The sequence below is a fragment of the Streptomyces saintjeani genome (assembly GCF_055409605.1).
Map to the genome: position 1 here is coordinate 2667928 of NZ_CP189624.1, position 55587 is coordinate 2723514.

Genomic DNA, 55587 nt, shown 5'->3' on the forward strand with positions numbered 1-55587 from the left:
CGGTGAGCTGGGCGTCGAGGCAGGGGCCCGGCCACTCGCTGCCGACCCACGGTTCACCGGCGAGCGAGGCCAGCTCGACGGCGTCCAGCTCCGCCGCCGGGTGTCCTGCGGGCAGGACGACGACGTACGGATCGTCCAGCAGCGGCAGCACGCGCACGCCCTCGCACTGCTCCTCCCCCACGACGAGTACGGCGTCGGCGTGGCCGTCGCGGACCGCCGCGAGGTGGTGGGTGATGTCGGTGAGTCTCAACTCGACGCGTACGCCGGGGTGTTCGCGGCGGACGTCCGCGACGGCGGGGGCGACGAGGTAGGCGCCGGCCGTCGCGAAGTACCGCACCGAGAGGCGTCCCGTGCGGCCCGCGAGGAGGTCGGCGAGCGCTGCCTCGGCCAAGTCGAGCTGCCTCGCGACGAGTTCGGCGTGCTCGCTGAGCAACACGCCTGCCGCCGTGGGCCGTACGCCTCTGCCGACCCGCTCCAGCAGTGCCGTACCGGCCTCCTTCTCCAGCGCGGCGATCTGCTGGCTGACGGCGGAGGGGGTGTAGTCGAGGGCGCGCGCGGCGGCGGTGACGGAGCCGCTGTGCACGACCGCGCGGAGGATCTGCATGCGCCGGACGTCCATCATGCAGTTCAGCTTAAGGGTTCGTGCTAGATCTTTCACTTGTCCTGACAGGTCGGGGCGGCGACTGTTGTGGGCATGCCTACCTTCCGTATGGCGGCCCTGGCTCTGCTGTGGGGGTCGGCCTTCCTCTGGATCAAGCTCGCGCTCGACCACGGGCTCACGCCGGTACAGATCACCGTCGGGCGGTGCGCGCTGGGAGCGGCCGTGCTGCTGGCACTCGCGTGGCGGGCGGGGCAGCGGTTGCCGCGAACGCGGCGGGTGTGGGGGCATCTGGTGGTCGCCGCGCTGTTCTGCAACGCGGTGCCGTTCGCGTTGTTCAGCCTCGGTCAGCGGACGGTGGACTCGGGGACGGCGGGGGTGATGAACGCGACAACTCCCTTGTGGTCGCTGGTGATCGGCCTGCTGCTGGGGAGCGCGGAGAGACGTCGGGTGTCGGGGCTGGTGCTCGGTTTCGGCGGGGTGCTGCTGGTCTTCGCGCCCTGGCAGAGCGGGGCCCTGTTGAGCTGGGACGCACTGTTCCTGCTGGGAGCGGGGGCCAGTTACGCGGTCGCTTTCGCCTACATGGCACGCACGCTCACGCCCAACGACGCCCCGCTCGCCGTCTCCGCCGCTCAACTCCTCACGGCGACCGCGTGGAGCGGGCTCGCGGTGCCGTTCGCGGGACCCGTGAAGGCCGACGTGACAGGGTTGTCGGCGCTGCTGGCACTGGGCGTGCTGGCGACGGGCGTGACCTTCTACCTCAACTATCAGATGATCGCCGAGGAGGGGCCGACCAGTGCGGCGACGGTCGGCTATCTGCTCCCGGTGGTGTCCCTGACGCTGGGCGCGCTGCTGCTCGACGAGCCTTTGACACCGAGGGTGTTGGCGGGGATGGTCGTGATCCTGGCCGGGGTGGCGCTGACCCGGAGGCGTACCGACAGAGCGCCGGGGCCGGCTATCCCCCGTAGAACAGCTCCTCGACAACTCCCCTCGCCCGCCGCGTGGTTCGCCGGTAGGCGTCCAGCATGTCCCCCACATGACCGGCCGCGTACCCCAAGTACCGCCCCACAGCGGCGAGTTCCCTAGCCTCGGTGGGGAACGTGTCGGCGGCCCGCCCCCGCACCAGCATCACGGCGTTGCGCACCCGGGACGCCAACACCCAAGCCTCGTCGAGGATTTCGGCCTCCTCCGTGCCGAGCAGGCCGGCGGCACGCGCTGCCGCGAGGGCCTCGCGCGTGCGGGTCGTCCGGAGGCCCGGCTCGGCCCAGCCGTGCCGCATCTGGATGAGCTGTACGGTCCACTCGACGTCGGAGAGCCCGCCGGGCCCGAGTTTGGCGTGGAGTTTGGGGTCGGCGCCGCGCGGCAGCCGCTCGGACTCCATGCGGGCCTTGAGGCGCCGGATCTCGCGCACGGCGTCGTCGCCGAGCCCTTCGGCGGGGTAGCGCAGGGGGTCGATGAGGTCGATGAACCTGCGCCCCAACTCCTCGTCACCGGCGACGGGTTCGGCCCGCAGCAGGGCCTGCGACTCCCAGACCAGTGACCAGCGGCGGTAGTACGCCTCGTACGACTTGAACGTCCGGACCAGCGGCCCCGACTTGCCCTCGGGCCTCAGGTCGGCGTCGATCAGCAACGGCGGGTCGGCGCTGGGCACTTGGAGGAGCCGGCGCATCTCGGAGACGACCCGGTTGGCGGCCTCGGACGCCTCGCGCTCGTCGACTCCCTCGCGGGGTTCGTGGACGAAGAGCACGTCGGCGTCGGAGCCGTAGCCGAGTTCGTGCCCGCCGAACCGGCCCATGCCGATGACGGCGAACCTGGTCGGCAGGGTGTCGCCCCACCCGTCCCGCACGACCGAGCGCAGGGTCCCGGCGAGGGTCGCGGCGGTGAGGTCGGAGACGGCGGCGCCGACCCGGTCGACCAGGGCGCCCTGGTCGGCCTCGGCGGGCTTGGTCTCGGTGCCGTAGGTGTCGACGATGTCGGCGGCGGACGTACGGAACAGTTCGCGGCGCCGGACGCCTCGTGCGGCGCGGATCCCGGCCTCGCCGCTCTCGGCGCGGCCGACGGCGGCCAGTACCTCCTGCTCCAACTGGGCCCGCCCGCGCGGCTCCAGGTCGTCGCCGTCGCCGAGGAGGGCGACCGCTTCGGGGGCGCGCATGAGGAGGTCGGGGGCGAGGCGTCCGGCGGACAGGACGCGGGCGAGGTTCTCGGCGGCGGCGCCCTCGTCCCGGAGCAGGCGCAGATACCAAGGGGTCTTGCCGAGCGCGTCGGAGACCTTGCGGAAGTTGAGGAGTCCGGCGTCCGGGTCGGCGGAGTCGGCGAACCAGCCCAACAGGACGGGCAGCAGCGTCCGTTGGATGGCGGCCTTGCGGGAGACGCCGGACGCCAGCGCCTCCAGGTGCCTGAGCGCCGCCGCCGGGTCGGCGTAGCCGAGGGCCACCATCCGCTCGCGGGCCGCCTCGGGGCTCAACCTGGCCTCGCCGGGGCCGAGTTGGGCGTACGCGTCGAGCAACGGCCGGTAGAACAGCTTCTCGTGCAGGCGCCGGACCACTCCGGAGTGACGCTTCCACTCCTGGTTCAGCTCGGTGACCGGCTCGGACCGCATCCCGAGCGAGCGCCCCAACCGCCGCTGATCCTCCTCGGCTTCGGGGACGAGGTGCGTACGGCGCAGACGGTAGAGCTGGATGCGGTGCTCCATGGAGCGCAGGAACCGGTACGCCTCGTCGAGCTGTACGGCGTCGGCGCGGCCGATGTAGCCGCCCTCGGCGAGCGCCCGCAGCGCGTCCAGCGTCGTGCCGCTGCGCAGTGACGCGTCCGCCCTGCCGTGCACCAACTGGAGCATCTGCACGGCGAATTCGACGTCCCTGAGGCCGCCGGGGCCGAGTTTCAGTTCGCGTTCGACCTCGGCGGCGGGGATGTTCTCGACGACGCGGCGGCGCATCTTCTGGACGTCGGTGACGAAGTTGTCGCGCTCGGACGCCTGCCACACCATCGGGGCGAGCGCCTCGACGTACTGCCGTCCGAGGCCGAGGTCGCCGGCGACCGGGCGGGCCTTGAGGAGGGCCTGGAACTCCCAGGTCTTCGCCCAGCGCTGGTAGTAGGCGAGGTGGCTGCTGAGGGTGCGGACGAGGGGGCCGTTGCGGCCCTCGGGGCGGAGGTTGGCGTCGACCGGCCAGATCGTGCCCTCGACGGTCGTCTCGGAGCAGATCCGCATCATGTGCGAGGCGAGTTTGGTGGCCGAGCGCAGGGCCTTGCCCTCGTCGGCGCCCTCGGCCGCCTCGCCGACGAAGATGACGTCCACGTCCGAGACGTAATTGAGCTCGTGGCCGCCGCACTTGCCCATCGCGACGACCGCGAGGCGGCAGGCCTCGGCGTCGCCGGGGGCGGCGTCGCAGGCGATGGCGAGGGCCGCGCGCAAGGTCGCTGTCGCGAGGTCGGCGAGTTCGGCGGCGGTCTCGGTGATGTCGGTCGTGCCGCAGACGTCCCGGGCGGCGATCGACAGGAGGCAGCGGCGGTAGGCGACGCGCAGAGAGACGGGGTCGGTGGCCTCCGCGAGGCCGCGCTCGAACTCCTCCACCCCGGGGTGGAGATCCCGGGGTTCGTACGTGACCAGGGCCTCCCAGTCGCGGGGGTGGCGGGCGAGGTGGTCGGCCAGTGCGGCGGAGGCGCCGAGCACTCCGAGGAGGCGGTCGCGCAGGGGCTTGGCCGCTATCACCGTGTCCAGCAGCTCGCGGCGGGCGGTGGGACCGGGCTGCGACTCCAGGAGCCGTACGAGGCCCTGGAGGGCGAGGTCGGGGTCGGCGGTGGCGCCGAGGGCTTCGAGGAGGACCGGGTCGTTGCGGACACCGGCGAGTTCGGCGCCGTCCAGGAGGCGTTCGGCGGCGGAGGGGTCGGTGAACCCGTGCCGCAGCAGACGGGAGAACGTACTGCTCCTGCGCCCCAGCCCCGTCATGCCCGGCCTCCTCCGTCTGATCAAGGTCGTACGACTTCGAGACTAACCCTCAAGGGGGAGAGGAGCCCCGGTCCGGAGGCCGCGTCTCACAGGGCGGAGGGCGTGCCATCAGTTCACTCGCTCTTCATCCGGCTGGACGGGTGATGTCGCCAGGGAGCATTCTGGCGTGTACATGATCTGCCCGCACTGTCATGCCAGCTCCGTACCTCTCCCGTACTCCCCCCACCGGAGGATGATGTGTCCGGCAGTACCCTCTTGCGCCGCACCCGTACCACCATGGCCGCCTCCGCCGCCCTCGCCGCCGCCTCGTTCGGCCTGTGGACCGGCATCGGGGCCGGCGGCTCCGCGCACGCCGCCGGCGCCGTACCGAGCCCGGATCACGTGGTCGTCGTGGTCTTCGAGAACCACGCCTACAGCCAGGTCATCGGCTCCTCCAGCGCGCCGTACCTCAACTCGCTGAAGACCGGCGGCGCCAACCTGTCGCAGTCGTTCGGCGAGACCCACCCGAGCCAGCCCAACTACTTCGCCCTGTTCTCGGGTTCGACGCAGGGCGTCACCGACGACAGCTGCTACTCCCCCGGTTTCTCCTCCGCGCCGAACCTCGCCTCCGAGGTCATCGCGGCGGGCGGTACCTGGGCGAGCTACAACGAGACGCTGCCGAGCCAGGGTTCGACGACGTGCAGCAGCGGCAATTACGCGCGCAAGCACAACCCGTGGTTCGGGTTCAGCAACGTACCGACCTCCACCGCGAAGACGTTCGCGCAGTTCCCGACGGACTTCACGACGCTGCCGGACGTCTCCTTCGTCGTCCCGAACCTGTGCAGCGACATGCACGACTGCTCGGTGTCGACCGGTGACACCTGGCTGAAGAACAACCTGGGCGCGTACGCGACCTGGGCCAAGACCCACAACAGCCTGCTCGTCGTCACCTTCGACGAGGACAACCGCCTCTCCGGCAACCGCATCCCGACGGTGCTGTACGGCCAGCCGGTCACCCCGGGGTCGTCCTCCTCCACCACGTACAACCACTACGACCTGCTGCGTACGATCGAGGACACCCAAGGTATCGACACCCACGCCGGCAACGCGGCCGACGCCGAGGACATCACCGGGATCTGGGCGTCCTGAGGTGTACGTAGCGGACAGCCGCACCAGCACCCCTCAGGCGCCGGCGTCCGCGGCGGTGGGGGCGCGGGTCGCCCCCACCGTGCTCGCGCTCGGCGCGGTCAGCCTGATCACGGACGTGTCGTCGGAGATGGTGACGGCCGTCCTCCCCCTCTACCTGGTCGCGGGCCTCGGCCTGTCCCCGCTGGGCTTCGGGCTCCTCGACGGCGTCTACAACGGCTTCTCCGCCGTCGTACGCCTCGTCGGCGGGCATCTCGCGGACCGGGGCGGCGGGCGCCACAAGTGGGTGGCGGGACTGGGTTACGCCATCTCGGCGGCCTGCAAGCCTCTGCTCCTCCTGGTGCACACGCTTACCCCCATAGGGCTGGTACTCGCGGCGGACCGCACCGGCAAAGGGCTGCGCACCGCGCCCCGTGACGCCCTGATCTCCCTCTCCTCCACCCCCGAGAACCGGGGTAGGTCTTTCGGGGTACATCGCGCGATGGACACGGCCGGCGCGCTGCTCGGCCCCCTGGCCGCGTTCCTGATCCTGCGGGCCACGGTCGACGGGTACGACGCCGTCTTCACCGTCAGTTTCTGCGTCGCCGTGACGGGTGTGCTGGTCCTGGTGCTGTTCGTGCCCGGCGGCCGGGCTGCAAGTGTCCCCGACACCCAACGGCCCACCCTGCGCGCGGCGTTGGCGCTCCTGCGGCACCGCACTCTGCGCCGTACGGCGATCTGCGCGCTGCTGCTCGGGCTCGCCACTGTCAGCGACTCCTTCGTCTACCTGCTGCTGCAACGCCGGCTCGATGTCCCCGACCGCTGGTTCGCCCTCCTCCCGCTCGGTACGGCGGCGGCGTTCCTGCTGCTGGCACTGCCGCTCGGCAGGGTCGCGGACCGGGTCGGGCGGTGGCGCGTGTTCCTCGCCGGACACGCGGCGCTGCTCGCGGCGTACGTCGTCCTGCTGGCCTCCTGGCACAGTGCCGCGCTGCCGTGTCTCGTGCTGTTGCTGCACGGCGCTTTCTACGCCGCCACCGACGGGGTCCTGATGGCCGCCGCCTCCGACAGCGTGCCCGAGGAGCTGCGCTCGTCCGGGCTCGCGCTCGTCCAGACCGGGCAGGCGCTCGCGCGTTTTGCCTGCTCACTGGGGTTCGGGGCGATGTGGACGGTGTGGGGGGACCGGACGGCGCTCGGGGTCTCGGCCCTCGCGCTGGCGCTGTGCGCGGGCGCCTCTCTGACCCTGCTGCGACCTGGGGACACGACATGAGTGTGCGTAACCGGTTTCTGGTGCTTTGCTGTGCGGTGCTCGTGCTGGCGGGGGTCGCGGTGGCATCCGTGCTGCACGCGTCGGCTCGCGCGGAGCGGCGGGACCAGGTGCGGGCGGGGGGACCCTCGGTGGCGTCCGGGGCGGTGTCGCTGGCCTCTCCCGGGCGGATGGTCTTCCGGAACATGGCGTGGGGGCCGCATCGGGACGAGGTGACATCCGTGCCGGCCGACGACCCCGGCGGGCCCCGTACCGCGTCCGGCGTCAAGTGTCTGCGCTTCTACGCCGCCACCTCGACCGGCGTATGCCTCCAGGCAGTTCACGGTGCCGTCTCCGACACGTACCGTGCGCTGATCCTGGACGCGTCGCTCCGTGAACGTTCCCGGTACGACGTCCCCGGCATCCCCTCCCGCGCCCGGGTTTCCCCCACGGGTCACTTCGCGGCGTGGACCGCCTTCGTCGGCGGCGACTCCTACGCGGGTACGAACTTCTCGACCCGCACGGCGATCGTGGACACACGCACCGGCGCCCTGATCCCGACGCTGGAGGACTTCGAGGTGGTGAAGGACGGGCACGCGTACGCCTCCCCCGACGTCAACTTCTGGGGGGTGACCTTCGCGAAGGACGACCGCACGTTCTACGCGACGATGGCGAGCAGGGGCAAGACGTACCTGATCCGGGGCGACCTGCTGAAACGCACGGCAACCACCCTCCACGAGAACGTCGAATGCCCGTCCCTCTCCCCCGACGGCACACGCGTGGCGTACAAGAAACGCGTCCCCGGCCTCTCGAAGGACGCACCGTGGCGCCTGTACGTCCTGAACCTGACGACGATGCGCGAAACCCCCCTCGCGGAGTCCCGAAGCGTCGACGACCAGGCGGTCTGGAAGGACGACCACACCGTCGTCTACGCCCTGCCTGGGGACTACGGGGCGGACCTGTACGAGATGCGGGCGGACGGGACGGGGACACCTCGGCGCATCAGCACCGCAGCCGTGTCCCCGGCCTTCGTCAACTGAGGTCGTCCGGCAGGATCCGGAAGTGCGTGTACCTGCCGCCGAGAGGGCGTACGGCTCTGAAGTCGCGCAGATCCCGGGTGAGCACGGCGTCGGTGTCGTACTCGGCGGCGAGCGCGACGTTCACCGCGTCCACGAGGTCGAGGGAACCGTAGCGGGCACGGACGGCCAGCGCGGCATCGAGGATCTCCGGGGTCGGAGGCGCGAGGACGAGGCGCATCTGACGTACGCGCGCGGTGAGCGAGCGAAGGATCCCGTCGGCCGCGGCGCGTCCCGCGCGGCTGGTGGCGACCTGGTGGACCTCGGTGAGGGCGAGCGGGGTGGCCACGAGGAAACCGCACTGGTCAGCGGCTTTCCTGGCCGCGTGGTGCGCGGGGTCGGACCGGTTGAAGAGGGCGAGGATTCCGGAGGTGTCGGCGACAGCGATCACGCCGCGCGGCCACCGCTCCGGCGCTCCTTCGCCTCGTACCCCTCGACGACGGCCGCCCGCGCCTCCTCGTGCTCGACGGGTCCGCCGAGATCGAAGGTCTCCTCGTCGGAGACGAACGGCTCGTCCCAGACGCGGCGCGACAGCGCGATCCGGTGGATACCCTCCCGGATCAGCTCCGCCTCCGACAGGCCGAGGCGAGCGGCGGCGTCCTTGATCAGGGTCAGGTCACTGTCGTCGGCGTAGACGTTGGTGCGCTTCAAGGCCATACCCCCAAGGTACAGGACGTGTACCACAGAGGTATGGCCGTTCCGGCTACAGCACCGGCAGGTTCTTCCGCAGTTCGAACGCCGTGACCTCGCTGCGGTACTCCTCCCACTCCTGGCGCTTGTTGCGCAGGAAGAAGTCGAAGACGTGTTCGCCCAACGTCTCCGCGACCAGGTCGCTGCGTTCCATCAGGGAGAGTGCCTCGCCGAGGTTCTGGGGGAGGGGTTCGATGCCCATGGCGCGGCGTTCCGCGTCCGAGAGGGCCCAGACGTCGTCCTCCGCGCCCGCGGGGAGTTCGTAGCCCTCCTCCACGCCCTTCAGGCCCGCCGCGAGGAGCAGCGCGTACGCCAGGTACGGGTTCGCGCCCGAGTCCAGGGAGCGGACCTCGATGCGGGCCGAGCCCGTCTTGCCGGGCTTGTACATGGGGACGCGGACCAGGGCGGAGCGGTTGTTGTGGCCCCAGCAGATGTACGAGGGGGCCTCGCCGCCGGCGCCGGCCGTGCGCTCCGTACCGCCCCAGATCCGCTTGTAGCTGTTGACCCACTGGTTCGTGACGGCGGAGATCTCCGCCGCGTGCTTCAGGAGGCCCGCGATGAAGGAGCGGCCGACCTTGGAGAGCTGGTACTCGGAGCCGGACTCGTAGAACGCGTTGCGGTCGCCCTCGAAGAGGGAGAGGTGCGTGTGCATGCCGCTGCCGGGGTGTTCCGAGAACGGCTTCGGCATGAACGTCGCCTGCACCCCCTGCTCCAGCGCGACCTGCTTCATGACGAGGCGGAACGTCATGATGTTGTCGGCGGTGGAGAGCGCGTCGGCGTACCGGAGGTCGATCTCCTGCTGCCCGGGCGCGCCCTCGTGGTGGGAGAACTCGACGGAGATGCCCATCGACTCCAGCATGGTGATCGCCTGGCGGCGGAAGTCCATGCCGATGTTCTGCGGCGTGTGGTCGAAGTAGCCGGAGTTGTCCGCGGGGGTCGGGCGGGACCCGTCGAGGGGGCGGTCCTTCAGGAGGAAGAACTCGATCTCGGGGTGGGTGTAGAAGGTGAAGCCCAGGTCGGAGGCGCGCGCGAGGGCGCGCTTGAGGACGTACCGGGGGTCCGCGAAGGACGGCGAGCCGTCGGGCATGAGGATGTCGCAGAACATCCGGGCCGTACCGGGCGCCTCGGCGCGCCACGGCAGCACCTGGAACGTCGACGGGTCCGGCTTGGCGATCATGTCGGACTCGTACACGCGCGCGAAGCCCTCGATCGCCGAGCCGTCGAACCCGATGCCCTCGTCGAACGCCTGCTCAAGCTCGGCCGGGGCCACCGCCACGGACTTGAGGAAGCCCAGCACGTCCGTGAACCACAGACGTACGAACCGGATGTCGCGCTCCTCCAGTGTCCGGAGCACGAACTCCTGCTGCTTGTCCATCTTCCGCTTCCCCATCCTTGCTGGTCAGGCCGCCGGCTCTGCGTCCCTTCGAGAGGCGGTCGGGCACCCGAGCATCACACCACAACACCATTTCATGCGCGTTGCCGACCATGATCGCCCGCCCGGCCCGGACCTGAACGCCTCACATACGCCAGGTGTACGACTCTGTCGCCCATCTTGCCTGCTCGAACCGGTATGCGTAATGCCCACCGGAGGGCCGGTCCGGCGGATCCGGCAGGGCTCTCTACACCATCCCCCTTCCCCGCATTACGATCAGCCCACTCGAACACCTCGAACACCCCCCACCGCCCCTGCCCCGAGAAGGACAGACATCCATGGGATCCGCGAAGAAGACCGCCAGTGCCGAGCGCAAGGCGCGAATAGAGGAGATGCGGCGGGCCGAGCAGGCCCGGGAGCGGCGCGGTCGGCTGCTGATGGTGGCCGGGAGCGTCGTGGTGGTCGCCGGGCTCGTGGCCGGCGGGGTCTTCGTCATCCAGAAGAGCAAGGACGACAACGACTCCAAGGCGGTCTCCGAGGCCAAGGCGTCGGGGAAGTTCGAGGTCGGATCGGACGGTGTCAGGACGTGGAAGGGCACGCTGGGCCGGACGCACGTGACCAAGAAGGTGACGTACCCGACCGTGCCGCCGGTCGGCGGGGATCACGCCGCCGTGTGGATGAACTGCAACGGTGACGTGTACACCAAGGCGCTGAACGACATGAACGCCGTGCACTCGCTGGAGCACGGCGCGGTGTGGGTGACGTACAACACCAAGGCACCGAAGGCCGATGTGGACGCGCTGGCCGAGAAGGTCAGGAAGACGCCGTACACGCTGATGAGCCCGGACGACAAGCAGGCGGACCCGATCATGCTGACGGCGTGGGGCCACCAGCGGACGGTGACCGCGGCGAGCGACCCGAACGTGGACAAGTTCTTCGAGAAGTACGTCCAGGGCGAGCAGACCCCGGAGCCGGGCGCCGCGTGCACGGGCGGGCTGGCGCAGTGAGGCTCGGACCGATCATCACCGGCGCGGCGGTGACCGCGCTGCTGGCGGCCGGCGGTATCGCGTACGCGGTGACGCAGGACGACGGCTCGGAGCGGACGCTGTCGGTGCCCGCGGCGGACTCGGCGGACGCCGGGTTCGCGCGCGACATGGCCGTCCACCACCAGCAGGCCGTGGAGATGTCGTACATCGTGCGGGACCGGACGGCCGACGAGGAGGTGCGCAGGCTCGCTTACGACATCGCGCAGACGCAGGCGAACCAACGGGGCATGCTCATCGGCTGGTTGGACCTGTGGGGGCTGCCGAAGGTGTCCGCGCAGGCGCCGATGACGTGGATGGGCATGGGGAACATGGCGTCCGGCGAGGACGGCGCGCTGATGCCCGGTATGGCCACCAACTCCGAGCTGGACAAGCTGCGTTCGCTGAACGGCAAGCAGGCGGAGGTGTTCTTCCTCCAGCTGATGACCGACCACCACAAGGGCGGGGTGCACATGGCCGAGGGCTGTGTCTCCAAGTGCGCGGTCGGCGTGGAGAAGCGGCTGGCCCAGGGCATGGTCGCGGCGCAGGAGTCGGAGATCCGGCTGATGGCGGACATGCTCAAGGAACGGGGCGCGGCGGCACGACCGTAGGGTTTTCCCTACAGTTCACGGAGATACCCACCAAATCACCCCAGAAGGGCGCCACTTGGTTTCCTCTTGATTCCCGCATTTCCCTGGCATGAACCGTTCATCGCGAGAGTGACCGGCACGTCGAGCGATCAGCTCTCGTCGAACCACATGACAGGGAGTCTCATGAGATCCAACCGTGCCGCGCTGCGCGCCGGAGTGAGCCTGGCGGCGGCGCTGCCGATGGTCGCCGGCGCGCTGGCCCTCGGTATACCCACGGCCCAGGCCGCGGACACCCCGGCCCGTGACACGCTGGCCGGGACCAAGCCGGCGTGGGCGACCGCGCGGGCCGACAAGGGCGCCACCGCCGACAGCGCCCAGGTCAACGCCCGGGTCTACCTCGCGGGGCGGGACGCGCAGGGCCTCGCCGCCCTCGCGAAGGCCGTCTCCGACCCGAACTCGGCGTCGTACGGCGCCTACTTGAGCACCCAGCAGGCGCAGTCCCGCTTCGGCGCGACCAAGGCTCAGGTGGCCGCGGTCCAGGCGTGGCTGACCAAGGCCGGGCTCCAGGTCACCGGCACGAACCAGCACTACGTGTCGGTCAGCGGCGATGTCGCCGCCGCCGAGCAGGCGTTCGGCACCCAGCTGCACAACTACACCAAGGACGGGCACACTTACCGCGCCCCCACCAAGGCGGCCTCCGTCCCGGCCTCCCTGGACGGCGCCGTCCTGACCGTCACCGGTCTCGACAACGCCCCGCACCGGGCCAGCGCCAAGGACCAGCTCCCGGCTCCGGGGACGGTGTTCGCGAACTCGGGCCCGTTCTCCTCGTACTACGGCTCCACCATCGCGAAGACGCTGCCGGACGCGTACGGCACGAAGATCCCGTACGCCGTGCAGGGCTACACCGGCAAGCAGCTGCGTGCCGCGTACGGCGCCGGCAAGTACACCGGCAAGGGTGTGCGCATCGCCATCACGGACGCCTACGCCTCCCCGACGATCGCGTTCGACGCGCAGACCTACGCCAAGGCGCACGGCGACGCGAAGTGGAAGACCGGCCAGCTCACGCAGGTGCTGCCGAAGACGTACACGAACACGAAGGACTGCGACGCCTCCGGCTGGTACGGCGAGGAGACCCTGGACGTCGAGGCCGTGCACGCGGTCGCGCCGGACGCGCAGGTCACGTACGTCGGCGGCGCCTCCTGTAGCGACCCCGACCTGCTCGACGCGCTGAACAAGGTCGTCGACAACCACCTCGCCGACATCGTCTCCAACTCCTGGGCCGACCTGGAGGGCGTCCAGACGCCCGACTCGGCCGCCGCCTACGACCAGACGTTCCAGTTCGGCGCGGTCGAGGGCATCGGCTTCTACTTCTCGTCGGGTGACGACGGCGACGAGGTCCTCAGCAGCGGCAAGAAGCAGGTCGAGACCCCGGCCAACTCGGCGTGGGTGACCGCGGTCGGCGGGACCTCGCTGGCGGTCGGCAAGGGCGACAAGTACCTGTGGGAGACCGGCTGGGGCACCGAGAAGGCGCTCCTGTCGGCCGACGGCAAGAGCTGGACCAAGTTCCCGGGGGCGTTCACCTCCGGCGGGGGCGGCGGCACCAGCAAGACCGTCCCCGAGCCCTTCTACCAGAAGGGCATCGTGCCGGACGCGCTCGCCAAGGCCAACAGCGCCGACGGCAACCGTGTCCTCCCGGACATCGCCGCGATCGCCGACCCGAACACCGGCTTCAAGGTCGGCCAGACCCAGACCTTCCCGGACGGCTCGCAGCAGTACGGCGAGTACCGCATCGGCGGCACCTCGCTCGCCGCGCCGGTCATCGCCGCCGTCCAGGCGCTCGCCCAGCAGGCGCGCGGCGGCAAGGCGATCGGCTTCGCGAACCCGCAGATCTACGCGAGGTTCGGGACGAAGGTGTACCACGACGTCACCGACAACCCGACGGGCAAGGGCCTCGCGGTCGCGCGCCTCGACTTCGTCAACGGCTTCGACGCGACGGGCGGCGTCACGACGTCCGTCCGCACCCTCGGCAAGGACAGCTCGCTGTCGGCCGTGAAGGGCTTCGACGACGTGACCGGTGTGGGCTCGCCCGCGCAGGGTTACGTGGAGTCGTACCGCAAGCACTGATCAGGCATCGGTATCGCGAAAAGGCGGGCACCCTCTTCCTTCGGGGAGGCGGGTGCCCGCTTTTTAGAATTCCGTGAGAGATTCCTGTGACAGTCGAGGAGATCTTGCACTTGATCTTCACGATCGCCAACTCGTAGCGTTTCTCCCGACAGAACTCCCACCTGAGAGTTCTCCCATCCTGACGGGGGATTTCCATGAAACGCCTCAGACCTCACTCGATAGCGGTCGCCCTCACCCTCCCGCTCGCCACCCTCACCTTCACCGGCACCGCGATCGGCACCGCGCAGGCCGTCTGCACGCAGGCCACGACCGGCACCGTGGGCCCTGGCTGCGGCTCCAGCCCGAGCCCGACCCCGACGACGAGCCCCAGCCCCTCCCCGTCCCCCTCCTCCACCGGCGTCCCCGGCGTGAGCATCGGCAGCGACGGGTGGATCACCTACACGGACGACGAGACGTCGAGGCTGGGCGTCACCGGGACGGTCACCACGCTCAACGGCACCGTCCAGAGCGACGGCACCTGCCAGTTCGACTCCGAGCTCTCCGGTTCGTCGAGCTCCCCCACCTACCAGCAGGAGGTCGGCTACAACCCGACGACCTGCCAGCAACGCATCCTCACCGGCTCCATCTCGGCCTCCGCCGAAGCCTCCCTGGCCTCCCCCGCGGACACCAACGCCACCCCGGAGACCGCGCAGACGGGCACGGCGACGGGCGACACGGCCAACGCCGTCGGCGCGGCGAACCAGCCCTTCAACGGCGACGGTATGCCGCAGAGCCCGGCCAGCGGCACCTCGTTCAGCAACGCGCACACCAAGACGGCGTGGATCGACCCCATCAACGTCACCATCACCTCGCTGACCACCAACCTCCGCTGGCCGCTGTACGGCGCCGGCGGCTCCATCACCGCCCGCAACAACGCGTACAAGTTCAAGTACGACGGCTGGTCGACGTCCGGCACCCCGAAGCCGAGCATCTCGACGGTGAGCGGCGGCTGGAGCACGGGGGGCGCGGAGACCTTCCGCAACAACGACTTCGAGAACTACGTGATCGCGATCCTCGGCCCGTCCGGCTGGGCGGCCTGCGGCTTCAACTCCGACACCGCCGTCTTCAAGCACAACGTGCACGTGACCGGCCTGCGCAACGGCGACTACCAGTCCAAGTGGAGCGACAGCAAGGCCGGCGGCTGCTCGAACCTGGTGCACCACCGCAAGTCCGCCGGCTACGGATGGACCTCCTGAACCGATGAGACGGTCCATCGTCGCGGCGGTGCTCGCCCTCGCCGCCACCGGGTGCAGCGGGCCCGCGGTGAACGGCGCCCCCGACCCCTCCGGCTCGGCCACCGCGGCGTCGGCCTCCCCGGGAGCGGTCGCCGCCGCGTACTCGCAGGCCCTCTTCTCGGGCGGCTACGACCGTGCGGAGTCCTACGTACGGCCGAGCGACCAGGGCCTGCTCAAGGTCCTGTTCGCCGGGATGGCCCAGTCCTCCGTGCGGGCCACGGGGCTCGGGGTCGGGGCGGTGCACACCCAGGCCGGTTCCGGGACGGTCGTCCTCATCGGGAAGATGTGCAGTTCCGCGCCGGTACCGAAAGGTGCGGCAGGTAATCCCCACCCGCACGAAAAATGCACGGAGAACAAGAATCCGGTCAGCACCGACCCGGCATTCAAGGTGTCCGTGTGCGAGGATTCCGGGAAATGGTACGTGTGCTTCCCGGAATTCGACCGGGCGGCGCAGGCCGCGCATTCCGGTGCGCCGGTGAAGAAATAGGTGCCGGTGAAATAGGCGCCGGTGAAGAATTGAAGAAAGTCACCGTGGTGAGTGGTTCCGCCGCTCACCACGGTGCGTCAGGTGGTGAATGACGAATCCCGCGGCGACCAGCAGGACGCCGCCCGCGAGGAACGGCACGGGCGTGTACTCGTCGGTGCAGGTGCTGCCGCCGGACACCGCGTGGCAGACGCTCCCGGGACCGCCCCGGTTGAGGTACGCGAGGTAGAAGAGGAGCAGGGCCGGGCCCGTGAGGCTGCCGGCGGCGGCGTCGCGGGGACCCTTGCGCAGCAGGAGGACGGCACCGACGACCGCGGCGACGAGCAGTACCGGCCCGATCGAGAGGATCGCGGCGACTCCGGTGGCGGCGCACGCGCCCACCGCGGCCCAGGCGAGGAACCAGCCCCAGTCCGCGGGCCTGTTTCGTGAGGTCATACACCCATTCAAGGCGCGGACATGACATGGCGACAAGGGACTTCAGGAACCCATTGCCCTCCCATGAGCCCCCGTTGTCCTGGCGAAACGTATGGTCCGGGCCCCGCAGTGAGCTGCCCGACACCGCGCACCACCCCATCGCGTCGCTCTGACGATTAGACTGGGGAACGTGCCTCAACTTCGTCTCGCTCTGAACCAGATCGACTCCCGCGTCGGCGACCTCACCGGCAACGCCGAGGCGGTCCTCCGCTGGACCCGGCACTCCGCCGAGCAGGGTGCGCATCTCGTGGCGTTCCCGGAGATGGTGCTGACCGGCTACCCCGTCGAGGACCTCGCGCTGCGCTCCTCCTTCGTGGCGGCGTCCCGTACGGCTCTGCGCGCGCTCGCCGCCCGCCTCGCCGAGGAGGGCTTCGGTGAACTCCCGGTCGTCGTCGGCTACTTGGACCGCTCCGACGCCGCGCAGCCGAGGTTCGGCCAGCCGGCGGGCGCCCCGCGCAACGCGGGCGCGGTGCTGTACGGCGGTGAGGTGGCGCTGACGTACGCCAAGCACCACCTGCCCAACTACGGCGTCTTCGACGAGTTCCGCTACTTCGTGCCCGGGGACACGATGCCGGTGATCCGGGTGCGCGGCGTCGATGTCGCCCTCGCGATCTGCGAGGACCTCTGGCAGGACGGCGGCCGGGTGCCCGCCGCGCGCTCCGCCGGGGCGGGTCTGCTGCTGTCCATCAACGCCTCGCCGTACGAGCGCGACAAGGACGACACCCGGCTCGAACTGGTCCGCAAGCGTGCGCAGGAGGCCGGTTGCACGACCGCCTATCTCGCGATGATGGGCGGCCAGGACGAGCTGGTCTTCGACGGCGACTCGATCGTGGTCGACGCGAGCGGGGAGGTCGTGGCGCGTGCGCCCCAGTTCTCCGAGGGGTGTGTGGTCCTGGACCTCGATCTGCCCGCCGCCTCGGACGACGCTCCGACCGGCCTGGTGGACGACGGGCTGCGCATCGACCGCGTAGTCCTCTCGGGGGACCCGGTCGCGTCGTACGAGCCGACGATGCGCGGCGCGTACGCCGAGCGGCTCGACGACGACGAGGAGGTCTACTCGGCGTTGGTGGTAGGTCTCAGGGCGTACGTCGAGAAGAACGGCTTCCGGTCGGTCCTGATCGGTCTGTCGGGCGGCATCGACTCCGCGCTCGTCGCGGCCATCGCCTGCGACGCGGTCGGCGCGGCCAACGTGTACGGCGTCGCCATGCCGTCCAAGTACTCCTCGGACCACTCCGAGGGGGACGCGGCGGAGCTGGCGCGGCGGACGGGCCTCAACTTCCGTACGGTGCCGATCGCCCCGATGTTCGACGCGTACATGGCGTCCACGGAGCTGACCGGGCTCGCCGAGGAGAACCTCCAGTCCCGGCTGCGCGGCACGCTCCTGATGGCCATCTCCAACCAGGAGGGGCACATCGTCCTCGCCCCCGGCAACAAGTCCGAGCTGGCGGTGGGGTATTCGACGCTGTACGGCGACTCGGTGGGGGCGTACGGCCCGATCAAGGACGTGTACAAGACGTCGATCTTCCGCCTGGCGGAATGGCGCAACCGGGCTGCCGCCGAGCGCGGCCAGACCCCGCCGATCCCGGAGAACTCGATCACGAAGCCCCCGAGCGCGGAACTCCGCCCCGGCCAGGTGGACACGGACTCCCTCCCCGACTATCCGGTCCTGGACGCGATCCTGGAGCTGTACGTGGACCGCGACCAGGGCGCCGACGCGATCATCGCCGCCGGGTACGACCGTGAGCTGGTCGTCAAGACGCTGCGCATGGTCGACACGGCCGAGTACAAGCGGCGTCAGTACCCGCCGGGCACGAAGATCTCGGCGAAGGGCTTCGGCAAGGACCGCCGGCTGCCGATCACGAACGGGTGGCGGGAGTCGGTGTAACGCCGAGCAACCGCTTGCACGACGCAGCCCGCCGACGGGGGACGATCGGCGGGCTGCGTTGTTGTGCCGGGAGTGGTTCAGTGGCTCGGCCTGTTGGTGGCTCGGTGGCCGAGTGGCTCGGTGGCTCAGCCTGTCGGTGGCTCGGTGGCTCGGTGGCTCGGTGGACGAGTGGCTCAGCCACTCACTGGCTCAGCCACTCGGCCTCTCAGCCTCAGTGCACCGAGTGCTCCTCCTGCGGGAACGTTCCGCCCACCACGTCCTCCGCGTACGCCTTCGCCGCGTCCGTCATCACCTTGCGGAGGTCGGCGTACTGCTTGACGAACTTGGGGACGCGGCCGGGGGTCAGGCCGAGCATGTCCGTCCAGACCAGGACCTGCGCGTCCGTGTCGGGGCCCGCGCCGATGCCCACCGTCGGGATGTGCAGGACCCGCGTCACCTCGGCGGCGATCTCCGCCGGGACCAGTTCGAGGACGACGGCGAAGGCGCCCGCGTCCTGGACGGCCTTGGCGTCGCGCAGGAGCTGGGCGGCGGCCTCCTCGCCCCGGCCCTGGACGCGGTAGCCCATCGCGTTGACGGACTGCGGGGTCAGGCCGATGTGGGCCATGACGGGGATGCCGGACTCGACGAGCAGCCGGATCTGCTCGTGGGACCGCTCACCCCCCTCCAGCTTGACCGCGCCGACCCCGGCCTCCTTGACCAGCCGGGTCGCCGAGCGCAGCGCCTGGACGGGGCCCTCCTGGTACGACCCGAACGGCAGGTCGCCGACGATCAGCGAGCGCGTCGTACCGCGCACGACGGCCGCCGAGAGCATGGTCATCTCGTCGAGGGTGACGGGTACGGTCGTCTCGTAGCCGAGGTGGCAGTTGCCCGCCGAGTCGCCGACGAGGATCACGGGGATCCCGGCCTCGTCGAAGACGGACGCGGTCATCGCGTCGTACGCGGTGAGCATGGGCCACTTCTCGCCGCGCTCCTTGGCGAGGGCGATGTCGCGGACCGTGATGCGGCGGGTGCCCTTCCCCCCGTACAGCGCTTTGCTGCCGTCGGAGGGCTTGGTCTGGGCAGCCGAAAGCTGCGTCATGGCAACGGCTCCTTCATGTCATCTCGAAGCGCCCTTACGGCGTCCCCGGATCACCCCCATGGTCGCACTTGAGGACTACGGGGGCCAGAGCGCCCCCGGCAGGTAAGAGACGGGTAAGGATTAACGATACGGATCGGTGCCGTATCGGAATGAGACCTACCCTCGGAGGTATGACCACTCCCGCCGCCCCCGCAGGGCCCCGCATACCGGAAGCCGTCCACAGGCGGCGCTGGGCGATCCTCGGCGTCCTGATGCTGAGCCTGCTGATCGTCGTGCTCGACAACTCGATCCTGAACGTCGCGATCAAGACCATCTCCACCCCGGCCCCGGTCGGACTCGGCGCGACGCAGAGCGAGTTGGAGTGGGCGATCAACGCCTACACCCTCGTCTTCGCCGGACTCCTGTTCTCCGCCGGGCTGTTGGGCGACCGGATCGGCCGCAAGAGGGTGCTGCTCGGCGGGCTCGCGGTGTTCGGGATCGGTTCCGCGCTGGCCGCTGAGTCCGCCTCGCCGGGTCAACTCATCGCGTTCCGGGCGCTGATGGCGCTGGGCGCGGCGTTCGTGATGCCGGCGACGCTGGCCGTCCTGATGAACGTCTTCGAGCGCGAGGAGCAGCCGAAGGCGATCGGCATCTGGGCGGGCGGCGTGGGCCTCGCCATCGCCATCGGGCCGATCACCGGCGGGGTCCTGCTCGACCACTTCTGGTGGGGCTCGGTGTTCTTCATCAACGTCCCGATCGTGCTGATCGCGGTCGCGCTGATGGTGTGGCTCGTCCCCGACTCCCGCGACCCGAACCCCGGCCGGATCGACCCCGTGGGCGTCGTACTCTCGGTGGTGGGACTCGTACTCCTGGTGTACGGGATCATCAAGGGCGGCGAGCTGGCCGACTTCACCGACACGACGGTGCTGGTGACGATCCTCACGGGGCTCGCGGTGCTGACCGGGTTCGTGCTGCACGAGAAGCGCAGCGACCATCCGTCGATCGACATCACGTACTTCAAGAACAAGGTGTTCTCGGCGGCCATCGCGGCCATCGCGCTCGTCTTCTTCGCGCTGATGGGCGTGACGTTCTTCTCGGTGTTCTACACGCAGAGCGTGCGCGGCTACTCCCCGCTGGAGACGGGCCTGCTGATGCTGCCGCTGGCCGCCGCGCAGATGATCTTCGCGCCGCGCGCCCGGCTGGTCGTCGACCGGATCGGCAACAAGGCGACGACGACCGGCGGGCTCGTGATGATCGCCGGGACGCTGCTCGCGTTCGCGACGTTCGACAAGGACACGCCGATCTGGCTGCTCGAGGTCGTGTTCTTCCTCATGGGCGCCGGTATGGCGCACATCATGACGCCGACGTCGGTGGTCATCATGCAGGCGCTGCCGCGCGAGAAGGCGGGGTCGGCGAGCGCGCTCAGCAACACGTTCCGCCAGGTCGGCGGCGCGCTCGGGATCGCCGTACTCGGCTCGGTGCTGTCGACGTCGTACCGGAACGGGATCCAGGACCATCTGACGTCCGTCCCGCCCGGGTTGCGGGAGACGGCGGGCGAGTCGATCGAGGCGACGCTGGGCGTGGCCGCGAAACTCGGGCCGCAGGGGCGGCAGTTGGTGGGTCCGGCGGACGACGCGTTCCTGCACGCGATGCATGTCACCGCCGTGTGGGGGGCGGGGGTGGCGGTGATCGGCGCGGTGGTGGTCGCCCTGTTCCTGCCGGGGAAGCCGCAGCCGGACGCTCAGGGCGAGGAGAAGGAGGAGGAGTTGGCGCGGAAGGGCTGACGCCGGTCTCGTGCCCCGGTACCCCCGGTACCCCGTACCCGGGTATGAGCCGCACCCCCTCCCCCACACCTGCCCCCCATGGACGAAGATCGCCAGATGACCACTGACACCGGCAAGCCTCTCCCGCCCCGGGGCCGCCCCCGCAGCGAAGCGGTCGAGCAGGCCATCATCGAGGGCACGATGAAGCTCCTCGAAGACGGCGTCTCCCTCGCCGAGCTCTCCATCGAGCGCATCGCCCGCACCGCTGGTGTCGGCAAGGCCGCGATCTACCGCCGCTGGAGCAACAAGGAGGAACTCTTCGTCGACGTGATCCGCGCGGCGGAACCGGAGGACCCCGAACTCCCCGGCACGTCCATGCGAGATGACCTGGTCGCCCTGCTGGAGGCCCTGCGCAGACGGGGGTTGGCGAGCCGTTCCTCGGCGATCCTCCACAGCGTGCAGGCGCAGATGAAGAGCAGCCCGAAACTCTGGGCGTTCTACCACAGCGTCGTCATCGAACCCCGCCGCAGAAAGGGCCTCGAAGTCCTGCGCCGGGGCCGGGAGAACGGCGAACTCCGTACCGACCGCGACCTGAACCTGATCAACGACCTGTTCGTCGGCCCCCTGCTGACCCGCTCGATCCTGCGCCCCGACTCGGATCTCCCGGAGGGTCTGGCGGAGGACGTCGTGGACACTCTGCTCGAAGGGCTACGACCCGTCAGCACACAGGAGAAACGGCCGGAAAACAGCACGCACACAGGGACACGTCCCGTCGGACCCCGCTGAGAATTCGGAATGTCCGTATTCCGTCACAGACCCCGCCCCGAGCAGCGGGAACGGAACTCCGGACGCCCCCGTGCTCGTCCAAGTCTCCATACGGCCGTCATGGGACGGCGGGATCGGAGCCGATCATCCCCTAGGGTCATACACACGGGGGACGGACGGTGTGCACGGCAGGCAGTGAGGCGACACGGTATGGCGCAGCAGGCGTACTTGACGGAGACGGCGGACGGCGGGCCGGGGCCCGAACGTCGAGGAGACCGTATCCGGCGCCTGGCAAGCCGCTTCACCTCCGGCTGGCGCGGGAACCGGGGGATCTGGCGGCGCGGGATCGTGCTCGCCGTGTTCGCGGCGCTGATCGCGGGCGTGATGGTGCTGCACTCGCACATCCCGAACCGGTACGGCAACCTCGGCAGCCTCATCGAGACGTTCCTGCCGTGGATCGGGGTGTTCGTGCCGGTCCTGCTGGTGCTGGCGCTGGTCCGCAAGTCGGCGACGGCACTGATCGCGACGGTCCTGCCGGTCGCCGTGTGGCTGAACCTCTTCGGCGGCCTCGTCATCGACCGTACGGGGACGGGCGGTGACCTCACCGTCGCGACCCACAACGTGAACGCGGACAACCCGGACCCGGAGGGTACGGCGCGGGACGTCGCCGCGTCCGGGACGGACGTACTGGCGCTGGAGGAGCTGAAGGCGTCGGCGGTGCCGACGTACGAGAAGGCACTGTCAACCACGTACCGCTACCACGCCGTTGAGGGCACGGTCGGGTTGTGGAGCAAGTACCCGATCAGTGAAGTCTCCGGTGTGGACATCAAGTTGGGGTGGACGCGGGCGATGCGGGCGACCGTGAAGACGCCCGAGGGCGAGATCGCGGTCTTCGTCGCCCATCTGCCGTCCGTGCGCGTGAAGTTGAAGGCCGGGTTCACGGCCCGGCAGCGGGACAAGAGCGCCGACGCGCTCGGGGAGGCCATCGCCGACGAGCGGTTGCCGCGCAAGATCCTGCTGGGCGACCTCAACGGGACCATGAACGACCGGTCGTTGAACGCGGTGACGTCGCAGATGCGGTCGACGCAGGGAGCCGCCGGGAGCGGGTTCGGGTTCAGCTGGCCGGCGTCGTTCCCGATGGCGCGGATCGACCAGATCATGGTGCAGGGGGTGGAGCCGGTGACGTCGTGGACGCTGCCGAAGACGGGGAGCGATCACCTGCCGGTGGCGGCTCGGGTGGACCTGACCAAGACCGATTGATTTAATGTAAGGACATGAAGCCGTAACCCTGAGGAATAGAAGGCACGGCAGGCTTTGTTCCGTCAGTGAACAAATAAGCGGTACGATGAACGTACCGCTCCCCTGTGCCCTCTTCCGAAAAGGTCGCCCCGCCATGCCCCTCGCCCTGCTCGCACTCGCCATCGGCGCGTTCGGCATCGGCACCACCGAGTTCGTGATGATGGGCCTGCTGCCCGACGTCGCCGACGACCTCGGTATCTCCGTCCCCAGCGCCGGTCACCTCGTCTCCGCGTACGCGCTCGGCGTCGTCATCGGCGCGCCGCTGCTCGCGGCGGTCACGGCCCGGATGGCCCGCCGCAAGGTCCTGATCGGCCTGATGGTCCTCTTCGTGGCCGGCAACGCGCTGTCCGCGTTCGCGCCCGGGTACGACTCGCTGCTCGCCGCGCGCTTCCTGAGCGGGCTGCCGCACGGGGCGTTCTTCGGGGTCGGCGCGGTCGTCGCGACGACCCTCGTCGCGCCCGAGCGCAAGGCCCGCTCCGTCTCCCTGATGTTCCTCGGCCTCACGATCGCCAACGTCGCGGGCGTCCCCGTCGCGACCCTCGTCGGCCAGCATCTCGGGTGGCGGGCCACGTTTCTCGGCGTCAGCGTGATCGGTCTGGTGGCGATCGCGTCCCTCGCGGCGCTGATTCCGTACGACCGTGAGGCGCCCGTTCCCTCCGTCGGGCTCCGCAGCGAGCTGACGGCGCTCAGGTCGCTGCCCGTCTGGCTCGCGCTCGGTACGACCGTCGCGGGGTTCGGGGCGCTGTTCTCGGCGTACAGCTATGTGACGCCGATGCTGACGGACTCCGCCGGGTTCGCCGAGTCCAGCGTGACGCTGCTGCTGGCGCTGTTCGGGGTCGGGGCGACTGTCGGGAACCTGGTCGGTGGGCGGCTCGCGGATCACTCCCTGCGGAGGACTCTGTTCGGTGGGATGGCGTCCCTCGCGGGTGTGCTGGCTCTGTTCCCGGTGATGATGTCGGCGCAGTGGAGTGCGGCGCTTGCCGTGACGCTGCTGGGAGTTGCCGCGTTCGTCACGGGGTCGCCGCTTCAGATGATGGTGATGGAGAAGGCTGCTGCGGGTCCTTCGTTGGCGTCTTCCGCGAACCAGGCCGCGTTCAACTTGGCGAACGCCGGCGGCGCTTGGATCGGGGGGCTTGCTCTGGCCGGCGGGTTCGGGGTTACGTCTCCGGCTGTGGCGGGGGCTGTGCTTGCCGTGCTGGGGCTGGGAGTTGCGGGGGTTGCGTACGGGGTGGATGTGCGGCGGGGGTTGCAGGGTGGGCGCGAGCGGGTTGTGGCTGGGCATGTGCCGGAGCAGGTGGGGGTCGTACAGCATTGAGGCCGGGTGCGGGTTCAATGTGGCTGGTCGCGCAGTTCCCCGCGCCCCTAAAGGGCAGATGCTCATCCGGCGTTTGATAGCTCGGGTTCGCCTTCCCTCGCCTCCCTCGTCCGGGAGCAAGCCAGTGCAACCGCTTGTGCAACCGCCCCGGCTATCCCCACCCACAGCGCGAACCGGTAACTCACCCCGTCCGCCAGCAAGCCCCCGACCGGCGCCCCTACCGCCACCATCCCCCAGTTGAACGAGCGGATGGTGGCGTTCATCCTCCCCCTCAGCCGGTCCGGGGTTGCCGACTGGCGGTAGGCCAGTTCCACCGGGGACTCCACGGAGATCGCGAAGGAGACGGCGAAGAAGGCCAGGCACACGGCCGGGAGGGCCCAACTCCCTTGCTGAGCCAGGGGGATGGGAAGCCAGCAGACGGCGGCCACGATGCGGAACGCGACCAGTGTCGGGCCTACGTCGAGCCGTCGCGCGACCCTGCCGGACACCGCGCCGCCCAGCACCGACCCCACCGCCGCGCACGCGTACGTCAGCCCCAACCCGAAGCTTCCGACGCGGAGTTCACGCAGCGCGAAGACCACGAACACGGTCGACACCATGGAGTTGAAGAGCAGCATCGCGTGGGAGGTGAGGGCGATGGGGGCGAGCGTCCGGTGCCGGTAGACCCATCGGACGCCTTCCTTCAACTCCCGCACCAGACCGCGCCGTTCACTCTTCTCGGGAACGGGGTCGTCGGCCTTGAGCGTGGCGAGGAGGAGGCCGGACACGACGTAACTGGCCGCGTCCACCAGGACGGCGAGCGGCGCTCCCAGCCACCGCACCAGCGCCCCGGCGATCAGCGGGCCCGCCGATCCGGCGACCGCCGACGCCTGCTCGGTGCGCGCGTACGCGGAGTTGAGCTGTGCCTCGGGGACCAGGCGGGGTACGAAGGACTGACTCGCCGCGTCGAACAGCAGGCTCAGTACACCGGACGCGAAGACGACCACGCACAGGGTCGTGATGGTCAGCAGACCGAGGCCGCACAGCACGGGGATCAGCGCCAGGACGACGCCGCGCGCCAGATCCACCCCCACCATGACGGGTTTGCGCCGCCACCGGTCCACCAGCACCCCGGCCACCAGCCCGAACAGCAGATACGGCAGCCAGCGGACGGCGCTGACGACCCCCACCTCGGTGGCGCTCGCGCTCAGCGTGACGGCCACGAGGATCTGGAGGGCGAGCCCGGTGACCTGGGAGCCGAAGGCGGAGACGGCGAAGGCGGTCCAGAAGCGGGGGTATCCGGAGGTGTCGATCAGTCTCGGCATGATCGGGCCGTACCCGCGCGGGGTCCCTCAAGAACCGGAGGCCCCCACGATCCGCTCCACCGCCGCCGTCACCAGCGCCTCGCGCTCCTCCTCGCCGAACACGTCCGGCAGGGTGAGCTGTTCGACGATCAGCCAGTTCAGCGTGAGGATCAGGAGTTTGACGGCGGTCGCGTCGCCGGGGAGGCCGGATGCCTCGTGGTACGCGATGTTCGCGTCGACGTCCGCGCGGACGCGGTCCGTGAGGAGGGCACGGAGGGCCGGGCGGCGGGTGGCTTCGAGGCGGAGTTCGAGGAGGGCCAGGTAGCCGGTGCGGAAGGAGGAGACACGGGTGACCAGTTCGCGCATCAGCGCGGCGTACGTCTCGCGGTCCCTGCCCGCCTCGCGCTGGCGCGTGATCGTCGCCTCGTCCGGCTGGAGGCGTTCGTAGACGCGGGCTCCGGACTGGGTGAGGAGGTCGTCGCGGTTGAGGAAGTAGTTGGAGGTCGTGCCGGGGGGTACGGCGGCCTCCTGGTCGACCGCGCGGAAGGTGAGGCCGCGCGCGCCCTCCCTCGCGAGGACCTCCAGCGCGGCGTCCGTGAGGGCGACACGCCGTTCGTCGTTCCGTCTCGCCATTGACACCACTCCATGTGTAGTACTAACTTCACCCGACACCGGGAACCACTACACCCAGAGTACTACGACTGGAGTTGACCAGCTTGCGCAAGCTCTCGTACTACGTCGCCCTGACCCTCGACGGCCGGATCGCGGGACCCACCGGTGAGTACGACTTCTTCCCGTTCGGCGACGCCGAGCAGGCCGCCGCCTACACCTCAGGTACTACCTCCCTGTACCCCGACACGGTCCCGACGGCCATGCGCGAGGGCCTCGGCCTCAGCGGCGTACCCAACAAGCGCTACGACACGGTCCTGATGGGCCTCGGAACCTACCGCCCGGCCCTGGACGCCGGGATCACGAGCCCGTACGCGCACCTGCGGCAGTACGTCGTCTCCAGCACCCTGGACCCGGCCGCGCACCCGGACGTCACCGTCGTACCGGGTGAACCCCTGACTCTCGTACGGGAGTTGAAGCAGGAGGAGACGGGATTGGACATCTGGCTGTGCGGGGGCGGGAAGCTCGCCGGGCAGTTGCTGACGGAGATCGACGAGCTGGTGATCAAGAGCTATCCGGTGGTCGCGGGGGCGGGGATCCCGGCGTTCGAGGGGGCCTTCGACCCGACCGTGTTCGCGGCGGCGGAGCGGACGGCGTTCACGAACGGGGTAACTCTCACGAGGTACGTGCGCGGGTAGCACGCGCCGTCGGTGAGCTGTCGGTCGTCTGTCGGTGCTTTGTCGGTGCCCCCTGTCAGGGTGGAGGACATGAAGCGAACCGACATCAACCTCAACGGCGGGGGAAGCGCCGTCACCGTACGGGGACTGGTCAAGCACTACGGCGAGACCAAGGCGCTGGACGGGGTCGATCTGGAGGTCAGGGAGGGAACCGTGCGGGGCGTCCTGGGGCCGAACGGCGCCGGGAAGACCACCCTCGTGCGTATCCTCTCCACGCTGCTGCGGCCCGACGCGGGGGACGCGACGGTGGCCGGGTACGACGTACTGCGCCAGCCCCGGCAGCTGCGCCGGGTGATAGGGCTGACCGGGCAGTACGCGTCCGTGGACGAGAAGCTGCCGGGCTGGGAGAACCTGTACCTGATCGGGCGCCTGCTCGACCTGTCCCGCAAGGACGCGCGGGCGCGGGCGGACGAGCTGCTGGAGCGTTTCTCGCTCACCGAGGCCGCCAAGCGCCCGGCGAAGACGTACTCCGGCGGTATGCGCCGCCGCCTCGACCTCGCCGCCTCGATGATCGGCTCCCCGTCCGTCCTGTTCCTGGACGAGCCGACGACCGGCCTCGACCCGCGCACGCGCAACGAGGTGTGGGACGAGGTGAAGCGGATGGTCGGCGACGGCGTCACCGTCCTGCTCACCACCCAGTACATGGAGGAGGCCGAGCAGTTGGCGTCCGAGCTGACCGTCGTCGACCGGGGCAAGGTCGTCGCGGAGGGCCGGGTGGACGAGCTGAAGGCGAAGGTCGGCGGCCGGACCCTGCGCGTGAAGCCCCTGGAAACCGCCGAGTTGAACCCGCTCGCGCGGATGCTCGACGACCTCGGCATCACCGGACTCGCGCAGACGACGGTCGACGCGGAGACCGGCACGCTGCTGGTACCGATCCTCAGCGACGAGCAACTCACCGCCGTCGTGGGCGCGGTGACCGCACGCGGCATCACCATCTCCTCCATCTCCACCGAACTCCCCAGCCTGGACGAGGTGTTCCTGTCGATCACCGGCCACCGCGCCGGTACCGCGCCGGACAGCTTCGCCACCGAACCCCGCGAGGAGGTCGCCGTATGAGCGCCGCCACCGTTCAACTCGCCGACGACCGCATCCCGTTGAGATCCCACCTGCGGCACACCGGCGCGCTGGTCCGCCGCAACCTGCTGTGGATCCGCCAGGACCCGGAGTCGATGTTCGACGCACTGCTGATGCCGGTGGTCTTCACCCTGCTGTTCGTGTACGTCTTCGGCGGCTCGATCGGCCAGGCGCTCGGCGGCGGCCAGGACCAGTACGTGCAGTACGTCATCCCCGGCATGATCGCGATGATGTCGATGACGCTCTCGCAGGGCGTCGGCACGGGCTTCAGCCAGGACTTCAACTCCGGTGTCATGGACCGCTTCCGGTCGCTGCCGATCGGCCGGGGCTCGGTGCTCTTCGCGAAGATCGCCGTCGAGCTGGTGCGGATGCTGTTCGCGACCGTCGTCCTGATGATCGTCGCCGTGCTGGTCGGCTTCGAGATCACGAGCTGGCCGGGGCTGCTGGCGGCGGTGGGCCTCGCGACCCTGTTCGCCTCGTCGATCATGTGGGTGTTCCTCACGCTCGGCGTGATCATGAAGAACGCGCAGTCGGTGCAGGCGATGGGCTTCCTGGTGCTGTTCCCGCTCCAGTTCGGCTCGTCGATCTTCACGCCGACCGGCAAGATGCCGGGCTGGCTACAGAAGTTCACCGACTACAACCCGCTGTCCACGCTCGCCGACGCGGCGCGCGGACTGATGGTGGGCGGCCCGGTCGCGCACGACCTGTGGATCACGCTCGGCTGGTCGGCGGCGATCACCGCCGTCATGGCGCCGGTCGCGATCCACAAGTTCCGCACGAAGACGTGATGTCGACGGCACGTCAGACCAGGGCGGCGGCCTCCTCGTAACCGAGGTCGCCGCCCTCGGCGTACGCCGACTCGTAAGCCGCGTCGCCGAGTTGGCGCCGCGCCTGCGCCTCCGCGTCCGCGCGCTGCATCCGCTCCTGGCGCAGCGCGATGTGGCCCGGCGGGAGCATCGCGTCGCTGGCGCCCAGGCAGCGGGCCGCGTTCGCCGCGCGGGCCGGGTCGTCGTCGCAGGTCATGATGTACGCGGCCGTACAGAGGTACAGGGCGCGCATGTGCGGCGCGATGACCATCGACAGCGGCGCGGCGGAGGTGGTCAGGGCCCGCCGTATGGTGATGAGGGCGCTGTCGACCCGGCCGTCCTGGGCATCGAGCCACGCCTCGACGCCGTCGATGAACGCGTCGAAGACCAGGAACTGGGCCAGCGCGAAGTCCTGGCGCAGTTGCCGGAGTTGGTCGCGGGCCTCGTCCCTGCGGCCGGTCTCGCCGAGCCAGGCGGCGAGGAAGAGGCGGGCGGCCGGGCGGGCCTCGTTGACGTAGCCCTCGGCGTCGGTGATGGCCTCGCGGAGGATGGCCTCGCCCCGCGCGCTCTCGGCGGGGTCGCCGCCCTCCAGGAGGACGTTGGCGAACCGCACCCGCAGGATCGTCAACTGGGCGCGGGCGCCCAGGTGCTCGGCGTGCACCATCGCCTCGCGGTAGTCGGCGGCGGCCTTCTCGTGCAGGCCCAGCCGCTCGTACGCCTCCGCGCGCGCCGACAGGGACTCGGCGGCGCCCCAGGAGTCGCCGTACCGGCGGAAGATGTCCAGCGCCTCGTCCGCGTCGCGGGCGCCGTCGCCGGCCCAGTCGCTGCGGTTGGCCCGGAAGTTGCCGCGCAGCTGGAGGCAGAACGCCAAGTCCCATTCCAGCGCGGGGTGTTCACGGCAGATCCGGATGTTGGCGTCCAGGATCTCGTGGACCATCGGCATGTCGCCGCTCAGCATCACGGCGTAGAACGCGTGCAGGCCCGGGATCCAGCACAGTTGGGGCAGGCCGGGGCGGTAGCTGTCCTTGATGCGGGCCAGCTTGCGTTCCGCCTCCGGGGTCTGCCAGAGCTCCAGCTCCGTGTCCATGTAGGCGAGATGGGTGAGGTGCGCGCCGCGTCTCGCCTCGGCGAGGAACTCGCCGGTGAACGGCGGGGGCAGGGCCGTGACGCGCTGCCAGACCGGCTCGACGAACTGCGGTTCCGGGCCCGCGAAGGGGTCCGGGGCCAGTTCCATCACCTCCTTGAACCAGTTCCTGGCCTCGATGCGCATGTCGCGCATCTGCCAGAACCAGAGCAGGGAGTGGGCGAGGCTCAACGCCTCCTGTTCGTCGGGGGTGTCGACCGCCCGGCGCAGCGCCGTGCGCAGGTTCTCGTACTCCGCCTGGAAGCGCTGGATCGCCATGACCTGCTGCGGGCCGCGCAGCAACGGCTCGGTGATGCGGGCGAGTTCGCGGTAGTACGTGAGGTGCGCGCGCTCCGCCTCGGGGCGACGGCCCGAGGCGGTGAGGCGTTCGCCCGCGTACTCGGCGACCGTCTCCAGGAGGCGGTAGCGCATCGGGCCGTCCGGCGAAGGGGCCGCCACGACAAGGGACTTGTCCACGAGGGAGGCCAGCGCCTCCAGTGCCGCCGGGCCGCAGACCGCCTCCGCGGCGTGCAGGTCGCAGCCGCCCGCGAAGACCGACAGGCGGCCCAGGACGTCCCGTTCCTCCTCGTCCAGCAGGTCCCAGGACCAGTCGACGACCGCCCTCAGGGTCTGCTGGCGGGGCAGGACCGTGCGGCTTCCCGAGGTCAGGAGGCGGAAGCGGTCGTCGAGACGGTCGGCTATCTGACGGGGCGTCAAGATCCGCAGTCTGGCCGCCGCCAGCTCGATCGCCAGGGGGAGGCCGTCCAGTCTGCGGCAGATCTCCGCGCAGGCGTCCGGGTCGTCCGCCGTGCGGAAGCCCGGGCGGGCCGCCGTGCCCCGGTCCCTCAGCAGGCGCAACGCCACCGGTTCCGGGAGGGGTTCGACCGGGCGCAGCAACTCGCCGGGTACGCCCAGGGGTTCGCGGCTCGTCGCCAGGATCGTCAGCTCCGGGCAGCGGGCGAGGAGTTCCTCCGCGAGGTGGGCCGCCGCCTCGACCACGTGCTCGCAGTTGTCCAGGATGATCAGCATCCGGCGCCGCGAGCAGTGGTCCACGAGCCGGTCGACCGGGTCGTCGTGCCGCTCCCCCACGGCGCGGAACTCCTCCGCGCCGGCCCCGTACAGGACGGTCTCCCGGGCGCCGACCGCCGTGACCACGGCCTGGGGGACGGCGGTCGGGTCGGAGACGGGGGCGAGTTCGGCGAGCCACACGCCGTCGCGGGCGGCTACGGTCTCGGCGGCCTCCTGGGAGAGGCGGGTCTTCCCGGCGCCGCCGGGGCCGAGGAGGGTGACGAGGCGGGCGGTGGTGAGGTCGGTACGGATGGTTTCTATGTCGGCTTCGCGGCCTACGAAGGAGGTGAGGCGGGCGCGGAGGTTGCCGGGGGTGGGTGGGGGCGCCTGGTCGCCGGGGGCGAAGTGGGGCGCCGGGGAGTCGGAGGGGGTGGGGTGAGGGGTGGGTGCTTGGTGGCCGGGGGGTGCTGGGGGTACGAGGTGGTCGGGGGTACCCGGGTAGGTCGGAGGTACTACGTGACCGGGAGGGGCTGGGGGGACGAGAGGGCCGGGGGTACCCGGGTAAGCCTGAGGTACTACGTGACCGGGAGGGGCTGGGGGCACGTGAGGGCCAGGGGTACCCGGGTAAGCCTGAGGTACTACGTGACCGGGAGGGGCTGGGGGCACGTGAGGGCCAGGGGTACCCGGGTAAGCCTGAGGTACTACGTGACCGGGAGGGGCTGGGGGCACGTGAGGGCCAGGGGTACCCGGGTAAGCCTGAGGTACTACGTGACCGGGAGGGGCTGGGGGCACGTGAGGGCCAGGGGTACCCGGGTAAGCCTGAGGTACTACGTGACCGGAAGACGCGGGAGCAGACGGAGAGCCAGGGTGGTCCGAAGCTTCAGGCGAGGTGGGGTGACCCGAAGCGCCGGGAGCGGTGCCGGGCGCCGGGCGGTCCGAGGCTCCGGAGGAACCGTGGGACCCGTGGTGACCGGAAACCCCCGGGCGACCGGAAGACCCGTGATGACCGGACGCCCCCGGCCGGCCGGAAGACCCCTGATGCCCTGAGGCTCCAGGATCAGCGCGAGGTGTCAGGTGGTCCTGACTCCCAGGGCTGCCCGGCACTCCCGCGCGGTCCGGCGCCCCCGCGCGACCCGGCGTCCCGGGGCCACCCGGCGTCCCGGGCCGGGACCAGGCCCCGGTGCGAGCCCCCGGCGCCTGCCCCCCGCCGGTGTCCCTCCCCGTCGCCGCGGCCGGCCGCACAGCATCCCCGGGGTTCAGCAACTCCATGTGCAGCGCCCGGAGTTCAGCCCCCGGGTCCGTCCCCAGGCGGTCCGCCAGAACGCCCCGTACCTCGTCGTACGCCGCCAGCGCCTCCGCCGTACGGCCCGCGTCGCGCAGTGCGCGCAGGCGGAGGGCCTGGAGGGGTTCGTCGAGGGGATGGGTGTCGCACAGGGCCGTCAGTTCCGGGAGGACCTGCTCGGCCTGGCCGAGGGACAGCGCCGCGGCGTGGCGGGCGCGGACCGCGTCGAGGCGGCGCATCTCCCAGCGGGCCGCTTCCGCCGAGCGGTCGGGGAGGTCGGCGAGGGCGGGGCCGCGCCACAGGGCGAGGGCGTCCTCCAGGAGGACGGCCGCCTTCGCGGGGTCGCCGTCGGCGAGGGCGCGGATGCCGTCGCCGGTGAGGCGTTCGAAGCGGTACACGTCGACGTCGTCGGAGTTCACGGCGAGGCGGTAACCGCCGTCCACGGAGACGATCGCCCCCGCGCCCAGCGTCCTGCGCAGCCGCCCCACCAGCGCCTGCAACGCGCCCTGCGCGTCCGCCGGGGGCTCCCCCGCCCACACCTCCTCCACCAGCGAGCCCACGGACACCGTCCGCCCCGCCCGCAACACCAGCACCGTCAACAACGCACGCAACCGCGCCCCACCCACCGCCAACGCGGTGCCGTCGGGACGCAGAACCTGAGTGGAGCCGAGGACGCAGTAACGCACGGGTTCCATTGTCCTTGTGGACGCCCCCGACGCGCCTCCGGGTTTCCGAACCCTCAGATCCGCATGAACTCGGAGGAGTCGAGGACGAGGGGTCTGATCGGCGACGGGGAGGGGAGGATGTCAAACACCACCTGTACGGTCTACCCGTACACCCCGCCCGACCCAGGAGCCCACCCCCATGACCAGCACCACCTCCCGCCACAGCGACCGGCGGATCAGCCCGGTGTTCCTGGGGATTCTGGCCGTCACGGCCGTGACCGGGTGGGCGACGTGGACGGGGTTCGCGGAGACCCCCGGGGTCGCGGTGTTCCTGTTCGTCACCGCCGCGTGGATCGTGTCGCTGTGTCTGCACGAGTACGCGCACGCCCGCACGGCGTTGCACGGCGGGGACATCACGGTCGGCGCCAAGGGGTATCTGACCCTCAACCCGCTCAAGTACACGCACGCCCTGCTGAGCATCGTCCTCCCCGTGATCTTCGTGATCATGGGCGGGATCGGGCTGCCCGGCGGTGCCGTGTTCATCGAGCGCGACCGCATCCGGGGCCGCTGGCGGCACAGCCTGATCTCGGCGGCGGGGCCCCTCACCAACGTACTGTTCGCCGTCGTCTGCACGGCGCCGTTCTGGCTGGACGCCCTGGACGGCGTCCCCGCGGAGTTCCGGTTCGCGCTCGCGTTCCTCGCGTTGTTGCAGGTGACGGCCGCGCTGCTGAACTTCCTGCCGGTGCCGGGTCTGGACGGGTACGGCGTGATCGAGCCCTGGCTGCCGTACAGCGTGAAGCGCCAGGTGGAACCGTTCGCGCCGTTCGGCCTGCTGTTCGTGTTCGCGGTGCTGTGGGTGCCGTCGATCAACAACGGCTTCTTCGACGTGATCGACGCGATCCTGCGCGGCCTGGGGATCGACGACTTCTCGACGTACTGCGGTCAGGAGCTGTACCGCTTCTGGCAGGGCGACAGCGGGGCCTGCTCGGTCAACTAGCCTTCGCGCGCCGCCAGTAGTACCAGGTCATGTTGGACGACAGCCCCGCGATCAGCACCCACACGACCCCCAGGAAACTCCCCTGGACGAACGAGACGACGGCCGCCGCCACGGCGAGCAGGCAGACGACGAGGGCGTAGAGGGCGAGGCGGGGCATGTCCATGGGCTCCTGTCGGGGGACACCGGTGTACGACGCCGACCAGTGTCCCCCATCGGCTCAGATGTCCGTGACCCGCAGCCCGGCGTGCGCCTTGTACCGCCGGTTGACGGAGATCAGGTTCGCGACGAGCGACTCCACCTGATGCGCGTTGCGCAGCCGCCCGGCGAACACCCCCCGCATCCCGGGGATCCGCCCGGCCAGCGCCTGCACGATCTCGACGTCCGCCCGCGCCTCCCCGAGCACCATGACGTCCGTGTCGATCTCCTCGATCTCCCGGTCCATCAGCAGCACCGCCGAGAGATGGTGGAACGCGGCGGCGACCCGCGAGTCCGGCAGCAGCGCGGCGGCCTGCTCGGCGGCGCTCCCCTCCTCCGGCTTCAGCGCGTAGGCGCCCTTCTTGTCGAACCCGAGCGGGTTGACGCAGTCGACGACGAGCTTCCCGGCGAGTTCCTCGCGCAGGGACTCCAGCGTCTTCCCGTGCCCGTCCCACGGCACCGCGACGATGACGACGTCGCTGCGGCGCGCGGTCTCCGCGTTGTCCGCGCCCTCGACGCCGTGCCCCAGCTCGGCCGCCGCCTCCTGCGCGCGCTCGGCGGCCCGCGAGCCGATGATCACCTGCTGCCCGGCCTTCGCGAGCCGGTACGCGAGCCCCTTGCCCTGCGGCCCGGTCCCGCCCAGCACGCCGACGACCAGGCCGGATACGTCGGGGAGGTCCCAGGGGTCCTTGGGGGCGGGCTTGTCTGCACTGTCCGTAGAGGTCATGGGCCCGACCTTACGTCGGCACCGTCCCCGAGCCGTTCCCGGACGGGTGAATACCCGTAGTACCTGAGACCGACCCCCACCCCCTGCGGCAGGCTGCGCCCCATGGACGCCGTACGTGTCGCCTTGCTGCGCGAAGTGCTCGCCGGGACCGAGTGGCTGACCTCGACGCGGAGGTTCGCCCAGGTACTGCGCGGCTCGGTGGTGACGCACGGGGGCGGGCTGCTCCTCGTCGGCACGCCGGAGTACGAGCCGTGGCACCTCGCCGCGCACCTCGTCGACGAGGCCGCCTGGTCCGGTACGCCCGAGCTGGCGCCGACCCTCGTACGGCACGGCGCGCGCCCGTCCGACCCCGCGCACCTCGCGGTCGGCCCCGGCAGGATCGAGGGCGCCCGGCGCGGCGAGACCCTCCTGGTGGTGGCCCCGACGGAGCCCGCACCGCTCCTCGAACGCGTCCACGCGGCGCGCCGGGCCGGGGTGACCGTCCTCGCGCTCGGCTGGGGCGGGGGCGAGCTGGGGGCGATGGCGCACGAGACGCTGGACGTCAGGGAGGGCGCGGAGCTGGACCTGGACACGGTCCAGCACCTGGTGAGCGCGGGGGCCGGTGAGCAGGCGGTCGTCCAGCAACGAGGACGTAAACGGTTTCTGGACCGTCTCTCCCGGGTCGCGGAGGCGCTGACGGCTCCGCCGCCGGCCGCCTGGTGAGGCACCGGGAACGTACGAAAACCGTTTGCCGCGCCCCCTCACCCCCGCCGACCATGTCCCCTCGTGACTCCCGCCTCCCTCCTCCCCGACCTGCGCCCCTGGCACGCCTCCCGTGACTTCCGGCTGCTGTGGCTGTCCGGGCTGGTCTCGGCGTTCGGGAGTTTCCTGACGTTCGTCGCGCTGCCGGTGCAGGTCAAGGAGCTGACGGGGTCGGCGGCGGCCGTGGGCGCGATCGGGGCGGCCGAGCTGGTGCCGCTGGTCGTGTTCGGGCTGTACGGCGGTGCGCTGGCGGACGCGGTCGACAAGCGGACGCTGATCGTGTGGACGGAGGCCGGTCAGGGCGTGCTGAGCGCGGGGCTGCTGGTCAACGCGCTGCTGCCGATGCCGAGGGTGTGGCCGCTGTACGTGATCGCCGCGCTGACCGCCGGACTCACCTCGATCCAGCGGCCCGCGTTGGACTCCCTGTGGCCCCGGATCGTCGACCACGAGCACCTCCCGGCCGCCGCCGCGCTGAGTTCGCTGCGGCGGACGATCGGCGGGGTCGCGGGGCCCGCGCTGGCGGGGCTGGTCGTGGCGTACGCCGGGCTGGGGTGGGCGTACGGCGCGGACCTCGTGACGTTCGTGGTGTCGGTGCTGCTGATGGCGGGCGTCGCGGCGTCCCCGGCGGCGCACGAGGCGGCGAGACCTTCCCTCGCGGCGATCAGGGAGGGGGCGCGGTACGCGTGGGGACGCAAGGACCTGCTGGGTACGTACGCCGTCGACCTCGCGGCGATGTTCTTCGCGATGCCGCTGGCGCTCCTGCCGTTCCTGGCCGACGAGTTGGGGGCGCCGTGGGCGCTGGGGCGTGGGGGTCCCCCCACGCCTTTAAGGCAGTGGGGGAGTACGCGGCGTTGCCGCTCGGGTCGCTGCTGGTGAGCCTGACCAGTGGCTGGACCTCGCGGGTGCACCGGCACGGGCGGATCGTCGTGGTGATGGCCGCGCTGTTCGGGGTGGCCGTCGCGGGCGCCGGACTCGTACGGAACGTGTGGCTGGTGCTGTTCCTGCTGACCGTCGCCGGCGGGGTCGACATGGTGAGCGGGATCTTCCGCTCGGCGATCTGGAACCAGACGGTCCCCGACGAGCTGCGTGGCCGCCTCGCCGGGATCGAGCTCCTGTCGTACTCCGCGGGCCCGACCCTCGGCCAGGTCCGCTCCGGCTCGTTCGCCGCGCGGTTGGGCATCCGTACGTCGATGTGGTCGGGCGGGGTGCTGTGCGTGGGCGCGGTGGGGGCGCTCGCGCTGTGCCTGCCGGCGCTGATGAGGTACGACGCGCGGACGGACGTCCACGCGCTGCGGGTACGGGATCAGCGGACGGCGGCGAAGACGTCGTAACCGCTTTCAGTGTTTTTCAGCCGTTGCCGTGTTTTTCAGCCGTTGCCGTGTTTTTCAGCCGTTGCCGTTCTCGTCCTCGCCCCTCCCCGCGCCGTCGTTCCACTTCGCGTCGCTCTCCCACTCCAGGTTGCGTTCCCGGGCGGTCTCCATCGCGTGTTCCGCCTCCTCGCGGGAGGCGTAGGGGCCGAAGCGGTCCTTGCCGGGGCAGTCGGGGCCTTCCTCGACCTTCTTGTGTTCCAGGCAGTAGAACCATTCGCCGGGCTTGCCGGTCGTGCGCTTCTTGAAGAGGGCCATCACGGGGCTCCTTTCACCACGGACATGGTCCCCCATCCCCGCTCGTTAGACTCGTCGTCATGTCTGGCCAGTCGCTGCTCGCACCAGGGGAGCTGTCTCCCATCCGCACGGTCCCCGGAAACATCCGGCGCCCCGAGTACGTCGGCAAGCCCGCGCCGACGCCGTACACCGGCCCGGAGGTGCAGACGCCGGAGACGGTCGAGGCGATGCGCACCGCCGGGCGGATCGCGGCGCGGGCGATGGAGGAGGCGGCGAAGCACATCGCGCCGGGCGTGACGACCGACCTCCTCGACAAGGTCGCGCACGACTACATGTGCGACCACGGGGCGTACCCCTCGACGCTGGGTTACCGCGGCTTCCCGAAGTCCCTGTGCACCAGCGTGAACGAGGTCATCTGCCACGGCATCCCGGACTCGACGGTGCTGCGCGACGGCGACATCGTGAATCTCGACGTAACCGCTTACATCGGCGGCGTCCACGGCGACAACAACGCGACGTACCTGGTCGGCGAGGTGGACGAGGAGTCGCGGCTGCTGGTGGAGCGTACGCGGGAGTCGTTGAGCCGCGCGATCAAGGCCGTCCGGCCGGGGCGGCAGATCAACATCATCGGCCGGGTCATCGAGTCGTACGCGAAGCGGTTCGGGTACGGCGTCGTACGGGACTTCACCGGGCACGGCATCAACTCGTCGTTCCACTCGGGGCTGATCGTCCCGCACTACGACAGCCCGCACGCGACGACGGTGATCCAGCCGGGGATGACGTTCACGATCGAGCCGATGCTGACGCTGGGGACGCACGAGTACGACATGTGGGACGACGGGTGGACGGTCGTCACGAAGGACCGCCGGCGGACGGCGCAGTTCGAGCACACGCTGGTGGTGACGGAGACGGGGGCGGACATCCTGACGCTGCCCTGATCGGCCCCTCCGACCCGGCCTCTGTCGAGGTCGGGTCTTTTTCTGTACGCTTTTACCGACACGTTGTCGGCAAGTTTCCCGACGCAGTGTCGGCAAGGCATTGACTCAGGTAAGCCTTACTTAACAAGATGTGGGCCATGGACTCTTTCTCGACCGTCATCCGCACCGCGTCCCACGAGCAGCACATGGAGGCCGAGACCTCGACGTTCATGTCCGATCTGCTGGGCGGGCGCCTGGGCGTCGACGCGTACGCCCGTTACACCGAGCAACTCTGGTTCGTGTACGAGGCGTTGGAGGCGGGTGCGGAACGGCTCGCGGCCGATCCCGTCGCCGGGCCCTTCATCCGGCCGGAGTTGTTCCGGCTGAGCGCGCTGGAGCGGGATCTCGCGCATCTGCGGGGGCCGGGGTGGCGTACGGGGCTGTCGGCGCTGCCCGCAACTCGCGCTTATGCGGAGCGAGTTCGGGAGTGCGCGCGGGAGTGGCCGGGCGGGTACATCGCCCATCACTACACGCGGTACCTCGGTGACCTCTCCGGCGGCCAGATCATCCGCGACAAGGCGGAGCGGACGTGGGGGTTCGCGCGGAAGGGGGACGGGGTGCGGTTCTACGTGTTCGAGGAGATCGGGAATCCGGCGGCGTTCAAGCGGGGGTATCGGGAGCTGCTGGACGCGGTGCGGGCCGATGAGCTGGAGAAACAGCGGATCGTGGGCGAGTGCAAGAGGGCGTTCGCGCTCAACACGGGGGTGTTCCGGGGGTTGGGGGAGGAGTTCGCGGTGAGTGCGTGAGGGTGGGGATCAGAGCCAGGGTTCGTCGGCGGGGTCGTCGGGGGTGATCGCTATGATCACGGCCGCTGCCGGGGGCGGTTGCGGAAGATAGACGTACGCGACCGCCAGACCCGGCATCCCGTCGCGCGGTTCGAGCTTGGTCTTGTAGACCTCCTGCTGCCCGTCGGTCCAGACATGGCGCAGGACGCCGAGCCGCGGGGCGGCTTCCAGCTCTTTCAGCAGCCCCGCGACGGCCTGGCGGGCGACCGGGCCGAGGGCCTCCAACCTGTGCGCCGCCACTTCCGATACGACGGCCACAACGCGGCTCACCCCAGCTCGCCCTTCTTGATCTTCGCGGCGATGTCGAGGCCCTCCTGGAGAGCGTCCTCGAACCCGGGATCCGAGTACAGCCGGATACGTCCCCGGTAGTCGACGATCACGGCGGCCACCGCGTCCAGTTCGGTCTCCGAAGCCTCCTCCAGCGCACGCGCGAGGTCCGCCTCGAAGTCCTCCCTGTCACCCGGGAAACCCCGGCCCTCTCTCAGCGCGGCGCGGATCTCGGCCACGGTTCTGAGCGGGAGACGTGTCATGGGTTCTCCTCACTCCCGTCACTCCAGGCAGGTCACCTCCATTGTCCCGCCTCTTCCCCGGCCGGGGAGCGGTTCCTCGCTTGTCATCTCGTACGACGGCGGGTCAGCGTTCCAGGAGGACGCGGCCCCCGACCTCCACCCAGCCGTACGGCTGCGGGGCCGTGAGGATCTGGGAGCCCGCGCCCTGCGTGATGTTCAGGGCGCGGCCGAGCCGGTCGGTGAGGAGGATCGCCGCCGCGCCGGTCGCCTCGTCCTCGTCGATGCCGTCGTCGCGGCCGGGGAAGGCGCGTGCGCGGACGCGGCCGGCCGCCTCGTCGAGCCAGGCCCAGGCGTAGATCCACTCGCCGGGCGGGGGGATCGGGAGGTCGTCGACCTCGGCGGCGCTGCCGTACTGGCGGAGGGTTCTGGGCGGTGCCCACTCCGCGCGGGCCTCTATCCAGCTGAACTCGCCGTCCAGCCGGGCGCCGACCTCGCCGGCCGGGGTGACCAGTTCGGGGACGTCGAGGAGCCAGGCGGTGCCGACGCAGGGGTGGCCGGCGAAGGGGAGGCGGAGGGTGGGCGTGTAGATGTCGATGACCCCGCGCTCGGGGTCGTCCACGAACACGGTTTCGCTGAACCCGAGTTTGGCGGCGAGTTCCTGCCGCTCCGCACGCTCGGGTATTCGCGAACCGTCGCGAATCACCCCGAGTTCGTTGCCGTACCCTCCGCCGGGCGCGCAGAAGACGCGGAGGACATCGTAATCAGTCACCCGGGAATTGAAACATCGCGCGGGCGGCTGTTTGGCCCCAGGCTGCGGCTCCGCCGGGGAGGAGGCGGGGCGCGCCCTTGGCATGAGGGTGGTTCGGGCCGTCGAGGTGGCTTTATTAGGTGAGGCTAACCTAATATTCGAGGGTCGGGATCGGATGGGGAGGGTGTTGGATGGCCGTGCTGGAGACGGGTGTTGGGCGAGGCGAGAGGGTGGGGGTCGGGCGGCGGCGGCGGGAGTGGTGGGTCGGGGTGGGGCTTGTTGCGGGGTTGGTGGTGTTGGTGCCGGTGGCTGCCGGGGTCGGGGCCTATCCGATTCCGGTCGGGGATGTGCTGGGGTCCGTGGGGCGTCGGGTGGGGCTTTGGGGCGGGGAGTTGGATCGGGTTGCCGAGTCCGTGCTGTGGAATGTGCGGTTTCCTCGGATTGTGCTGGCGTTGCTCGTGGGGGCTTCGTTGGGGTGTGCGGGGGCGCTCATGCAGGGGGTGTTCGGGAATCCGTTGGCCGAGCCCGGGGTGATCGGGGTTTCTTCGGGGGCTGCGGTGGGGGCGGTTGCGGCTATTGCCATGGGGGTGGGGTTTCTGGGGGCCTGGACTGTTCCCGCGTTTGCGTTTGTGGGTGGGTTGGGGACTGCGTTGTTGGTTTACGCGTTGTCCCGGAGCGAGGGGAAGGCCGAGGTGGTGACCCTTATTCTTACCGGGATCGCCGTCAATGCGTTTGGTGGGGCCCTTATCGGATTGTTCCTGTTCTTCGCCGATACCGCTGCCGTGAATCAGATCGTGTTCTGGCAGCTCGGGTCCTTGTCGCAGGCCACCTGGCCCAAGGTGTTGGCTGTTCTGCCGTGCGCAGTTGTCGGGCTTGCGCTTGCGCCCCTCTACTCTCGGCGGCTCGACCTGCTCTCGCTCGGGGAGCGGCCCGCTCGGCATCTCGGGGTTGATGTGGAGCGGCTTCGGGTCGTGCTGGTTCTGGTGATCGCGTTGCTGACGGCTGCGGCGGTGAGTGTTTCCGGGATCATCGGGTTCGTGGGGTTGGTGATTCCCCACTTGTTGCGGATGGCGGCGGGGCCGGGGCACCGGTTCCTGGTGCCGGCGAGCGCGTTGTTGGGGGCGTTCATCTTGTTGGCGGCGGATCTTGCGTCCCGGACCGTGGCCGCGCCTGCGGAATTGCCGTTGGGGGTGCTTACGGGGTTGCTGGGGAGTCCGTTCTTCTTCTGGCTGCTGCGTCGGGCTCGGAAGCGGCAAGGGGGGTGGGTTTAGGGGGTGCGTTGCCGGGTGCGGGTTCGTTGTGGCTGGTCGCGCCCACGCGGCGGAGCCGCATATCGATACAGCCCCGCGCCCCTAAAGAACATGCGGCGGCCCGGCACCAAAAGCTCGCCGCCGCTAAAAAGAAAGCTGCCCCCGACGCCAAATTTCGCCGCCACCTAGAACACACAGCCAGCCCAGCCCAAAAACTCGCCGCCCCTCAACATCGCAGGCCCCCTGCACGCCGTAACCCGACTGCAACCGCGCCGCCCCTCACAACACCCCCCTGCACCGGGTAAATGCAAAAACCCACCAACCCACCCCACCCTCCCAAGGACCCCCATGAAACTCCTCCGCCCCCACCCCACTCCCCCACCCCCGCAGGCCCCCGGCACCCCCCTCGCCGAAGCCCGCGACCTCCATCTGAGTCTCGGTCCCCACCCCATCCTCCACGGCATAGCCCTCCCCGCCCGCGCCGGTGAACTCCTCGCTCTCGTAGGCCCCAACGGCGCCGGTAAGTCCACCCTCCTCGCAGCCCTCGCAGCCGACCTCCCCGCCACGCAGGGCGCCGTACATATCCACGGCCGCCCGGCACAGGAGTGGACCGCTCCCGAACTCGCCCTGAGACGCGCGGTGTTGCCGCAGGCGGCGGCTGTGTCCTTTCCGTTCCCCGTCGGGGAGGTCGTACGGATGGGGCGGGCACCCCACGCCACTTCGCCCGCCGAGGACGAGGCGATCGTCCACGTGGCGATGGCGGCGACGGAAGTAACCCCCTTCGCCGACCGCCCGTTCTCAGCGCTCAGCGGCGGCGAACGAGCGAGGGTCGCGCTCGCCCGAGTCCTGGCCCAGCAGGCCCCGTTGCTCCTCCTCGACGAACCCACGGCGGCCCTGGACCTGAAGCATCAGGAGTTGGTGCTGAGGATCTGCCGGGAACGGGCGGCACAGGGCGACGCGGTGGTCATAGTCCTGCACGACCTCGGCCTGGCGGCGGCATACGCCCACAGAGTCGCCGTCCTGCACAAAGGACGGCTCGCGGCGGAAGGCCCCCCGGCGGAGATCTTCACCGACACCCTCCTCTCGAAGGTCTACGACCACCCCATCGAGGTCCTCCCCCACCCCGAAACCGCCACCCTCCTCGTCACCCCCCGCAGAAACACCCCGAACCTTTGAAGTTCCTTTGACGCCGACATTACGTCCGCTTTAGGCGAACGTAACCACCCCGTACCCGTAAGGCATTTTTGAGAGGTGAATCACTGCACACAGGGGTATGCCCCAGGTAAGCCTGAGCTAAGTTAGGCGAGCCTCACCGAACCCTGTGAGCCCCGTCACGAATCTTTTCAGCCACTCGGGAGACCCCGCATGCGCGCCGCCAGACTCGTTGCCACCGCAGCCGCGACCCTCGCGGCACTGACCGCCGTCACGGGCTGCACGGAGAAGAGCACAGCGGAGAACGGCGACCACGTCATCAAGGTGACGGCGACCGACGAGAAGTGCGAGACGTCGAAGAAGTCGGTGGCGGCGGGCCACGTCGAACTGGCCGTGGAGAACAAGGGATCGAAGGTCACCGAGGTGTACCTGCTGTTCCCGGACGACAGGATCGTGTCGGAGCGGGAGAACATCGGCGCGGGGACGAAACAGCGGCTGACGGCGGAAGTGAAGGCCGGCGACTACCAGATCGCGTGCAAGCCGGGCATGAAGGGCAAGGGCATCCGCCAGCCCCTCACGGTGACCGGAAAGTCGACCACGAAGCACGACCCGCGGCTGGACAAAGCGGTGGCCGAATACCGCGAGTACGCGCAGGAGCAGGCGGACGCGATGCTCCCGAAGGTGAAGGTCTTCACGGACGCGATCCAGGCGGGCGACCTCGCGGCGGCGCAGGCGGCGTACGCCCCGTCCCGCATCGGCTGGGAGCGCACCGAGCCGGTCGCGGAGTCGTTCGGCGACATCGACCCGCTCGTCGACACCCGCGCGGACGGCCTGGAGGCGGGCCAGAAGTGGACGGGCTGGCACCGCCTGGAGAAGGCGCTGTGGCAGGACAAGAAGATCGGCGCCGAGGAGAAGACGCTCGCGGCGCAGCTCGTCAAGGACCTCACGGACTGGCAGAAGCGGGTCGGCACCGCCGTGATCACGCCGACGTCGATGGCCAACGGAGCCAAGGAACTTCTGGACGAGGTCGCCACCGGCAAGGTCACCGGCGAGGAGGACCGCTACTCGCACACGGACCTCGTCGACTTCAAGGCGAACGTCGAGGGCGCCCAGGAGGCGTTCACGCTGCTGCGGCCGATCGCCCAGAAGAACAACCCTTCGCTGGTGGGCGAGTTGGACAAGCAGTTCGCCGCGCTGGACACGCTGCTCGACAAGTACCGCGCGGACAAGGCGTCCTACGACTTCGTGTCCTACGACAAGGTGACCGAGGCGCAGCGCAAGGAGCTGTCGGACGCGGTGAACGCGCTCGCGGAACCGCTGTCCAAGCTCGCCGCGGCCGTGGTCAAGTAGGGCTCCGGACATGACAGACACGACTCAACCCCCTTCCCGCCGCGCCCTGTTGGGCTGGGGCGGCGCCGGGCTCGCTCTCGGTGCCGTGACGGCCGGTACCGCCGTGGCGGTCACCGGTGACACGGGATCCGGTGACCCCTCCACGGCTGTCGAGTTCCACGGCGAGCACCAAGCCGGTATCGCGACCGCCGTACAAGACCGTCTGCACTTCGCGGCGTTCGATGTGACGACCACCGAACGTGCCGAGTTCGTCCAGCTGTTGAAGGACTGGACGGACGCGGCGCGGAAGATGACCGGGGGGAAGCCGGTCGGGGAGGGGGCGTTCGGGGGGCTCGCGGAGGCTCCGCCGGACGACACCGGGGAGGCGCTCGGGCTGAAGCCGTCGCGGCTGACGCTGACGATCGGGTTCGGGCCTTCGTTGTTCGCGAAGTTCGGGCTCGGTGGGCAGCGGCCGGAGGCATTGGTCGATCTGCCGCAGTTCCCGGGTGAGGCGCTGGACTTGGCGCGTTCCAACGGGGATCTGTGTGTGCAGGCGTGTGCCGATGATCCGCAGGTCGCCGTGCACGCGATCCGTAACCTCGCGCGGATCGGGTTCGGGAAAGTCGTCGTGCGGTGGTCCCAACTCGGGTTCGGGAAGACCTCGTCGACCACGCCGGATGCTCAGACCCCGCGCAATCTCATGGGGTTCAAGGACGGCACCCGGAACATCGCGGGGACCGAGACGGACCGGCTGGCCGAGTTCGTGTGGGCGTCCGAGAAGGACGGCCCGGCGTGGATGGCCGGCGGTTCGTATCTCGTGGCCCGGCGGATCCGGATGCACATCGAGACCTGGGACCGAACGTCCTTGCAGGAGCAGGAAGATGTCTTCGGGCGGGACAAGGGCGAGGGCGCTCCGGTCGGCAAGGCGAAAGAGCACGACGCGCCGTTCCTGAAGGCGATGAAGCCGGACGCGCATGTGCGGCTCGCGCACCCCGACTCCAACGGCGGGTCGACGATCCTGCGCCGGGGCTACTCCTTCACCGACGGGACCGACGGACTCGGGCGCCTGGACGCGGGGTTGTTCTTCCTCGCGTACCAGCGCGATGTGCGGGACGGATTCATCAAGATCCAGCGGCACTTGGCGACCGACGCGCTCAACGAGTACATCCAGCACGTGGGTTCGGCGGTGTTCGCCGTGCCGCCGGGGGTCCGGGACGCGGACGACTGGTGGGGCCGGGCCCTGTTCGACGCGAAGGGGGAATGACCGGTGTTCTCCAACTACTTGATCGGGCTGCGGGAAGGTCTTGAGGCCAGCCTCGTCGTCTGCATCCTCATCGCGTACCTCGTCAAGACGGGCCGCCGGGACGCGCTCAGGCCGATCTGGCTCGGCGTCGCCACGGCCGTCGTGATCGCCCTCGCGTTCGGGTCCGCGCTCGAATTCGGGTCGCAGGAGCTGACGTTCGAGGCTCAGGAGGCGCTCGGCGGATCGCTGTCGGTCGTGTCGGTCGGGCTCGTGACGTGGATGGTGTTCTGGATGCGGCGCACCGCGCGGCACCTGAAGGCCGAGCTGCACGGCAAGCTGGACGCCGCGCTCGCGATGGGCACGGGCGCGCTGGTGGCGACCGCGTTCCTCGCCGTCGGCCGGGAGGGCCTGGAGACGGCCCTGTTCATCTGGACGTCCGTGCACGCCGCCGGGGACGGGACACCAAAGCCCTTGCTCGGGGCGGGACTCGGTCTCGCCACCGCCGTACTGCTCGGCTGGCTGTTCTACCGGGGCGCGCTGCGGATCAATCTCGCCAAGTTCTTCACGTGGACCGGGGGGATGCTCGTCGTCGTCGCGGCGGGCGTACTCGCCTACGGATTCCACGACTTGCAGGAGGCGGGGTGGCTGCCCGGCCTCAACAAGCTGGCGTTCGACATCAGTGACACCATCGAGCCGGACAGCTGGTACGGGACGCTGCTCAAGGGGGTGTTCAACTTCCAGCCGGACCCGACCGTGCTCCAGGTCACGGTGTGGCTCCTGTACCTGGTCCCGACGCTCGCGATCTTCCTCGCCCCGGTAGGGTTCGCCTCCGGGAAGAGGAAGGTGAAGTCACCTGATGATCAGGCTGCGCAGGCGTGACCGGAACGCGCTCATAGCGGTCGTACTGACCGGTGTGTCCCTCACCGCGAGCGGTTGTGTGGTGGTCCACGGGGAACGCGAGGTCGTCCCGACCACCACCCCGGCCGAAGCCGCCCAGGCGGTCCAGGAGTTCACGGCGGCCTACAACAAGGCCGACAAGGCGTACGACAGTTCGCTGGACGCCGACTACACGACGGGCCCGCTCGGGGTCATCGACGCGGCGCGGCTGAAGGCCGGGAAGATCACCGACCCCGGCGGCAATCCCAACCACCAGCCGCTGGCGCTGTCGGACGTCCAGGTCACGATCCCGAAGAAGGCGGGCTGGCCGCGCTGGTTCGTCGCCGACTCGCAGGCCAACCGGGGCGGGACGGCGCGCTGGGTCATGGTGTTCACGCGCAACGACGTCGCGGAGCCCTGGCAGGCCGCGTTCCTGACGCTGGTCGCGCCGGGGAAGCTGCCCGCGCTCAAGCGGGACGCGCAGGGGTACGCCGAGGAGGTGCCGGCCGTCTCGCCCGAACTCGCCGTCTCCACCGACAAGTTGAGCGCCGCGTACGCGGACTATCTGCGGACCGGGCAGGGCGCGTTCGCCGACGGGGCGTACACGAGCGCGCTGCGGGCGACGCGGGACAAGGCCACGCGGCCGGGGCTCGCGACGCAGTACCTCGACGAGCCGCTGAACGACAGCGACTACCGGCCGGTCGCGCTGCGCACCGCCGACGGGGGCGCCCTCGTCTTCTTCTCCGGGCACAACTACACGAAGCAGACGGCTGCCGCCGGGACCTCCGTACCCACGCCGAACGCGAGCGTGAAGGCGCTGACGACCGGCGAGATCAAGCAGTCGCTGACGATGGAGTTCGTGTCGAACGCGGTCGCCGTGGACCCGATGAAGGGGATCGGGGACGGGAAGGTGTCACTGCTGAGCCGGGTGGAGGGGCTGACCGGCGCGAAGGGGGAGTAACGGGGAGCAAGCGGTTGCAGCAACGGCTTGAACCGCGGCTCCGGAAACTTTCCAGTAAGCGGTTGCGGCAACCTCAGGTCCGCAACGGCCAGGAACCGGTTGCTACGTCTTCTCCGCCGTCCCCCGTCTCCGCGTACCTCGCGCACGCGTCCGTCAGCACCTCCAGCAGGGTCAGCGGGTCCGGGAGCGCGTACTCCGGCCCCCGTACCCAGTGCACCGACTGTCCGTCGTCGCCCGGCAGGCGCGCCGGCGGGACCAGGACGTACGAGCCCCGGCAGTGCCAGCGCAGCCCGGGGTGTTCGTCCATCGTCTCGGGGTGGCAGTCGAGTTCGCAGGGCCACCACTCGTCCTCGTCGTCGGGCGTGCCCCGCGTGAGGGTGAAGAAGAGGACGCGGCCGTCGTCGGACTCGGCGACCGGGCCGACCTCGATGCCCGCCGCGAGGAGCCGGTCGAGGGCGGCGCGGCCGGCCTGCCGGGGGACGTCGAGGACGTCGTGGGTCGTGCCGGTCGCGGTGATGAAGTTGGCCTGCGGCTGGTGGCGTACCCAGCGTTCGACCTGGGCGCGGTCGGTGGTGGACTGCGTCTGCCAGGCGAAGGAGATGGGATGCCGGGCGGGAGTGGGACAGCCGACGCGGTCGCAGGAGCAGCGGTAGCCGGGGGCCGGGTGGGCGGCGGGCGCGATCGGGAGGCCCGCTTCGGCGACGGCCAGCAGCAGGGCTTCGCGCTCGCCGCCGGCGTCGGTCTCGGGGGCGCTGCCCCGCAGCCACTGGGTGAGTCTGACCCTCAGGCCGGTCCGGCCGATCGCCTCCGCGCTCATCTGTCCCCTCGCGTCGCTGTGGTGGGCACAGCATGCCTCATGGTCCCGCCCGGTGCGGAACCGGGGTGCCTTGTCGGGACATAAGCACCAACCGGGGACAGGTGGCGCTCAGCGGGGCGCGATGCCGTACAGGGCGTACTCGACGATCGTGTCCGTGTAGTCGTACGACAGCTCTCCCGTGCGCTGGAGCCAGCGTTGTGCGAGGGGGGCGACGAAGAGTTCGAGGGCGATCCGGGGGTCGATGCCCGGCCTCAACTGGCCCGCGTCGGCGGCGGATCGCAGCCTCTCGGTGTACAACTCGAAATTCGGTTCCAGCAACTTGGTTACGACGGACCGGCCGAGTTTCTCGTCGACGAGACCCTCCGCGCTGAGCGCTCGCGCGGGGCCGTCGAAGCGGGGGTCCAGCAGGTTGTCGATGGTCTCGCGCAGGACGAGCTTGAGGTCGGCGGCGAGGTCGCCGGTGTCCGGGATGCCCGGGGCGTCCCCGGCTCCCGCCTGCTGCTCGCCGAGGTCGAGGAACGCCTCCAGGAGGACGTCCGCCTTCGACCCCCACCACCGGTAGATGGTCTGCTTCCCGACGCCGGCACGGGCGGCGATGCCCTCGATCGTCGTTTTTGTGTAACCGGTTTCCGCTACGAGGCTCAGGGCAGCCGCGTAGATGGCACGCCGGGACGTCTCGCTGCGCCGGCTGGCGTCGGGTGTTCTGCTGGGCATGCGCTCAGGTTAAGGGCGCTCTCCCGGGTACCGGACGCCGATCTGTTCGCGGACCGCGTCCAGCGTGCGCATCACGGCGAGGGTGCCGTCGAGGGGGACCAGGGGGGACTGGGTCTCGCCCGCGCGGACGGCCCGCATGACCTCGCGGGCCTCGTGGCGGAAGCTGGCCGCCGGGCCCTCGGCAGGGTCGTGGGCGAACTCCTCGGGGTCGCGGCCGACTCGGTGCAGGACGAAGCGGTCCGCGTGGAAGAAGCCGGACGGGATGTCGATGCGGCCCTTGGTGCCGGTGATGGACGCGGAGACGGACGTACCGCCGTCGAGGGAGCAGTGCAGCGCGGCGAGCGCGCCGGAGTCCCAGGACAGGGCCAGCGCCGTCTGGAGGTCGACGCCCTCCGGGGAGAGGACCGCGCGGGCGGAGATGCCGGAGGGCTCGCCGAGGAAGAGGTGCGCGAGGGAGACCGGGTAGACGCCGAGGTCGAGGAGGGCACCGCCGCCCTGGGCGGGGTCGCGCAGGCGGTGGGCCGGCGAGAAGGGGCCTTCGAGGCCGAAGTCGGCCTGGACGGTGCGGACTTCGCCGATCGTCCCGTCGTCGACGACCTGCTTGATGCGGCGGATGACCGGGTTGCAGTACATCCACATCGCCTCCATCAGGAAGCGGTCGTTGTCGCGGGCGAGGGCGATGAGTTCCTCGGCCTCACGCAAGTTCAACGTAAACGGTTTCTCGCACAGGACATGCCGCCCGGCCGCCAGGCAGAGCCCGGCGGCGGCGCGGTGCGCGGAGTGCGGGGTGGCGACGTACACGACGTCGATGCCGTCGTCGGCGGCGAGCGACGCCCAGTCGCCGTACGCGCGCGGGATGCCGAAACGTTCGGCAAACGCTTTCGCACTGTTTTCCGTGCGGGAGCCGACCGCGACGACCTCCGCGTCCGGCAGGTCGATCAGGTCCGCCGTGAAGGCGGCGGCTATCCCGCCGGTCGCCAGGATTCCCCACCGCACGCTGTCCGCCGTCATCAATGCCACGCTTCCGTCTCGCACCAGTCCCGTGGGCCCGCCACCTGCCTGGTCCCACAGTCCGAACATCACGTTCGAGCATTCCGTACGAGCTGAGAGCATAGGGGGCGGACCGGGAGAAGAGGGAGGGGCACATGCCCGATGGTGGGGCACCGATATCGCAGGCGACGCGGGCTGCCGCCTCGCCGACACTTGTCAGCCGCCGCCGTACGGGGCTGCTGGTCACGCTGCTGCTCGGCGGGCTGACCGCCACTCCCCCGCTGTCGATGGACATGTACCTCCCGGCGCTCCCGGAGGTCACCGACTCCCTGCACGCGCCGGCCGCGACCGTGCAGCTCACGCTCACCGCGTGCCTCGCGGGCATGGCGCTCGGGCAGCTCGTCGTGGGGCCGATGAGCGACCGGTGGGGGCGGCGGCGTCCGCTGCTCGCCGGGCTCGTCGTGTATGTGATAGCAACCGCTCTCTGCGCTGTTGCACCGAACGTCGAGACGCTGGTCGCCTTCCGGCTCGTCCAGGGGCTCGCGGGGGCTGCGGGCATCGTCATCGCGCGGGCCGTCACGCGTGATCTGTACGACGGTGACGCGATGGCTCGGTTCTTCTCGACGCTGATGCTGATCTCCGGGATCGCGCCGATCGTCGCGCCGTTGATCGGCGGGCAGATCCTGCGGTTCACGGACTGGCGGGGCGTGTTCGTCGTCCTCATCGGGGTCGGTGTCCTGCTCACCGCGCTGGTGTGGGTGCGGCTGCCGGAGACCCTGGAGCCCGCCGACCGGCACGGAGGCGGGGTCGGTGAGGCGCTGCGCACCATGCGGGGACTTCTTGCTGATACCGCTTTCTCCGGTTACATGCTGACCGGTGGGTTCGCGTTCGCCGCGCTGTTCGCGTACATCTCCGCGTCGCCGTTCGTCGTCCAGGAGATCTACGGGGCCTCCCCGCAGACGTACAGCCTGCTGTTCGGGATCAACTCCGTGGGGCTGATGGCCGTCGGGCAGATCAACGGGAAGGTGCTGGTCGGGCGGGTGCGGCTGGACCGGGTGCTGCTGGTGGGGCTGCTGGTGATCGTCGCCGCGTCCGTCGCGCTGCTGCTGATGACGTCCGGGGTGTTCGGGGAGGTCGGGCTGATACCGGTAGCAACCGCTCTCTTCGTTCTCATGTCGGCGATGGGCATGAGCCTGCCGAATGCTCAGACGCTGGCGTTGTTGCGGACGAAGCACTCCGCCGGGTCGGCGTCCGCGCTGCTGGGGACGTCGTCGTTCCTGGTGGGGGCCGTCGCCTCGCCGCTGGTGGGGGTCGCCGGGGAGCACACCGCCGTCCCGATGGCCGTCGTCCAGGTGGTCGCGTCCGTGGTGGCGCTCGGGTGTTTCGTGGGAATGTGCCGTCCGGGGAAGGTCCGCGTCGACACCGAGGGAGCCGACAGCTGAGCGCACCGAGACTTCGTCCGGATACGGCCGCGCGGGCCTGTCTGGATGCCGGGGAGCTGGGGTCGCTGCGGGATGAGGCGCATGCGCTGACTGCCGGGCCGCATCCGTGGGCGGCGGGGGTGGTGGTGTTCGCGGGGCGGGGGCCGGTGATTGCCCTGCGGGAGGCTGTGGGGTGGGCTGTGCGGTTCGATTCCTACGATGGTGAGGGCGGCGTCGGCGTCGAGTTACCGGTGTCCGAGCGGGTGCCGATGACCTTGGACACCCCCTTCGATCTCGCCTCGCTCACCAAGCTGTTCACCTCCGTCGCCGCTGTGCAGCAGATCGAGCGGGGGCGGCTCGGGATCGATGCTCGGGTGGGGGACTGTCTTCCCGACTTTTCCGCTGTGCGGCGGTACGGGACGACCGTGCGCCAGCTTCTTACGCATACGTCCGGGCTGCGGCCCGAGTTGCCGCTGTACGCCTGCGCCGATGACGCCGAGCGGCTGGAGCTGTTGCGTGCGGAGGAGCCGGTGGGCGTGCCGGGGGCGTACCTCTACTCCGACCTCAACATGTTGTTGCTGCAACAGTTGCTGGAGCGTCTCACCGGGCGCACGCTCGACGTCCTGATCCACGAGGGGATCACCCGGCCGCTGGGGATGACCTCGACGGACTTCGGCCCGTGTCCCGGCGCCGCGGCGACCGAGGATCAGCGGCGGCCGTGGGCGAAGGCGGACCGGGGGATGCTGCGGGGTGAGGTGCACGACGAGAACGCGTGGGCGCTGGGCGGGGTGGCCGGTCATGCCGGGTTGTTCTCGACGGGGCAGGACCTCGCCGTGTTCTGCCGGACGCTGTTGAACGGGGGGTCGTACGGGACGGCGCGGATTCTCGGCGCCGACTACGTGGACCTGCTGCTGGACCCGCCGGGGCTGGGGTTCGCGGTCGATCAGGCGTGGTTCATGGGCGAGTTGGCGGGGCGGGGGGCGGCGGGGCATACGGGGTTCACGGGGACGTCGCTGGTGGTGGACCGGGCTACGGACACGTTCCTGGTGCTGCTGGCGAACACGGTGCATCCGCGTCGGAGGCAGGGCGGGAGCGGGCCGAGGGCTCGGGCGGGGACGAGGCTGGCTCGGGCGGTGCTCCCGACCTGAGAGAATCTGTGCGTGAACTCGTCCGACTCCCTCCGTACTGCCCTCGACTCCCTTCTCGACGGGTTGCCGCCCAGGCAGGCGGCTCAGGCGGTGGAGCGGCTGATCGCCAGCTATCGGGGGGCGACCCCGACCTCCGCGCCGATCCTGCGGGACCGTGCCGATGTCGCCGCGTACGCCGCGTACCGGATGCCGGCGACCTTCGAGGCCGTGTGCTCTGCGCTGGAAGCGTTTGCTGAAACGGCTCCGGAGTGGTCGCCGGGCAGTCATGTGGACGTCGGTGGCGGGACCGGCGCCGCGACGTGGGCCGTGGAGGCGGTCTGGCCCGGGGAGCGGGACGTGACGGTGCTCGACTGGGCCGAGCCCGCGCTCGCGTTGGGGCGGGAGATCGCCGCGTCCAACTCCGCGTTGTCGGGGGTGCGTTGGGAGCGGGCTCGGATCGGCGCTGCGCTGCGTGTGCCCGAGGGGACGGACCTCGTGACCGTGTCGTACGTCCTCAACGAGCTGACGCCGGCCGACCGCTCCGCGCTGCTCGCCGGGGTGAGCGGGGCGGCTGCCGTGGTGATCGTCGAGCCGGGCACGCCGGACGGGTACGCGCGGATCATCGAGGCGCGGGATCATCTGATCGCAAGCGGTTACACCATCGCCGCGCCCTGTCCGCACAGCGCCGCCTGCCCCATCGTCCCCGGCACGGACTGGTGCCACTTCTCGGCGCGGGTGAGCCGTTCGTCGTTGCACCGCAAGGTCAAGGGCGGTTCGCTGTCGTACGAGGACGAGAAGTTCGCGTACGTCGCGGCGGTACGCCTGCCGGTGTACCCGGCTACCTCTCGGGTGGTACGGCGTCCGCAGATGCGCAAGGGTCAGGTGCTGCTCGATCTGTGCTCGGCGGACGGCGAGCTGGGGCGGACGACCGTGACGAAGCGGCACGGCGACCTGTACAAGGCGGCGCGGGACGCGGAGTGGGGCGATCCGTGGCCGCCGGGGTCCGCCTACGCTGCGGAGGCATGAACTCCAAAGTCGCAGTGGTGACCGGTGCCGGTTCGGGCATCGGGCGGGCCGTCGCCGTCGAACTCGGGCGCGCGGGTTGGTCGTTGGTGCTGGTGGGGCGTACGTACGAGACGCTGGAGGGGACCCGGGAGCTGTTGCCGGACTCCGCGTGTTCCGTCATGCGGGCGGATGTGTCCAGCGAGGACGACGTGGAGCGCGTCTTCGGCGCCGTACCGGGGCGGCTCGACCTGCTCTTCAACAACGCGGGGACGTTCGGGCCCGGTGGGGTGCCGTTCGAGGAGCTGTCGTACGACGCGTGGCGGCACGTCGTGGACACGAACCTCAACGGGGCGTTCCTGTGCGCGCGTTCGGCGTACCGGTTGATGAAGTCGCAGGACCCGCAGGGGGGTCGGATCATCAACAACGGTTCCATCTCCGCGCACACGCCGCGTCCCCGGTCCGCGCCGTACACCGCGACCAAGCATGCGCTGACCGGGCTCACCAAGTCCCTTGCCCTGGACGGGCGTTCGTACGGCATCGCGGTCAGTCAGATCGACATCGGCAACGCGGCGACCGAGATGACGGACCGGATGCGGGCGGGGGTGCTCCAGGCGAACGGCGAGGTCGTGCCGGAGCCGGTGATGGACGTCGCCGATGTGGCGCGCACCGTACGGCACATGGCGGAGCTGCCGCTGGAGGCGAACATGCAGTTCGTGACGGTGCTGGCGACGGGGATGCCGTACGTCGGGCGGGGCTGAACTCCCTGCGGGCGTGGGCCTGTTGATCCACACAAGCGGAATTGGTGCGTCCGCCCTATTGCGGCGGTTAGCGGAACTATGCTCAACTCTCTACACGAGAACTTCACACTTGAGTGGGGAAGTTCCGCAGACCAATTCCGAGGGGGGAGGAGGCAGTCGCCCCACGGCACCGGGTGGGGGTGGACCTCGCGGGAGACCGCGGGGTACGCACCGGGCCGTGGGGCGCCTGCTACCACTCAACTCTCTTGGGGGACGGCCTTCTTGGTGCGGCGGTTGCGCAGGACGTACACCCCGCCGAGCAGCGCCCCCGCCACCGCTCCCCCGACCGGCAGACCCCAGCCCACGCTGTCGTCGTCGACCGCCGTCCCCGCCGAACCCGCCGCGCCGTGCGGTGAGTTGTGCGACACCTTCGCCCCGCCCTCGCTCAACGGCTCCGCGAGCGTCACGCCGGTTTTCGCCGAACTCCCCTGCGTGAAGCCCCAGTCGAGGAGGGTGCGGGTCTCCTCGTACACGGCGTTGAGGCCGCTCTTCGGGTGCAGCACGGCGGCCAGGAGCGTCCGGCCGTTCCTCGTCGCGGCGCCGACGAACGTGTTTCCCGCGTTGCTGGTGTAGCCGTTCTTCACGCCGATCATCCCGGCGTACGCCTTCACCCCGTGCGACCCGCACAGCAACCGGTTCGTGTTCTCGATCCCGGTCTTCCCGATCCGCGCGGTCCTCGTCCCGCAGTAGGCCCGGAAGTCGGCGTTCCTGAGCCCGCTGCGGGCCATGAGGGTGAGGTCGTAGGCGGAGGAGTACTGACGGGGGTGGTCGTACCCGTCGGGGCTTACCACGTACGTGTTGACGGCCTGGAGATCGGCGGCCTTGGCCCGCATCTCGGCGACGGTCCGGTCGATCCCCCCGTTCATCGCGGCCAGCACCCGTACGGCGTCGTTCCCGGAGCGGAGGAAGACGCCGTGCCAGAGATCCTCGACGCTGTACGTCACCCCGGCCTTGATCCCCACCAGGCTGGATCCCTCGGGCACGGTGGCCAGCTCCGCCCCCCGGACGGTATGCCTCTCCGTCCGCGCGAACTTTCCGAGCAGGGTGTCCGCGAACAGCATCTTCAACGTCGAGGCCGGTGCGAGCCGCGTATGCGGATTGTGCGCGGCCAGCACCTCCCCACTCTCGTGGTCGGCGACGATCCAGGCACGGGCGCTGATGTTCACCGACGGGACCGTACAGAAGGATGGTGAGAAAACGCGAACCTTGGGTGAGGGCGTGTCTGAGCTGGGGTTTCAGCACAGGAGCCGCGCGATCTCACCTCCCCAGGAGCCGCTCGACCTCCGCCCTCTGCTCCTCGCTCAGCGGCCCCTTGGCCAGCGCCCCCGCGTTCTCCTGCGCCTGGGCGACGGACCTGAAGCCGGGGATGGGGACCGTCTGCGGGCTGCGGGACCAGATCCAGGCGAGGGCGCCCTGGGTGAGGGTGCGGCCGTCGGACGTGAGGACGGAGCGGAGGGCGTCGATGCGGGCCAGCCAGGCCGGGTCGGGTGCGGTGCCGTCGGTGAAGCCTTCCAGCCAGACCGGGGGGCGGCTGCGGATGTCGCCGGGTTCCCAGGCCGTCCTCGGGGTCTGGGTGAGGAGGCCCATCGCCAGCGGGCTGCGGTTGACGCTCGCGAGGTTCGCCTCCTCGCACAGCGCCAGCATCTCGGGGGCGTCCTGGAGGACGTTGAGGCGGTGCTGGACGGCGGAGCAGTGCGGGCCGGCCGCGAAGACGGCGGCACGGTCGGGGTCGTCGGTGCTCCACGCGTACGTCCGGATGAGCCCCTCGGCCACCAACTCCTCGCAGGCGTCGCGGAGTTGTGCCGCCTGCTCCGGAGGCGCGTCGGAGATGTGGAGCTGGTAGAGGTCGACGTAATCCGTGCCGAGCCGCTCCAGCGACGCGGTGAGAGCGGTACGGAGATGCCCGGCGCTCGCGTCCTGCCCGTCCGCGATCCTCGTCCGTTCGTCGAAGAGG

51 protein-coding genes and 2 pseudogenes (2 of these 53 cut by a window edge) are annotated in these 55587 nt (G+C 70.3%); 32 read left to right on the top strand and 21 right to left on the bottom strand.

Features of this window, described 5'->3' with window-relative positions:
- Window positions 1-604: the 5' portion of a LysR family transcriptional regulator gene (locus ACQCO7_RS11885; protein ID WP_464077199.1), read on the bottom strand. 275 nt of this gene lie to the left of the window's left edge; only the first 604 of its 879 coding nucleotides appear in the window; the start codon lies at window positions 602-604; its stop codon lies off the left edge, out of view.
- A gap of 105 nt (window positions 605-709) precedes the next feature.
- On the opposite strand from ACQCO7_RS11885, the pseudogene ACQCO7_RS11890 reads away from it, so the two are divergent.
- Window positions 710-1510: pseudogene (locus ACQCO7_RS11890) on the top strand (DMT family transporter); the annotation flags it as partial.
- A gap of 43 nt (window positions 1511-1553) precedes the next feature.
- Here the strand turns inward: ACQCO7_RS11890 and ACQCO7_RS11895 are convergent.
- Window positions 1554-4544 (bottom strand): bifunctional [glutamine synthetase] adenylyltransferase/[glutamine synthetase]-adenylyl-L-tyrosine phosphorylase, encoded by a 2991-nt coding sequence (locus ACQCO7_RS11895; RefSeq protein ID WP_464071791.1) that lies wholly within the window; start codon window positions 4542-4544, stop codon window positions 1554-1556.
- Between the two features lie 237 nt (window positions 4545-4781).
- Between ACQCO7_RS11895 and ACQCO7_RS11900 the strand changes: the two genes are divergently transcribed.
- The 3 genes from ACQCO7_RS11900 to ACQCO7_RS11910 are packed head-to-tail and all read left to right on the top strand — an operon-like array spanning window position 4782 to window position 7931.
- Complete coding sequence (locus ACQCO7_RS11900; RefSeq protein ID WP_464071792.1) at window positions 4782-5672, top strand: alkaline phosphatase family protein; 891 nt, start codon at window positions 4782-4784, stop codon at window positions 5670-5672.
- 1 nt (window position 5673) lies between these two features.
- A complete protein-coding gene (locus tag ACQCO7_RS11905) occupies window positions 5674-6915 on the top strand; it encodes an MFS transporter (protein WP_464071793.1) in 1242 nt (413 codons plus the stop codon).
- Complete coding sequence (locus ACQCO7_RS11910; protein WP_464071794.1) at window positions 6912-7931, top strand: TolB family protein; 1020 nt, start codon at window positions 6912-6914, stop codon at window positions 7929-7931. The genes ACQCO7_RS11905 and ACQCO7_RS11910 overlap by 4 nt, the downstream gene beginning before the upstream one ends.
- Here the strand turns inward: ACQCO7_RS11910 and ACQCO7_RS11915 are convergent.
- From ACQCO7_RS11915 to glnA, 3 genes are read right to left on the bottom strand one after another with little or no spacing between them, the layout of a single operon-like run.
- Window positions 7924-8358, bottom strand: coding sequence for a type II toxin-antitoxin system VapC family toxin (locus ACQCO7_RS11915; protein WP_464071795.1), 435 nt, complete (start codon window positions 8356-8358; stop codon window positions 7924-7926). The genes ACQCO7_RS11910 and ACQCO7_RS11915 overlap by 8 nt on opposite strands.
- Window positions 8355-8624 carry a hypothetical protein gene (locus ACQCO7_RS11920; RefSeq protein ID WP_464071796.1) on the bottom strand — a complete coding sequence of 90 codons (270 nt, stop codon included), beginning with the start codon at window positions 8622-8624 and terminating at the stop codon, window positions 8355-8357. The genes ACQCO7_RS11915 and ACQCO7_RS11920 overlap by 4 nt, the downstream gene beginning before the upstream one ends.
- Window positions 8625-8670: 46 nt before the next feature.
- Entirely contained in the window at window positions 8671-10032 is a 1362-nt protein-coding gene (gene glnA, locus ACQCO7_RS11925) for a type I glutamate--ammonia ligase (protein ID WP_464071797.1), read from the bottom strand.
- A 335-nt stretch (window positions 10033-10367) separates the two neighbouring features.
- On the opposite strand from glnA, the gene ACQCO7_RS11930 reads away from it, so the two are divergent.
- The 5 genes from ACQCO7_RS11930 to ACQCO7_RS11950 all read left to right on the top strand — a co-directional run bounded on the left by ACQCO7_RS11930 (window position 10368) and on the right by ACQCO7_RS11950 (window position 15526).
- A complete protein-coding gene (locus tag ACQCO7_RS11930) occupies window positions 10368-11036 on the top strand; it encodes a DUF3105 domain-containing protein (RefSeq protein ID WP_464071798.1) in 669 nt (222 codons plus the stop codon).
- Complete coding sequence (locus ACQCO7_RS11935) at window positions 11033-11662, top strand: DUF305 domain-containing protein (protein WP_464071799.1); 630 nt, start codon at window positions 11033-11035, stop codon at window positions 11660-11662. Before ACQCO7_RS11930 ends, ACQCO7_RS11935 begins: the two co-directional genes overlap by 4 nt.
- Window positions 11663-11824: 162 nt before the next feature.
- Window positions 11825-13765, top strand: coding sequence for a S53 family peptidase (locus ACQCO7_RS11940; protein WP_464071800.1), 1941 nt, complete (start codon window positions 11825-11827; stop codon window positions 13763-13765).
- A gap of 194 nt (window positions 13766-13959) precedes the next feature.
- A complete protein-coding gene (locus ACQCO7_RS11945; protein ID WP_464071801.1) occupies window positions 13960-15000 on the top strand; it encodes a hypothetical protein in 1041 nt (346 codons plus the stop codon).
- Between the two features lie 4 nt (window positions 15001-15004).
- A complete protein-coding gene (locus tag ACQCO7_RS11950) occupies window positions 15005-15526 on the top strand; it encodes a hypothetical protein (RefSeq protein WP_464071802.1) in 522 nt (173 codons plus the stop codon).
- Window positions 15527-15565: 39 nt separating this feature from the next.
- Here the strand turns inward: ACQCO7_RS11950 and ACQCO7_RS11955 are convergent, their stop codons facing one another.
- Complete coding sequence (locus ACQCO7_RS11955) at window positions 15566-15958, bottom strand: hypothetical protein (RefSeq protein ID WP_464071803.1); 393 nt, start codon at window positions 15956-15958, stop codon at window positions 15566-15568.
- Between the two features lie 169 nt (window positions 15959-16127).
- Between ACQCO7_RS11955 and ACQCO7_RS11960 the strand changes: the two genes are divergently transcribed.
- Entirely contained in the window at window positions 16128-17882 is a 1755-nt protein-coding gene (locus tag ACQCO7_RS11960) for an NAD+ synthase (protein ID WP_464071804.1), read from the top strand.
- A 211-nt stretch (window positions 17883-18093) separates the two neighbouring features.
- Here ACQCO7_RS11960 and panB read toward each other — a convergent pair whose 3' ends face one another.
- Window positions 18094-18960 (bottom strand): 3-methyl-2-oxobutanoate hydroxymethyltransferase, encoded by an 867-nt coding sequence (panB, locus tag ACQCO7_RS11965; RefSeq protein WP_409119492.1) that lies wholly within the window; start codon window positions 18958-18960, stop codon window positions 18094-18096.
- 170 nt (window positions 18961-19130) lie between these two features.
- Here panB and ACQCO7_RS11970 point away from each other — a divergent pair, with 170 nt between their 5' ends.
- The 4 genes from ACQCO7_RS11970 (at window position 19131) to ACQCO7_RS11985 (ending at window position 24081) form a co-directional block, all read left to right on the top strand.
- Window positions 19131-20723: an MFS transporter gene (locus ACQCO7_RS11970; RefSeq protein WP_464071805.1), complete on the top strand. Its 1593-nt coding sequence runs from the start codon at window positions 19131-19133 to the stop codon at window positions 20721-20723.
- A 96-nt stretch (window positions 20724-20819) separates the two neighbouring features.
- Window positions 20820-21488 (top strand): TetR/AcrR family transcriptional regulator, encoded by a 669-nt coding sequence (locus tag ACQCO7_RS11975; protein WP_464071806.1) that lies wholly within the window; start codon window positions 20820-20822, stop codon window positions 21486-21488.
- A 189-nt stretch (window positions 21489-21677) separates the two neighbouring features.
- On the top strand, window positions 21678-22727 hold the full coding sequence (locus ACQCO7_RS11980; protein ID WP_464071807.1) for an endonuclease/exonuclease/phosphatase family protein: 1050 nt from the start codon (window positions 21678-21680) through the stop codon (window positions 22725-22727).
- A 133-nt stretch (window positions 22728-22860) separates the two neighbouring features.
- The gene (locus ACQCO7_RS11985; RefSeq protein WP_464071808.1) at window positions 22861-24081 is read left to right on the top strand and encodes an MFS transporter; all 1221 of its coding nucleotides are present in this window, start codon (window positions 22861-22863) and stop codon (window positions 24079-24081) included.
- A gap of 62 nt (window positions 24082-24143) precedes the next feature.
- Here ACQCO7_RS11985 and ACQCO7_RS11990 read toward each other — a convergent pair whose 3' ends face one another.
- Both ACQCO7_RS11990 and ACQCO7_RS11995 read right to left on the bottom strand, forming a co-directional pair.
- Window positions 24144-25385, bottom strand: coding sequence for an MFS transporter (locus ACQCO7_RS11990; protein WP_464071809.1), 1242 nt, complete (start codon window positions 25383-25385; stop codon window positions 24144-24146).
- Window positions 25386-25412: 27 nt separating this feature from the next.
- The gene (locus ACQCO7_RS11995) at window positions 25413-25997 is read right to left on the bottom strand and encodes a TetR/AcrR family transcriptional regulator (RefSeq protein WP_409119562.1); all 585 of its coding nucleotides are present in this window, start codon (window positions 25995-25997) and stop codon (window positions 25413-25415) included.
- Window positions 25998-26080: 83 nt separating this feature from the next.
- Here ACQCO7_RS11995 and ACQCO7_RS12000 point away from each other — a divergent pair, with 83 nt between their 5' ends.
- From ACQCO7_RS12000 to ACQCO7_RS12010, 3 genes are all read left to right on the top strand, one after another.
- On the top strand, window positions 26081-26671 hold the full coding sequence (locus ACQCO7_RS12000; RefSeq protein WP_464071810.1) for a dihydrofolate reductase family protein: 591 nt from the start codon (window positions 26081-26083) through the stop codon (window positions 26669-26671).
- Window positions 26672-26740: 69 nt separating this feature from the next.
- Window positions 26741-27766: an ATP-binding cassette domain-containing protein gene (locus ACQCO7_RS12005; RefSeq protein WP_464071811.1), complete on the top strand. Its 1026-nt coding sequence runs from the start codon at window positions 26741-26743 to the stop codon at window positions 27764-27766.
- Window positions 27763-28572, top strand: coding sequence for an ABC transporter permease (locus tag ACQCO7_RS12010; RefSeq protein WP_464071812.1), 810 nt, complete (start codon window positions 27763-27765; stop codon window positions 28570-28572). Before ACQCO7_RS12005 ends, ACQCO7_RS12010 begins: the two co-directional genes overlap by 4 nt.
- Before the next feature lie 13 nt (window positions 28573-28585).
- Here the strand turns inward: ACQCO7_RS12010 and ACQCO7_RS12015 are convergent, their stop codons facing one another.
- Entirely contained in the window at window positions 28586-32698 is a 4113-nt protein-coding gene (locus ACQCO7_RS12015) for a BTAD domain-containing putative transcriptional regulator (RefSeq protein WP_464071813.1), read from the bottom strand.
- Window positions 32699-32867: 169 nt separating this feature from the next.
- On the opposite strand from ACQCO7_RS12015, the gene ACQCO7_RS12020 reads away from it, so the two are divergent.
- Window positions 32868-33665, top strand: a complete 798-nt coding sequence (locus tag ACQCO7_RS12020; protein ID WP_464071814.1) for a site-2 protease family protein — start codon at window positions 32868-32870, stop codon at window positions 33663-33665.
- Here the strand turns inward: ACQCO7_RS12020 and ACQCO7_RS12025 are convergent.
- Complete coding sequence (locus ACQCO7_RS12025; RefSeq protein WP_409119569.1) at window positions 33658-33828, bottom strand: hypothetical protein; 171 nt, start codon at window positions 33826-33828, stop codon at window positions 33658-33660. The genes ACQCO7_RS12020 and ACQCO7_RS12025 overlap by 8 nt on opposite strands.
- A gap of 54 nt (window positions 33829-33882) precedes the next feature.
- Window positions 33883-34587: an NADPH-dependent F420 reductase gene (gene npdG / locus ACQCO7_RS12030; protein ID WP_464071815.1), complete on the bottom strand. Its 705-nt coding sequence runs from the start codon at window positions 34585-34587 to the stop codon at window positions 33883-33885.
- Between the two features lie 102 nt (window positions 34588-34689).
- Between npdG and ACQCO7_RS12035 the strand changes: the two genes are divergently transcribed.
- Both ACQCO7_RS12035 and ACQCO7_RS12040 read left to right on the top strand, forming a co-directional pair.
- Window positions 34690-35289 carry a hypothetical protein gene (locus ACQCO7_RS12035; protein WP_010358585.1) on the top strand — a complete coding sequence of 200 codons (600 nt, stop codon included), beginning with the start codon at window positions 34690-34692 and terminating at the stop codon, window positions 35287-35289.
- A 63-nt stretch (window positions 35290-35352) separates the two neighbouring features.
- Window positions 35353-36659 (top strand): annotated as a pseudogene (locus ACQCO7_RS12040) (MFS transporter).
- A 54-nt stretch (window positions 36660-36713) separates the two neighbouring features.
- Here the strand turns inward: ACQCO7_RS12040 and ACQCO7_RS12045 are convergent.
- Window positions 36714-36953 carry a hypothetical protein gene (locus ACQCO7_RS12045; protein ID WP_464071816.1) on the bottom strand — a complete coding sequence of 80 codons (240 nt, stop codon included), beginning with the start codon at window positions 36951-36953 and terminating at the stop codon, window positions 36714-36716.
- Window positions 36954-37012: 59 nt separating this feature from the next.
- Between ACQCO7_RS12045 and map the strand changes: the two genes are divergently transcribed.
- Both map and ACQCO7_RS12055 read left to right on the top strand, forming a co-directional pair.
- Window positions 37013-37870, top strand: coding sequence for a type I methionyl aminopeptidase (gene map, locus ACQCO7_RS12050; protein WP_464071817.1), 858 nt, complete (start codon window positions 37013-37015; stop codon window positions 37868-37870).
- Window positions 37871-38007: 137 nt separating this feature from the next.
- A complete protein-coding gene (locus tag ACQCO7_RS12055) occupies window positions 38008-38655 on the top strand; it encodes a biliverdin-producing heme oxygenase (protein ID WP_464071818.1) in 648 nt (215 codons plus the stop codon).
- Window positions 38656-38664: 9 nt separating this feature from the next.
- On the opposite strand, the gene ACQCO7_RS12060 is transcribed toward ACQCO7_RS12055, so the two are convergent.
- The 3 genes from ACQCO7_RS12060 to ACQCO7_RS12070 form a co-directional block, all read right to left on the bottom strand.
- Complete coding sequence (locus ACQCO7_RS12060) at window positions 38665-38964, bottom strand: hypothetical protein (protein WP_050368866.1); 300 nt, start codon at window positions 38962-38964, stop codon at window positions 38665-38667.
- Complete coding sequence (locus ACQCO7_RS12065; protein WP_464071819.1) at window positions 38961-39224, bottom strand: DUF6247 family protein; 264 nt, start codon at window positions 39222-39224, stop codon at window positions 38961-38963. The genes ACQCO7_RS12060 and ACQCO7_RS12065 overlap by 4 nt, the downstream gene beginning before the upstream one ends.
- Before the next feature lie 103 nt (window positions 39225-39327).
- Window positions 39328-39972, bottom strand: coding sequence for a PhzF family phenazine biosynthesis protein (locus ACQCO7_RS12070; RefSeq protein WP_409119577.1), 645 nt, complete (start codon window positions 39970-39972; stop codon window positions 39328-39330).
- A gap of 170 nt (window positions 39973-40142) precedes the next feature.
- Here ACQCO7_RS12070 and ACQCO7_RS12075 point away from each other — a divergent pair, with 170 nt between their 5' ends.
- The 6 genes from ACQCO7_RS12075 to ACQCO7_RS12100 all read left to right on the top strand — a co-directional run bounded on the left by ACQCO7_RS12075 (window position 40143) and on the right by ACQCO7_RS12100 (window position 46762).
- A complete protein-coding gene (locus ACQCO7_RS12075; protein ID WP_464071820.1) occupies window positions 40143-41222 on the top strand; it encodes a FecCD family ABC transporter permease in 1080 nt (359 codons plus the stop codon).
- A gap of 327 nt (window positions 41223-41549) precedes the next feature.
- Complete coding sequence (locus tag ACQCO7_RS12080; RefSeq protein WP_464071821.1) at window positions 41550-42377, top strand: heme ABC transporter ATP-binding protein; 828 nt, start codon at window positions 41550-41552, stop codon at window positions 42375-42377.
- Window positions 42378-42566: 189 nt separating this feature from the next.
- Entirely contained in the window at window positions 42567-43703 is a 1137-nt protein-coding gene (efeO, locus tag ACQCO7_RS12085) for an iron uptake system protein EfeO (RefSeq protein ID WP_464071822.1), read from the top strand.
- Window positions 43704-43713: 10 nt separating this feature from the next.
- Window positions 43714-44946 (top strand): iron uptake transporter deferrochelatase/peroxidase subunit, encoded by a 1233-nt coding sequence (efeB, locus tag ACQCO7_RS12090; RefSeq protein WP_464071823.1) that lies wholly within the window; start codon window positions 43714-43716, stop codon window positions 44944-44946.
- Between the two features lie 3 nt (window positions 44947-44949).
- Window positions 44950-45804: an iron uptake transporter permease EfeU gene (efeU, locus tag ACQCO7_RS12095; RefSeq protein WP_464071824.1), complete on the top strand. Its 855-nt coding sequence runs from the start codon at window positions 44950-44952 to the stop codon at window positions 45802-45804.
- Window positions 45782-46762, top strand: a complete 981-nt coding sequence (locus ACQCO7_RS12100; RefSeq protein WP_464071825.1) for an SCO2278 family lipoprotein — start codon at window positions 45782-45784, stop codon at window positions 46760-46762. Before efeU ends, ACQCO7_RS12100 begins: the two co-directional genes overlap by 23 nt.
- Window positions 46763-46835: 73 nt before the next feature.
- On the opposite strand, the gene ACQCO7_RS12105 is transcribed toward ACQCO7_RS12100, so the two are convergent.
- The 3 genes from ACQCO7_RS12105 to ACQCO7_RS12115 all read right to left on the bottom strand — a co-directional run bounded on the left by ACQCO7_RS12105 (window position 46836) and on the right by ACQCO7_RS12115 (window position 49304).
- Window positions 46836-47579, bottom strand: coding sequence for a bifunctional DNA primase/polymerase (locus ACQCO7_RS12105; RefSeq protein WP_464071826.1), 744 nt, complete (start codon window positions 47577-47579; stop codon window positions 46836-46838).
- Between the two features lie 108 nt (window positions 47580-47687).
- Window positions 47688-48293 (bottom strand): TetR/AcrR family transcriptional regulator, encoded by a 606-nt coding sequence (locus ACQCO7_RS12110; RefSeq protein ID WP_464071827.1) that lies wholly within the window; start codon window positions 48291-48293, stop codon window positions 47688-47690.
- Window positions 48294-48302: 9 nt separating this feature from the next.
- A complete protein-coding gene (locus ACQCO7_RS12115; RefSeq protein WP_464071828.1) occupies window positions 48303-49304 on the bottom strand; it encodes a Gfo/Idh/MocA family protein in 1002 nt (333 codons plus the stop codon).
- Between the two features lie 134 nt (window positions 49305-49438).
- On the opposite strand from ACQCO7_RS12115, the gene ACQCO7_RS12120 reads away from it, so the two are divergent.
- The 4 genes from ACQCO7_RS12120 to ACQCO7_RS12135 are packed head-to-tail and all read left to right on the top strand — an operon-like array spanning window position 49439 to window position 53594.
- The gene (locus tag ACQCO7_RS12120; protein WP_464071829.1) at window positions 49439-50725 is read left to right on the top strand and encodes a multidrug effflux MFS transporter; all 1287 of its coding nucleotides are present in this window, start codon (window positions 49439-49441) and stop codon (window positions 50723-50725) included.
- Entirely contained in the window at window positions 50677-51852 is a 1176-nt protein-coding gene (locus tag ACQCO7_RS12125) for a serine hydrolase domain-containing protein (protein WP_464071830.1), read from the top strand. The genes ACQCO7_RS12120 and ACQCO7_RS12125 overlap by 49 nt, the downstream gene beginning before the upstream one ends.
- Window positions 51853-51864: 12 nt before the next feature.
- The gene (locus tag ACQCO7_RS12130; RefSeq protein ID WP_464071831.1) at window positions 51865-52857 is read left to right on the top strand and encodes a small ribosomal subunit Rsm22 family protein; all 993 of its coding nucleotides are present in this window, start codon (window positions 51865-51867) and stop codon (window positions 52855-52857) included.
- Window positions 52854-53594 (top strand): SDR family oxidoreductase, encoded by a 741-nt coding sequence (locus ACQCO7_RS12135; protein WP_464071832.1) that lies wholly within the window; start codon window positions 52854-52856, stop codon window positions 53592-53594. The genes ACQCO7_RS12130 and ACQCO7_RS12135 overlap by 4 nt, the downstream gene beginning before the upstream one ends.
- A gap of 236 nt (window positions 53595-53830) precedes the next feature.
- On the opposite strand, the gene ACQCO7_RS12140 is transcribed toward ACQCO7_RS12135, so the two are convergent.
- Window positions 53831-54799 (bottom strand): D-alanyl-D-alanine carboxypeptidase family protein, encoded by a 969-nt coding sequence (locus tag ACQCO7_RS12140; RefSeq protein ID WP_464071833.1) that lies wholly within the window; start codon window positions 54797-54799, stop codon window positions 53831-53833.
- Window positions 54800-54890: 91 nt separating this feature from the next.
- A protein-coding gene (locus tag ACQCO7_RS12145) for an aldo/keto reductase (protein WP_464071834.1) crosses the window boundary here: on the bottom strand, window positions 54891-55587 show its 3' portion. 284 nt of this gene lie beyond the right edge of the window; the window shows 697 of its 981 coding nt (coding positions 285-981); its start codon lies off the right edge, out of view; it ends in the stop codon at window positions 54891-54893.

What these genes read in the sequence shown, in the direction of transcription:
- ACQCO7_RS11895 (WP_464071791.1), bottom strand. Translation starts at nt 4,544, where the DNA reads ATGACGGGGCTGGGGCGCAGGAGCAGTACGTTCTCCCGTCTGCTGCGG.
- ACQCO7_RS11910 (WP_464071794.1), top strand. Translation starts at nt 6,912, where the DNA reads ATGAGTGTGCGTAACCGGTTTCTGGTGCTTTGCTGTGCGGTGCTCGTG.
- ACQCO7_RS11920 (WP_464071796.1), bottom strand. Translation starts at nt 8,624, where the DNA reads ATGGCCTTGAAGCGCACCAACGTCTACGCCGACGACAGTGACCTGACC.
- glnA (WP_464071797.1), bottom strand. Translation starts at nt 10,032, where the DNA reads ATGGACAAGCAGCAGGAGTTCGTGCTCCGGACACTGGAGGAGCGCGAC.
- ACQCO7_RS11930 (WP_464071798.1), top strand. Translation starts at nt 10,368, where the DNA reads ATGGGATCCGCGAAGAAGACCGCCAGTGCCGAGCGCAAGGCGCGAATA.
- ACQCO7_RS11940 (WP_464071800.1), top strand. Translation starts at nt 11,825, where the DNA reads ATGAGATCCAACCGTGCCGCGCTGCGCGCCGGAGTGAGCCTGGCGGCG.
- ACQCO7_RS11945 (WP_464071801.1), top strand. Translation starts at nt 13,960, where the DNA reads ATGAAACGCCTCAGACCTCACTCGATAGCGGTCGCCCTCACCCTCCCG.
- ACQCO7_RS11950 (WP_464071802.1), top strand. Translation starts at nt 15,005, where the DNA reads ATGAGACGGTCCATCGTCGCGGCGGTGCTCGCCCTCGCCGCCACCGGG.
- ACQCO7_RS11955 (WP_464071803.1), bottom strand. Translation starts at nt 15,958, where the DNA reads ATGACCTCACGAAACAGGCCCGCGGACTGGGGCTGGTTCCTCGCCTGG.
- panB (WP_409119492.1), bottom strand. Translation starts at nt 18,960, where the DNA reads ATGACGCAGCTTTCGGCTGCCCAGACCAAGCCCTCCGACGGCAGCAAA.
- ACQCO7_RS11970 (WP_464071805.1), top strand. Translation starts at nt 19,131, where the DNA reads ATGACCACTCCCGCCGCCCCCGCAGGGCCCCGCATACCGGAAGCCGTC.
- ACQCO7_RS11975 (WP_464071806.1), top strand. Translation starts at nt 20,820, where the DNA reads ATGACCACTGACACCGGCAAGCCTCTCCCGCCCCGGGGCCGCCCCCGC.
- ACQCO7_RS11980 (WP_464071807.1), top strand. Translation starts at nt 21,678, where the DNA reads ATGGCGCAGCAGGCGTACTTGACGGAGACGGCGGACGGCGGGCCGGGG.
- ACQCO7_RS11985 (WP_464071808.1), top strand. Translation starts at nt 22,861, where the DNA reads ATGCCCCTCGCCCTGCTCGCACTCGCCATCGGCGCGTTCGGCATCGGC.
- ACQCO7_RS11990 (WP_464071809.1), bottom strand. Translation starts at nt 25,385, where the DNA reads ATGCCGAGACTGATCGACACCTCCGGATACCCCCGCTTCTGGACCGCC.
- ACQCO7_RS11995 (WP_409119562.1), bottom strand. Translation starts at nt 25,997, where the DNA reads ATGGCGAGACGGAACGACGAACGGCGTGTCGCCCTCACGGACGCCGCG.
- ACQCO7_RS12005 (WP_464071811.1), top strand. Translation starts at nt 26,741, where the DNA reads ATGAAGCGAACCGACATCAACCTCAACGGCGGGGGAAGCGCCGTCACC.
- ACQCO7_RS12010 (WP_464071812.1), top strand. Translation starts at nt 27,763, where the DNA reads ATGAGCGCCGCCACCGTTCAACTCGCCGACGACCGCATCCCGTTGAGA.
- ACQCO7_RS12015 (WP_464071813.1), bottom strand. Translation starts at nt 32,698, where the DNA reads ATGGAACCCGTGCGTTACTGCGTCCTCGGCTCCACTCAGGTTCTGCGT.
- ACQCO7_RS12020 (WP_464071814.1), top strand. Translation starts at nt 32,868, where the DNA reads ATGACCAGCACCACCTCCCGCCACAGCGACCGGCGGATCAGCCCGGTG.
- ACQCO7_RS12025 (WP_409119569.1), bottom strand. Translation starts at nt 33,828, where the DNA reads ATGGACATGCCCCGCCTCGCCCTCTACGCCCTCGTCGTCTGCCTGCTC.
- npdG (WP_464071815.1), bottom strand. Translation starts at nt 34,587, where the DNA reads ATGACCTCTACGGACAGTGCAGACAAGCCCGCCCCCAAGGACCCCTGG.
- ACQCO7_RS12035 (WP_010358585.1), top strand. Translation starts at nt 34,690, where the DNA reads ATGGACGCCGTACGTGTCGCCTTGCTGCGCGAAGTGCTCGCCGGGACC.
- ACQCO7_RS12045 (WP_464071816.1), bottom strand. Translation starts at nt 36,953, where the DNA reads ATGGCCCTCTTCAAGAAGCGCACGACCGGCAAGCCCGGCGAATGGTTC.
- map (WP_464071817.1), top strand. Translation starts at nt 37,013, where the DNA reads ATGTCTGGCCAGTCGCTGCTCGCACCAGGGGAGCTGTCTCCCATCCGC.
- ACQCO7_RS12055 (WP_464071818.1), top strand. Translation starts at nt 38,008, where the DNA reads ATGGACTCTTTCTCGACCGTCATCCGCACCGCGTCCCACGAGCAGCAC.
- ACQCO7_RS12065 (WP_464071819.1), bottom strand. Translation starts at nt 39,224, where the DNA reads ATGACACGTCTCCCGCTCAGAACCGTGGCCGAGATCCGCGCCGCGCTG.
- ACQCO7_RS12075 (WP_464071820.1), top strand. Translation starts at nt 40,143, where the DNA reads ATGGCCGTGCTGGAGACGGGTGTTGGGCGAGGCGAGAGGGTGGGGGTC.
- ACQCO7_RS12080 (WP_464071821.1), top strand. Translation starts at nt 41,550, where the DNA reads ATGAAACTCCTCCGCCCCCACCCCACTCCCCCACCCCCGCAGGCCCCC.
- efeO (WP_464071822.1), top strand. Translation starts at nt 42,567, where the DNA reads ATGCGCGCCGCCAGACTCGTTGCCACCGCAGCCGCGACCCTCGCGGCA.
- efeB (WP_464071823.1), top strand. Translation starts at nt 43,714, where the DNA reads ATGACAGACACGACTCAACCCCCTTCCCGCCGCGCCCTGTTGGGCTGG.
- ACQCO7_RS12100 (WP_464071825.1), top strand. Translation starts at nt 45,782, where the DNA reads ATGATCAGGCTGCGCAGGCGTGACCGGAACGCGCTCATAGCGGTCGTA.
- ACQCO7_RS12105 (WP_464071826.1), bottom strand. Translation starts at nt 47,579, where the DNA reads ATGAGCGCGGAGGCGATCGGCCGGACCGGCCTGAGGGTCAGACTCACC.
- ACQCO7_RS12110 (WP_464071827.1), bottom strand. Translation starts at nt 48,293, where the DNA reads ATGCCCAGCAGAACACCCGACGCCAGCCGGCGCAGCGAGACGTCCCGG.
- ACQCO7_RS12115 (WP_464071828.1), bottom strand. Translation starts at nt 49,304, where the DNA reads ATGACGGCGGACAGCGTGCGGTGGGGAATCCTGGCGACCGGCGGGATA.
- ACQCO7_RS12120 (WP_464071829.1), top strand. Translation starts at nt 49,439, where the DNA reads ATGCCCGATGGTGGGGCACCGATATCGCAGGCGACGCGGGCTGCCGCC.
- ACQCO7_RS12135 (WP_464071832.1), top strand. Translation starts at nt 52,854, where the DNA reads ATGAACTCCAAAGTCGCAGTGGTGACCGGTGCCGGTTCGGGCATCGGG.